Annotated in this window: 51 protein-coding genes, 2 tRNA genes and 1 pseudogene (2 of these 54 running past the window's edge); 27 read left to right on the forward strand and 27 right to left on the reverse strand. The window is 68.7% G+C overall.

Annotated elements, in window-relative coordinates:
- Positions 1-3,190: the 5' portion of an ATP-binding protein gene (locus tag QTH87_RS08430; RefSeq protein WP_286608473.1), read on the reverse strand. 38 nt of this gene lie to the left of the window's left edge; 3,190 of the gene's 3,228 nt are visible here — the first part of the coding sequence; its start codon is at positions 3,188-3,190; its stop codon lies beyond the left edge, outside the window.
- Between the two features lie 211 nt (positions 3,191-3,401).
- Here QTH87_RS08430 and QTH87_RS08435 point away from each other — a divergent pair.
- Both QTH87_RS08435 and QTH87_RS08440 read left to right on the forward strand, forming a co-directional pair.
- A tRNA-Arg gene (locus tag QTH87_RS08435) sits at positions 3,402-3,478 on the forward strand.
- Between the two features lie 198 nt (positions 3,479-3,676).
- Positions 3,677-4,132 carry a GNAT family acetyltransferase gene (locus QTH87_RS08440; RefSeq protein WP_286608474.1) on the forward strand — a complete coding sequence of 152 codons (456 nt, stop codon included), beginning with the start codon at positions 3,677-3,679 and terminating at the stop codon, positions 4,130-4,132.
- A gap of 27 nt (positions 4,133-4,159) precedes the next feature.
- On the opposite strand, the gene QTH87_RS08445 is transcribed toward QTH87_RS08440, so the two are convergent.
- Entirely contained in the window at positions 4,160-4,624 is a 465-nt protein-coding gene (locus QTH87_RS08445; RefSeq protein WP_286608475.1) for a DUF6790 family protein, read from the reverse strand.
- 203 nt (positions 4,625-4,827) lie between these two features.
- On the opposite strand from QTH87_RS08445, the gene QTH87_RS08450 reads away from it, so the two are divergent.
- Both QTH87_RS08450 and greB read left to right on the forward strand, forming a co-directional pair.
- The gene (locus QTH87_RS08450; protein ID WP_286608476.1) at positions 4,828-5,052 is read left to right on the forward strand and encodes a hypothetical protein; all 225 of its coding nucleotides are present in this window, start codon (positions 4,828-4,830) and stop codon (positions 5,050-5,052) included.
- A gap of 103 nt (positions 5,053-5,155) precedes the next feature.
- Complete coding sequence (greB, locus tag QTH87_RS08455; protein ID WP_286608477.1) at positions 5,156-5,719, forward strand: transcription elongation factor GreB; 564 nt, start codon at positions 5,156-5,158, stop codon at positions 5,717-5,719.
- Between the two features lie 18 nt (positions 5,720-5,737).
- Here greB and QTH87_RS08460 read toward each other — a convergent pair whose 3' ends face one another.
- The 4 genes from QTH87_RS08460 to QTH87_RS08475 all read right to left on the reverse strand — a co-directional run bounded on the left by QTH87_RS08460 (position 5,738) and on the right by QTH87_RS08475 (position 9,948).
- Positions 5,738-7,990, reverse strand: a complete 2,253-nt coding sequence (locus tag QTH87_RS08460) for a RelA/SpoT family protein (protein ID WP_286608478.1) — start codon at positions 7,988-7,990, stop codon at positions 5,738-5,740.
- Positions 7,991-8,082: 92 nt separating this feature from the next.
- Positions 8,083-8,286 (reverse strand): DNA-directed RNA polymerase subunit omega, encoded by a 204-nt coding sequence (gene rpoZ, locus QTH87_RS08465; protein WP_019656435.1) that lies wholly within the window; start codon positions 8,284-8,286, stop codon positions 8,083-8,085.
- Between the two features lie 34 nt (positions 8,287-8,320).
- The gene (gmk, locus tag QTH87_RS08470) at positions 8,321-8,941 is read right to left on the reverse strand and encodes a guanylate kinase (RefSeq protein ID WP_286608479.1); all 621 of its coding nucleotides are present in this window, start codon (positions 8,939-8,941) and stop codon (positions 8,321-8,323) included.
- 44 nt (positions 8,942-8,985) lie between these two features.
- Positions 8,986-9,948, reverse strand: a complete 963-nt coding sequence (locus QTH87_RS08475) for a WYL domain-containing protein (RefSeq protein ID WP_286608480.1) — start codon at positions 9,946-9,948, stop codon at positions 8,986-8,988.
- Between the two features lie 108 nt (positions 9,949-10,056).
- Here QTH87_RS08475 and QTH87_RS08480 point away from each other — a divergent pair, with 108 nt between their 5' ends.
- From QTH87_RS08480 to recD, 5 genes are read left to right on the forward strand one after another with little or no spacing between them, the layout of a single operon-like run.
- Entirely contained in the window at positions 10,057-11,214 is a 1,158-nt protein-coding gene (locus QTH87_RS08480; RefSeq protein WP_286608481.1) for a metallophosphoesterase family protein, read from the forward strand.
- Complete coding sequence (locus QTH87_RS08485) at positions 11,211-13,880, forward strand: AAA family ATPase (protein ID WP_286608482.1); 2,670 nt, start codon at positions 11,211-11,213, stop codon at positions 13,878-13,880. The genes QTH87_RS08480 and QTH87_RS08485 overlap by 4 nt, the downstream gene beginning before the upstream one ends.
- Before the next feature lie 19 nt (positions 13,881-13,899).
- On the forward strand, positions 13,900-17,421 hold the full coding sequence (gene recC, locus QTH87_RS08490; RefSeq protein WP_286608483.1) for an exodeoxyribonuclease V subunit gamma: 3,522 nt from the start codon (positions 13,900-13,902) through the stop codon (positions 17,419-17,421).
- A complete protein-coding gene (gene recB / locus QTH87_RS08495) occupies positions 17,418-21,188 on the forward strand; it encodes an exodeoxyribonuclease V subunit beta (protein ID WP_286608484.1) in 3,771 nt (1,256 codons plus the stop codon). Before recC ends, recB begins: the two co-directional genes overlap by 4 nt.
- Positions 21,185-23,311 carry an exodeoxyribonuclease V subunit alpha gene (gene recD, locus QTH87_RS08500; protein WP_286608485.1) on the forward strand — a complete coding sequence of 709 codons (2,127 nt, stop codon included), beginning with the start codon at positions 21,185-21,187 and terminating at the stop codon, positions 23,309-23,311. The genes recB and recD overlap by 4 nt, the downstream gene beginning before the upstream one ends.
- 27 nt (positions 23,312-23,338) lie before the next feature.
- On the opposite strand, the gene QTH87_RS08505 is transcribed toward recD, so the two are convergent.
- The 4 genes from QTH87_RS08505 to QTH87_RS08520 all read right to left on the reverse strand — a co-directional run bounded on the left by QTH87_RS08505 (position 23,339) and on the right by QTH87_RS08520 (position 26,553).
- Positions 23,339-24,100, reverse strand: coding sequence for an SDR family oxidoreductase (locus QTH87_RS08505; protein ID WP_286608486.1), 762 nt, complete (start codon positions 24,098-24,100; stop codon positions 23,339-23,341).
- 5 nt (positions 24,101-24,105) lie between these two features.
- Positions 24,106-24,585, reverse strand: a complete 480-nt coding sequence (locus QTH87_RS08510; protein ID WP_286608487.1) for a carboxymuconolactone decarboxylase family protein — start codon at positions 24,583-24,585, stop codon at positions 24,106-24,108.
- 110 nt (positions 24,586-24,695) lie between these two features.
- The gene (locus tag QTH87_RS08515; RefSeq protein WP_286608488.1) at positions 24,696-25,577 is read right to left on the reverse strand and encodes an RNA polymerase sigma-70 factor; all 882 of its coding nucleotides are present in this window, start codon (positions 25,575-25,577) and stop codon (positions 24,696-24,698) included.
- A 58-nt stretch (positions 25,578-25,635) separates the two neighbouring features.
- Complete coding sequence (locus QTH87_RS08520) at positions 25,636-26,553, reverse strand: YicC/YloC family endoribonuclease (protein WP_286608489.1); 918 nt, start codon at positions 26,551-26,553, stop codon at positions 25,636-25,638.
- 90 nt (positions 26,554-26,643) lie between these two features.
- Here QTH87_RS08520 and QTH87_RS08525 point away from each other — a divergent pair, with 90 nt between their 5' ends.
- From QTH87_RS08525 to QTH87_RS08565, 9 genes are all read left to right on the forward strand, one after another.
- Complete coding sequence (locus QTH87_RS08525; protein ID WP_286608490.1) at positions 26,644-27,651, forward strand: serine/threonine protein kinase; 1,008 nt, start codon at positions 26,644-26,646, stop codon at positions 27,649-27,651.
- Positions 27,648-28,553 carry a PP2C family protein-serine/threonine phosphatase gene (locus QTH87_RS08530; protein WP_286608491.1) on the forward strand — a complete coding sequence of 302 codons (906 nt, stop codon included), beginning with the start codon at positions 27,648-27,650 and terminating at the stop codon, positions 28,551-28,553. The genes QTH87_RS08525 and QTH87_RS08530 overlap by 4 nt, the downstream gene beginning before the upstream one ends.
- Before the next feature lie 34 nt (positions 28,554-28,587).
- Positions 28,588-29,316, forward strand: a complete 729-nt coding sequence (gene rph / locus QTH87_RS08535) for a ribonuclease PH (RefSeq protein ID WP_286608492.1) — start codon at positions 28,588-28,590, stop codon at positions 29,314-29,316.
- A gap of 39 nt (positions 29,317-29,355) precedes the next feature.
- On the forward strand, positions 29,356-29,964 hold the full coding sequence (gene rdgB / locus QTH87_RS08540; protein WP_286608493.1) for an RdgB/HAM1 family non-canonical purine NTP pyrophosphatase: 609 nt from the start codon (positions 29,356-29,358) through the stop codon (positions 29,962-29,964).
- Between the two features lie 5 nt (positions 29,965-29,969).
- On the forward strand, positions 29,970-31,220 hold the full coding sequence (hemW, locus tag QTH87_RS08545) for a radical SAM family heme chaperone HemW (RefSeq protein ID WP_286609051.1): 1,251 nt from the start codon (positions 29,970-29,972) through the stop codon (positions 31,218-31,220).
- A gap of 13 nt (positions 31,221-31,233) precedes the next feature.
- The gene (locus QTH87_RS08550) at positions 31,234-31,929 is read left to right on the forward strand and encodes a TetR/AcrR family transcriptional regulator (protein ID WP_286608494.1); all 696 of its coding nucleotides are present in this window, start codon (positions 31,234-31,236) and stop codon (positions 31,927-31,929) included.
- A 71-nt stretch (positions 31,930-32,000) separates the two neighbouring features.
- Positions 32,001-32,088: transfer RNA gene (locus QTH87_RS08555), tRNA-Ser, on the forward strand.
- 1 nt (position 32,089) lies between these two features.
- Complete coding sequence (locus QTH87_RS08560) at positions 32,090-32,269, forward strand: hypothetical protein (protein ID WP_286608495.1); 180 nt, start codon at positions 32,090-32,092, stop codon at positions 32,267-32,269.
- A 236-nt stretch (positions 32,270-32,505) separates the two neighbouring features.
- A complete protein-coding gene (locus tag QTH87_RS08565) occupies positions 32,506-33,216 on the forward strand; it encodes an autoinducer binding domain-containing protein (protein ID WP_286608496.1) in 711 nt (236 codons plus the stop codon).
- On the opposite strand, the gene QTH87_RS08570 is transcribed toward QTH87_RS08565, so the two are convergent.
- A complete protein-coding gene (locus tag QTH87_RS08570; protein WP_286608497.1) occupies positions 33,134-33,826 on the reverse strand; it encodes an acyl-homoserine-lactone synthase in 693 nt (230 codons plus the stop codon). The two genes, QTH87_RS08565 and QTH87_RS08570, sit on opposite strands and share 83 nt — an antisense overlap.
- Before the next feature lie 494 nt (positions 33,827-34,320).
- Here QTH87_RS08570 and QTH87_RS08575 point away from each other — a divergent pair, with 494 nt between their 5' ends.
- Positions 34,321-35,655, forward strand: a complete 1,335-nt coding sequence (locus tag QTH87_RS08575) for a porin (protein WP_286608498.1) — start codon at positions 34,321-34,323, stop codon at positions 35,653-35,655.
- Positions 35,656-35,768: 113 nt separating this feature from the next.
- A pseudogene (locus QTH87_RS26190) lies at positions 35,769-35,996 on the forward strand (helix-turn-helix domain-containing protein); the annotation flags it as partial.
- 90 nt (positions 35,997-36,086) lie between these two features.
- Here the strand turns inward: QTH87_RS26190 and QTH87_RS08580 are convergent.
- Complete coding sequence (locus QTH87_RS08580; RefSeq protein ID WP_286608499.1) at positions 36,087-37,115, reverse strand: AraC family transcriptional regulator; 1,029 nt, start codon at positions 37,113-37,115, stop codon at positions 36,087-36,089.
- Between the two features lie 199 nt (positions 37,116-37,314).
- Positions 37,315-39,552, reverse strand: a complete 2,238-nt coding sequence (locus QTH87_RS08585; protein ID WP_286608500.1) for an NADP-dependent isocitrate dehydrogenase — start codon at positions 39,550-39,552, stop codon at positions 37,315-37,317.
- Positions 39,553-39,907: 355 nt separating this feature from the next.
- Here QTH87_RS08585 and QTH87_RS08590 point away from each other — a divergent pair, with 355 nt between their 5' ends.
- The 3 genes from QTH87_RS08590 (at position 39,908) to QTH87_RS08600 (ending at position 40,922) form a co-directional block, all read left to right on the forward strand.
- Positions 39,908-40,120, forward strand: coding sequence for a hypothetical protein (locus QTH87_RS08590; RefSeq protein WP_286608501.1), 213 nt, complete (start codon positions 39,908-39,910; stop codon positions 40,118-40,120).
- An 86-nt stretch (positions 40,121-40,206) separates the two neighbouring features.
- Entirely contained in the window at positions 40,207-40,449 is a 243-nt protein-coding gene (locus tag QTH87_RS08595) for a hypothetical protein (protein ID WP_286608502.1), read from the forward strand.
- 155 nt (positions 40,450-40,604) lie between these two features.
- On the forward strand, positions 40,605-40,922 hold the full coding sequence (locus tag QTH87_RS08600) for a DUF4124 domain-containing protein (protein WP_286608503.1): 318 nt from the start codon (positions 40,605-40,607) through the stop codon (positions 40,920-40,922).
- Between the two features lie 5 nt (positions 40,923-40,927).
- On the opposite strand, the gene QTH87_RS08605 is transcribed toward QTH87_RS08600, so the two are convergent.
- The 9 genes from QTH87_RS08605 to QTH87_RS08645 all read right to left on the reverse strand — a co-directional run bounded on the left by QTH87_RS08605 (position 40,928) and on the right by QTH87_RS08645 (position 47,504).
- Positions 40,928-41,644, reverse strand: a complete 717-nt coding sequence (locus QTH87_RS08605) for a murein hydrolase activator EnvC family protein (protein ID WP_286608504.1) — start codon at positions 41,642-41,644, stop codon at positions 40,928-40,930.
- A 76-nt stretch (positions 41,645-41,720) separates the two neighbouring features.
- The gene (locus QTH87_RS08610; RefSeq protein WP_286608505.1) at positions 41,721-42,269 is read right to left on the reverse strand and encodes a hypothetical protein; all 549 of its coding nucleotides are present in this window, start codon (positions 42,267-42,269) and stop codon (positions 41,721-41,723) included.
- 94 nt (positions 42,270-42,363) lie between these two features.
- Entirely contained in the window at positions 42,364-42,555 is a 192-nt protein-coding gene (locus QTH87_RS08615) for a hypothetical protein (protein ID WP_286608506.1), read from the reverse strand.
- 195 nt (positions 42,556-42,750) lie between these two features.
- Complete coding sequence (locus QTH87_RS08620; RefSeq protein ID WP_286608507.1) at positions 42,751-43,740, reverse strand: NAD(P)H-dependent flavin oxidoreductase; 990 nt, start codon at positions 43,738-43,740, stop codon at positions 42,751-42,753.
- A gap of 52 nt (positions 43,741-43,792) precedes the next feature.
- A complete protein-coding gene (locus QTH87_RS08625) occupies positions 43,793-44,533 on the reverse strand; it encodes an SDR family oxidoreductase (RefSeq protein WP_286608508.1) in 741 nt (246 codons plus the stop codon).
- Between the two features lie 97 nt (positions 44,534-44,630).
- Positions 44,631-45,227 (reverse strand): TetR/AcrR family transcriptional regulator, encoded by a 597-nt coding sequence (locus tag QTH87_RS08630; protein WP_286608509.1) that lies wholly within the window; start codon positions 45,225-45,227, stop codon positions 44,631-44,633.
- 218 nt (positions 45,228-45,445) lie between these two features.
- Complete coding sequence (trhA, locus tag QTH87_RS08635; protein WP_286608510.1) at positions 45,446-46,114, reverse strand: PAQR family membrane homeostasis protein TrhA; 669 nt, start codon at positions 46,112-46,114, stop codon at positions 45,446-45,448.
- A 16-nt stretch (positions 46,115-46,130) separates the two neighbouring features.
- On the reverse strand, positions 46,131-47,042 hold the full coding sequence (locus QTH87_RS08640) for an SPFH domain-containing protein (protein WP_286608511.1): 912 nt from the start codon (positions 47,040-47,042) through the stop codon (positions 46,131-46,133).
- Positions 47,043-47,087: 45 nt separating this feature from the next.
- On the reverse strand, positions 47,088-47,504 hold the full coding sequence (locus tag QTH87_RS08645) for an NfeD family protein (RefSeq protein ID WP_286608512.1): 417 nt from the start codon (positions 47,502-47,504) through the stop codon (positions 47,088-47,090).
- Between the two features lie 104 nt (positions 47,505-47,608).
- On the opposite strand from QTH87_RS08645, the gene QTH87_RS08650 reads away from it, so the two are divergent.
- Positions 47,609-47,986: a nuclear transport factor 2 family protein gene (locus QTH87_RS08650; RefSeq protein WP_286608513.1), complete on the forward strand. Its 378-nt coding sequence runs from the start codon at positions 47,609-47,611 to the stop codon at positions 47,984-47,986.
- Positions 47,987-48,316: 330 nt separating this feature from the next.
- Positions 48,317-48,697: an HU family DNA-binding protein gene (locus tag QTH87_RS08655; protein WP_286608514.1), complete on the forward strand. Its 381-nt coding sequence runs from the start codon at positions 48,317-48,319 to the stop codon at positions 48,695-48,697.
- 69 nt (positions 48,698-48,766) lie between these two features.
- On the opposite strand, the gene QTH87_RS08660 is transcribed toward QTH87_RS08655, so the two are convergent.
- Positions 48,767-51,076 carry a heavy metal translocating P-type ATPase gene (locus QTH87_RS08660; RefSeq protein ID WP_444812758.1) on the reverse strand — a complete coding sequence of 770 codons (2,310 nt, stop codon included), beginning with the start codon at positions 51,074-51,076 and terminating at the stop codon, positions 48,767-48,769.
- A gap of 33 nt (positions 51,077-51,109) precedes the next feature.
- Complete coding sequence (locus tag QTH87_RS08665; RefSeq protein WP_286608515.1) at positions 51,110-51,412, reverse strand: hypothetical protein; 303 nt, start codon at positions 51,410-51,412, stop codon at positions 51,110-51,112.
- Positions 51,413-51,577: 165 nt separating this feature from the next.
- Between QTH87_RS08665 and QTH87_RS08670 the strand changes: the two genes are divergently transcribed.
- A complete protein-coding gene (locus QTH87_RS08670; protein WP_286608516.1) occupies positions 51,578-52,105 on the forward strand; it encodes a hypothetical protein in 528 nt (175 codons plus the stop codon).
- Between the two features lie 31 nt (positions 52,106-52,136).
- Here the strand turns inward: QTH87_RS08670 and ureG are convergent, their stop codons facing one another.
- Genes ureG through ureE form a run of 3 tightly spaced genes read right to left on the reverse strand, consistent with a single transcriptional unit; the run spans position 52,137 to position 54,104 of the window.
- Positions 52,137-52,787, reverse strand: coding sequence for an urease accessory protein UreG (ureG, locus tag QTH87_RS08675; protein ID WP_286608517.1), 651 nt, complete (start codon positions 52,785-52,787; stop codon positions 52,137-52,139).
- 13 nt (positions 52,788-52,800) lie between these two features.
- Positions 52,801-53,481 carry an urease accessory protein UreF gene (locus QTH87_RS08680; RefSeq protein WP_286608518.1) on the reverse strand — a complete coding sequence of 227 codons (681 nt, stop codon included), beginning with the start codon at positions 53,479-53,481 and terminating at the stop codon, positions 52,801-52,803.
- Positions 53,478-54,104: an urease accessory protein UreE gene (ureE, locus tag QTH87_RS08685; protein WP_286608519.1), complete on the reverse strand. Its 627-nt coding sequence runs from the start codon at positions 54,102-54,104 to the stop codon at positions 53,478-53,480. The genes QTH87_RS08680 and ureE overlap by 4 nt, the downstream gene beginning before the upstream one ends.
- A gap of 182 nt (positions 54,105-54,286) precedes the next feature.
- On the opposite strand from ureE, the gene QTH87_RS08690 reads away from it, so the two are divergent.
- Positions 54,287-56,058, forward strand: partial view of a hybrid sensor histidine kinase/response regulator gene (locus QTH87_RS08690; RefSeq protein ID WP_286608520.1) — the 5' end (the start) only. Its footprint extends 1,825 nt past the window's final position; 1,772 of the gene's 3,597 nt are visible here — the first part of the coding sequence; the start codon lies at positions 54,287-54,289; its stop codon lies beyond the right edge, outside the window.

The following is a 56,058-nucleotide window of genomic DNA, read 5'->3' on the forward strand; positions in this document are numbered from 1 at the left end:
TCAGTGCGAGCGCAGTCAGCGAGGCGATCGCGGCCTCGAAGTGAACCAGCGTGAGGCGCACGAAGTCCGGGTCGTCGGGCACGGGCAGCGTGCCGTCGAGAACCTCGAGCGCCATCTGCGCGGCATCGCGCAGGCCGTCGGCGTCGAGCAGGCACAGCAGCATCGCCGCGGCCCGCAGCGCCACCGTCAGCGCGCCGTGGCTGCGTGCATGCGCCATGGCCTGCAGCAGGTGCGCGCGCGCATCGGCCGGGTTGTCGGCCAGGCGGGCCATGAGGATGTGCAACTCGCCCGCCATGTAGACCTCTTCCCCGTCCGCGGCGCGCTGCAGCCCGCTCTGCACCATGGCGAGCGCGCCGGCGCGGTCTTCCGCCGCCAGCAGCGACATCGCGATGCCCCAGGTGTAGTAGGTGGCGCTGACCTCGGCGCCCGCATCGAGAAAGGCCTTGTGCACGAACTGCAGCGTCGCCACCGCCTCGGGCGCCGGCCCGAGCGCACCCTGCGCGATGCACAGCTGCATCATCCCGGCCGGAATCCAGGTGCTGTAGCCGCGTTCCTGTGCCACTGCGAGGCCGTTCGAGGCCAGTTCGGCCGCGTTCGCGAAGCGCCGCTGCAGCAGCCGCGACGCCGCCATCCACACTTTGCCGTAGCTGTGGTCGAAGGGGCTGTGCAGGGTCTCGAGGTGCGCATGCAGTGCGTCGGCCGCGTCCTCGGCCGCGCGCAGGTCGCCGCGCAGCCAGGCGATGGTGGTCACCATCGACCAGGCCGCGGTGCCCGGCTCCTGCACGTTGGGATAGGTGAAGCGGCTGCCCTTCTCGGCCTTGTAGAGCGACAGGCAGCGGTCCAGGTGCTGCTGGCCTTCGTCGAGGCGGCCGAGGTAGAGCAGCGGATAGGCGGCGAAGGCGAGCGCATCGATCAGCAGATCGAGCCGGCCCGACTGCTCGGCCATGCGGATGCAGGCCTGGGCGAGCTCGTACGAACGCACGATGCGTCCGCGCACGAGATAGTGCGAGCCGCTGCCGCGGTAGACGGGGTAGGCGTCCTCGGGCGGGGTCTCTTCGTCGCACAGCGACATCGCCTCGGTGAAGGCATGCTCCACCTCGGGCGCGACATAGCCGCGGGTGGCGGTGAACGAATGCCCGAGCTGCGACAGCAAGGCCCGCCGCAGCGATCGGCTGGCCGACGGTTCGGCGATCTGGGCCGTGAGCTTCAGGCCCGCCTGCGCGTGGCCGATCGATTCCTCGTAGGCGGCGCGGCCGGCGGTCAGGCGGCTCGCGTCGATCAGCGTGCGCACCGCGCGTTCGGTCTGTCCGGCCTGCGCGAAGTGATGCGCCAGCAGGTCCAGCGGCACTTCGCCGGGCGCTCTGCCTTCGTTCGTCTGCAGCAGCTCGGCCGCGCGCGCGTGGAGCCGCTGGCGGTCGCCGCGCAACAGGGTGTGGTAGACCGCGTCGTGGATAAGCGCATGGCGAAAGCGCAGGGCGCCGTAGGAAGCGGCGCTGGTCGCGATCAGGATGCCTTCCTCGATCAGCCGCCCGATCGGCGCCGCCATGTCGCGCGGCTCGCCGGTCAGGCGTTCGAGCAGCAGCGGCGAGAACTCGCGGCCCAGCACGGCGGCCGATTGCACCACGGCCCGCAGCGCCGGCAGGCGGTCGAGACGGGCCTGCACCAGGTGCTGCAGCGTGGCCGGAATCTCGTCGCCCGATCCGGTGCTCTTCTCGATCACGGCGCGCGTCAGTTCCTCGAGGAACAGGGGGTTGCCTTCGCCGCGCTCGACGATGCCGTCGACCGCGCTGTCGCTCAACGCATCGCCCGCGGCCAGGCTGCGCACCAGCTTCGCCGCCTCGTCGGCGTCGAGCGGTTCGAGGTTCTTGCGCACCACGCGCGGCAGGCCATCCAGGAAGGCGCCGGCGTCGCTGCGGCGCGCCACGAGGATCATGAGCCGCTGGCCGGCTGCATCTTCGATCACGCGCCGCAGCACCAGGCCGGTGGTCGCATCGGCCCAGTGCAGGTCTTCCACGATGAGCAGCACGGGGCTGCGCTGGGTCAGCGCGCGCATCAGCCAGACCAGCAGCTTGACCGTGTTCTCGCGTTCCAGCTCAGGGCTGTCGCCCTCGGATGGCACCGCGGCCTGCGGGCACATCACGGGGCGCAGGTAGCGCCAGGCGTTGTCGGGTGCCGGGCCGGCGATCGTCGCGGCGAGCAGCAGCAGGGTCTTGTCCCGGGTGCCGGCCTCGTCGTCGCCGGGTTGCACGTCGGCCAGCCGGCGCAGCAGCACGCCGAGCGGGTAGAGCGGTGCGTTCTGCATGCGCGGCGTGCAATGCAGGTCGAGGTGCATCGCCTGCTCCTCGGCCAGCGACTGCTGAAGGGCGCGCACCAGTCGCGACTTGCCGACGCCGGCTTCGCCCACCAGCTCGACCACCTCGCAGCTGCCCTGCGAGACCTGGCGCCACAGCGTGGCGAGCTCGGCCAGCAGCCCTTCGCGGCCCACCAGCTGGCTGGCGCCGCGACCGGTGCGAAGCGCCTCGAAGCGCGACAGCGACGGCAGCTCGGCGAAGGCCTGCCAGGCCGGCACCGGCTGCGGGAAGCCGTCGAGCCGCAGGGGGCCGAGCGCGCGCAGCTCGAAGCGCTGGCCGACCAGGCGGCGGGTCTGCTCGCACAGCACCACGCCACTCGGCGGCGCCGAAGCCACGAGCCGCGCCGCGAGATGCGCCACGGGCCCGGTGACGGATTGCTCGTCGATCGCCGCGCCGGCGATCATCTCGCCCATCACGACCGTGCCCGATGCGATGCCCACGCGCAGTTCGAGCGTGGCCGGCGGCGGCGCGCGCACGGCCTTGATCGAATGCACGAAGTCGATGCCTGCGCGCACGGCCGATTCGGCCGAGTCTTCCTGCACTGCCGGATAGCCGAAGACCACGAACGCGCCGTCGCCGACGAAGCGGATGATGTAGCCCGAGTGGCGCCGCGAGACTTCGCGCACCACCCGATGAATCGAGGAGAACACCAGTCGCAGGTCGTCCGGGTCGAGCGCATTGGCGAGCCGGGTCGATTGCACGAGGTCGCAGAACAGCATCGTGCCCTGCCGCAGTTCGGGCCGGTCGATGGTGGTCGACGGAAGCGCCGTGCCGCATTGGTCACAGAAGCGCGCACCCGCGCGGGACTCGGCAGCGCAACGCGGGCACAGAGCGAACATGGACGGCGTAGCCTTTCAGCTAGGAAGAAAAAGCGAACGATGCGTCGCTCGCGTATCGACAGCCGCCTCTTATAGAACTTACATACTATGAATGCAAGTTTATGAATGCAAGTTCGGGGACGCGTATGATTCGACTGCGACGGCGCCTTCGACACGTGAAGTGGAGGCCCCGGAAATGGGTCCCGAAATGGATGCTATAATCGCAAGCTGTGCGGCTGTAGCTCAGTTGGATAGAGTACTTGGCTACGAACCAAGGGGTCGTGGGTTCAATTCCTGCCAGCCGCACCACTCTCTGAATGGCCTGGAAGATTCATTTCTTCCAGGCCATTTTCTTTTTGCGCAACGCTTTTCCTGCGCTGCTCAATTCGAAGGCACCGTGTCGCAGCCCGCGCCAGTCAACGATTCCGCTCGAAGCGCACACGGTTTTCCCCAGGATTGTCCCCAGAATCGAGGGGCAACCTCGCACGAACCAAAGACCGGAACCCGATGATCCGCATCGCGCCCTACGAAGATGAACTGCATCGCGCCGATGTCGTCGCACTCTGGACTGCCGCCTTCGGCTACGCGACCGCGCACAACGCACCCGGCCTTTCCATCGACCGCAAGCTCGCCGTGGCCGACGGTCTCCTTTTCGTCGCACTCGACGAGCGCGAAGGCGCTGCGCGCGTGGCGGGGACCGTGATGGCGGGCTACGACGGCCATCGCGGGTGGCTGTATTCGGTCGCGGTCGATCCGGAGCGCCGTGGCGGCGGCATCGGCAGCGCGCTCGTGGCACATGCCGAGGCTGCCCTCGCGGCGCTGGGTTGCATGAAGATCAACCTGCAGATCGTCGGCGGCAACGAGGCGGTGACCGCCTTCTACGAAGCGCTGGGCTACGTGGTCGAGCCGCGCATCAGCATGGGCAAGCGCATCGCGGCCAACATTCCCGCGCCGCAGGCCTGAGGCCGGTCTTGAACGCCGTCGCGCAACCTAGCCGCGCCAGGCCGACCAGCCGCAGAACCCCAGCAGCAGCACGCCCGCGAACAGGTCGGTGAGCATCGCGACGTTCTCGAGCTTGTTGCGATGGCCTTGCAGCGCATGGTTGATGCCGGCGAGCAGGTAGAACACGCCGCCGACGAGCGCGGCGGGCAGCACCCAGCCCGGAAAGAAGAGGCTCAGGCTGCCGACGATGCCGATCGACAGGTTGCCGAAGCCCAGTTCGCGCACCAGCAGCAGCGCCTCGTCGCCCTTGATGCCGAGGATCTTCTCGGCCGTGTAGCGCGGCTGCAGGATCTGCTTCAGCCCGGCCAGCAGCAGCCGCAGCCCCACCGCCCAGAACACGTACCACTTGCCGATCAGCGCCATGCCGACCGGCACGGAATGCTGGATCGCATCGATCGCGATCGACAGCAGCGGGAAGACGAACATCAGGCCGGCGACCGAGATGAAATACATGGAATCCCCAGGTGGAGCGATGCGACGATTCTCTCCGCGGACGCCAGGTGCCGGGGTCGATTCCGCGCGCCTGTAACAGGCTCGGTCAGCAACACTACCGCCGGCGTGGGCGACGCGAGACGGGCGCGGCGGCCGCGCCCATAATCCGCCCTCGGTCGCGCCGGGGGCCGGTTCTTCTCCTGGCATTTCCTTGGGGCGTCACGATGAGTCCACTGCAAATGTTCCTGCCCGCCTCCGAGCCCGCGCGCAGCGAGGCCCTGGCCCATTTCCTCAAGACGCACCAGCTGCCGAGACATCTGGTCCGCGGCCTCGCGCGCGGCGGCATAGGCAAACGCGGCGGCGATGGCGTCGTGCAACAGATGCAGCAGCAGCAGGAGGTCCCCTCTCCGGGCCCGCTCGACGACGATTTCCGCTTCCAGGTCGGCTGACAAAGGCGGCCCGCTTGCGGCCGTCACCGGTATCTTCTGTATCCGTTCGCATCTGCCGCGCCTGCGGCGGGGGCCGGCTTGCGCGTGCCACGACAATCGCGCGATGAGCAAGGCATTCACGAAGGAAAGCGACGGCGGCGACGACGAAGGCGACGAGGGCCCGGCGCTGCCGCCGTTGCCCGCGGGCAGCAAGAACTACATGACGCCCGGCGGCTATGGCCGGCTGCGCGCCGAACTGCTCGACCTGATGGACAACGAGCGCCCCAAGGTGGTCGAGGCCGTGCACTGGGCCGCCAAGAACGGCGACCGCTCCGAGAACGGCGACTACCTCTACGGCAAGAAGCGCCTGCGCGAAATCGATCGCCGCATCCGCTTCCTGACCAAGAGGCTCGAGGTCGCCGAGGTCACCGATCCTTCGGTGCACGCCGGCAGCGACCAGGTGTTCTTCGGCGCCACGGTGCGCTATGCCGACGAGCAGGGCGAGGAGCGCGAAGTGACCATTCTCGGCATCGACGAGGCCAACAGCGCCGAGGCGCAGGTCAGCTGGATCTCGCCGATCGCGCGTGCGCTTCTGAAGGCGCGCGAAGGCGATGTGGTGAAGCTTGCGACGCCGCTCGGCGTGCGCGAGATCGAGGTGCTCGACGTGCGCTATCCGGCACCGGCCTGAGGGGGCGGCGCCCCGCGCTCAGGGCGCCGGCACGGTGCGCGAGGCCGCGATCACCGAGGAGGTGCGGCGCGCGGCGCGCAGCACGGCATCGAGGTGCGTGCGGTCGCGCACCGCGATCACGAAGCGCAGGTCGGTCGAATCCTGCGGCGTCTCGTCGGCCATCTCCACATGCGTGATGTCGGCCTCGGCATCGGCCAGCGTGGCTGCGACGCGGGCCAGCACGCCCTTGTCGTTGCGCACCGTGATGACGACGCCGGTCTCGAAGGTGCGCACCGGATCGTCGGCCCACTCGACCGCGAAGAAGCGCTCGCTGTCCTTGTAGCGCAGCCGCTGGCCGACGCCGCATTCGCCGGTGTGGACCACCAGGCCCTCGCCGTGCCCCAGGTAGCCCACGATCGGATCGCCGGGAATCGGCCGGCAGCAGAGCGCAAAGCGCACCGAGGAGTTCTCGCTGCCGTCGAGCGTGACCGCGCCCTGCGTCACCGCCTCGTGCGCAGTGAAGCGCTCGCGGCTCAGCATGAGGGCGTCGGGCTTCTCGCCGCGCTCGCCCATCAGCGCCACGAGCCGCTTGGCGACGATGGTGGCGATGCGCTTGCCGAGCCCGATGTCGGTCAGCAGTTCGGCGCGCGTGCGGTTGCCGGTAAAGCGCAGCAGCTTCTCCCACACCTGCTGGTGGTCGGCGTCGTCCTCGGGCAGGGTGCCCAGCCCTTCGGCGCGCAGCGCCTGCGCGAGCAGCTTCTCGCCCAGACCTTCGGATTCGGCATGGGCCAGGGTCTTGAGGTAGTGGCGGATCTTGGAACGGGCGCGGCCCGTGCGAACGAAGCCGAGCCAGGCCGGGTTGGGCGTCGACACCGGCGCCGTGACGATCTCGACCACGTCGCCGTTCTTGAGCTCGGTGCGCAGCGGCACCTGGTCGCCGTTGATGCGCGCGGCCGAGGTGTGATCGCCGATGTTGCTGTGGATGGCATAGGCGAAGTCCACCACCGTGGCGCCGCGCGGCAGCGCCATGATCTGGCTCTTGGGCGTGAAGACGTAGACCGCGTCGGGAAACAGGTCGACCTTGACGTGGTCCCAGAACTCGGCCGCGTCGCGGGTCTCGTCCTGGATGTCGAGCAGCGACTGCAGCCACTTGGCGCCCAGCCGTTCGCTGGTCGCGGCGGCCGGATCGGCAGCCTTGTAGAGCCAGTGCGCCGCCACGCCCGATTCGGCCACCACGTGCATCGCCTCGGTGCGCAGCTGGAACTCGACGTTGACGCCCGAAGGGCCCACCAGCGTGGTGTGCAGCGACTGATAGCCGTTGAGCTTGGCGATCGCGATGTGGTCCTTGAACTTGCCGGGCAGCGGCTTGTACATCTGGTGCAGGATGCCCAGGCCCGTGTAGCAGGCGATCACGGTCGGCACGATGAGGCGGAAGCCGTAGATGTCGGTGACCTGGGCGAAGCTCAGGTGCTTGTCCTCCATCTTGCGGTAGATGGAATAGAGCGTCTTCTCGCGGCCCGCGATGCGCACGTTCATGTTGGCGGCCGCGAAGCCTGCCTCGAGCTCGCCCTGCACCTTCTGGATCAGATCGCGGCGGCGCCCGCGCGCCTTGGACACGGCCTTGGACAGCACGGCGTAGCGCCAGGGCCGCATGTGGCGGAACGACAGGTCCTGCAGTTCGCGATAGGTCTGGTTGAGGCCCAGGCGGTGCGCGATCGGCGCGTAGATCTCGAGCGTCTCGCTCGAGATGCGGGTCCATTTCTCGCGCGGCGCATCGTCGAGCGTGCGCATGTTGTGGGTGCGGTCGGCCAGCTTGACCAGGATCACGCGCACGTCGCGCGCCATCGCGAGCAGCATCTTGCGGAAGGACTCGGCCTGGTTTTCCTCGCGCGTGTTGAAGCGCAGCTTGTCGAGCTTGGTGAGGCCGTCGACCAGTTCGGCCACCGGGGCGCCGAAGCGCTCGATCAGTTCGGACTTGGTGACGCCGCAGTCCTCGATGGCGTCGTGCAGCAGTGCCGCCATGAGCGCCTGGGCGTCGAGCTTCCATTCGGCGCACTGCGCCGCGACCGCGATCGGATGGGTGATGTAGGGCTCGCCGCTGTTGCGCAGCTGGCCCAGGTGGGCCTCGTCGGCGAAGCGGTAGGCCCGGCGGACCTGGTCGATGTCCTCGGGCGAAAGGTAGTCGAGCCGGTCGGTCAGGGCCGCGAAACTGGCGGCGGCCGCATTCAGCGCCGCGGGGCTCGGCCGCTGTGCTGAAGGGGGCCCCGACTGGGGCTTGACGACCGCGCTCATGCCTTGCACTTTAGCAAGGCAGCGCCTGAGACGCATTCAGGCGCAAAAAAAGCACCGCGAAGGGTGCTTTCTTGTTGCACGAGGGCGTCAACTCAGCCCGGTACCTTCTTGAGCATCTCGAGGCCGATCTTGCCTTCGGCGATTTCGCGCAGCGCGGTCACGGCCGGCTTGTTCTTGCTCTCGATCTTGGGCGCGTGGCCCTGGCTCAGCATGCGCGCGCGGTAGGTTGCGGCGAGCACAAGCTGGAAGCGGTTCGGGATGTGGACGAGACAATCTTCGACGGTGATGCGGGCCATGAGAGGATCTTTCGGTGTGCGGACGAGGGGCTAATCAGGGGATGTTCAGCGCCGCGAACGTGTCGGCGCGAGCGCGGCGCTGGGCGGAATACCGCAGCCGCTGAGCGTGGACGATCGCTTTCAGGTCGAAAAGTGCGCGCTCAAATACCTCGTTGATTATAACGAAGTCGAATTCCCCGGCGCGCGCCATCTCCTCGGCGGCGTTGGCGAGCCGCAATTCGATGATCGAGGCACTGTCCTCGCCGCGGCGCTCGAGCCGCGAGCGCAGTTCTTCCCAGCTCGGCGGCAGGATGAAGATCATCACGGCATTGGCGAAGGTCTTGCGGATCTGCAGCGCGCCCTGGAAGTCGATCTCGAGGATCACGTCGGCGCCCTGCGCGATGCGTTCCTCGATCGCCTTCTTCGAGGTGCCGTAGCGCTGGCCGTGCACGTGCGCCCATTCGACGAAGGCGTCGCCCTCGACCATGGCGTCGAACTCCGGGTGCGAGGCGAAGAAGTATTCGCGGCCGTGCTTCTCCTGGCCGCGCGGCGGGCGCGTGGTGTGCGAGACCGAGGGCTGGACGGCCGAGTCGAGCTCCATCAGCGCCTTGACCAGGCTCGATTTGCCGGCGCCGCTCGGTGCAGCGACCACGAAGATGTTGCCGGGATAGTCCATGGATGCTTTGTTCGATGCCCCGCAGCCCAGGCGCGAGGCGGGCCTCAGCGGCCGGATTCCGGGGTGGCGTCGCGTTGGCGGGAACCTGCGAGTTTATCAGCCGGGCTTGCAGGACCCGGGGGGCGGTAGCCGGGCGCCAGCAGCGCATTGGCGGCGCCGTAGAGCACCAGCGGGTCGGCCAGGGCCAGCGCATATTCGGGCCCGCGCAGGCGATGGCCCGGCGAGCAGTCGACGTTCCAGCGCCGGAGCATGTAGCCGGCATTGGCCGCGCGCACCCGGATGCGCAGCACGCCGTCGGCCATGTCGTAGTCGCGGCGGATCACTTCGGGGCGCGGGTGCGAGGGATGGGGCACCAGATCGAGTTCGACGATGCGGCTCCACTGCACGTCGTGCTCGGCGGTCTCGGTGGGCGCCACCTCGTCGTCCTCGAGCAGCCGCGGCGATTCGATCCGGGTCAGCACGAAGTCGCGGAATTCGGCCGACTTGCGGTCGAAGGCCCGGACATGCCAGCGCACGCCCGAATCGACCAGCGCGAAAGGCACCAGTTCGCGTTCGCCGGGCTCGCCCGACAGCGAGTGGTAGATCACGCGCAGCGCGCGGCCGCGGTGGATCGCGCGCGTGACGGGCGCCAGCACCTCCATGCGGGGCACGCTGAGCGCGCTCGGGATCTCGCAGCGCACCAGCGGCGAAAGCGCGTCGTCCGCGCCCTGGCCGAAGCCCTGCGACAAGGCGCTCAGCACGCGCTGGGGCGCATGGTCGAACAGCGGCGTGAACGAGGCGCTCGGCAGATAGAGCTTGCGCGTGCCGTCGAATTCGAGGTTGCCGGGCGCGGCTTCGCGATATTGGGCGATGTCGCGCGTGGCCCCGGCCGGGCCGGTGCCGAAGCGGCCCACGAGGTCGGACCGCCGCAGCTCGCCGAGGAAGTAGAGCCGGAAGTCGATGTACGACAGGCGCTCGACCAACGCGCGCGAAAGCGTCGGCAGGAGCGGCTGGAAGGTCTGCGGCATGGCTCGGATGGTAACCTGATCGCGATAAGAAAAGATCAAAAAGACAACTTAATCTAATCAAAATGATGATGTAATGGCGGCAAGGCACAACGAACCGGCACCCGCACCATGACCCGCTTCCTCCATACCGCCGACTGGCAGATCGGCCGCCAGTTCGCCACCTTCGACCCCGAGCACGCGCCGATCCTGGCCGAGGCGCGCATCGCGGCGGTCGAGCGGCTGGCCGCGCTGGCGACCGAGCAGGGGGTCGACGCCGTGCTGGTGGCGGGCGACGTCTTCGATGCCCAGACCGTGTCCGAGCGCACCGTGCGCCGGCTCTTCAATGCGCTCGCGGGCTTCGCGGGTCCGTGGATCCTGATTCCGGGCAACCACGACGCCGCGCTGGCCGAGAGCGTCTGGACGCGCGCGCAGCGGCTGGGCGCCGTGCCGCCGAACGCCCATCTGCTTCTGAAGCCCGAAGTGCGGCTGTTCGAGGCCCAGGGCTTTGCCGTGCTGCCGGCGCCGCTCACGCAGCGCCATACCTACAACGACCTCACGGCCTGGTTCGATGGCGCCGAGACGCCGCCAGGGCTGCTGCGCATCGGCCTCGGCCACGGCAGCGTGCAGGGCATCCTGGCCGAAGGCATCGACTCGACCAATCCGCTGGCGCCCGAGCGCGCCGCGAGCGCGCGGCTCGACTACCTCGCGCTCGGCGACTGGCACGGCTGCAAGCGCATCGATGCGCGCACCTGGTATGCCGGCACGCCCGAACCCGACCGCTTCAAGGCCAACGACGCCGGCCACGCACTGCTCGTGGAGATCGAGGCGCCGGGCGCCGAGCCGCGGGTCACGCCGCTGGCGGTCGGTCGTTTTCGCTGGCATCAGCTGGTCGCACAGCTGCATGTCGCGAGCGATGTCGAGCTGCTGCTCGAGCAACTGGCCCGCCTCGGCGCCGCGGACGTCGTGGACCTGCGCGTGCACGGGCGCATCGACCTCGCGGGCCGGCAACGGCTGCAGGCGGCCATCGGCAGCGCCGAGGCCCGGGCGCGGCACCTGCAGGCCGATCTCGCGGCGCTCCAGCTGGTGCCGACCGACGAGGACATCGCGAACCTGCAGGCCGACGGCTACCTCGGCGACGTGATCGCCGAACTGCGCGCGGCGCAAGGCGGTGCCGATGCGCATCAGGCGCAGGTCGCGCAGCAGGCGCTGGCGCTGCTGACCACCGCGCTGGTGCAGCGCGCGCCAGCCGTGCCCTTGCTGCAGACCACCGAGGCGACCGCGGCATGAGCCATCTTCAGATCACCCGCCTGCGCGTCGAGCAGCTGCGGCGCTTTCGCCAGCCGCTCGAACTGCGTGACTTCGAGCCCGGGCTCAACATCCTCACGGCGCCCAACGAGGCCGGCAAGAGCACGCTGGTGCGCGCGATCCGCGCCGCCTTCTTCGAGCGCCATCGCTCGACCGTGGTCGACGACCTGCGCCCCTGGGGCGAAGGCAGTGGCGCGGCGCCGCAGGTCGAGCTCGACTTCCTGCTCGACGGCCAGCCGCACGAGCTGGTCAAGAGCTTCCTGGGAAAGAAGCGCTGCACGCTGCGCATCGGCGTGCGCACGCTCGACGGCGTCGATGCCGAGGACCACTTGGCGCAGCGCTTCGGCTTCGCGTTCGCGACCAAGGGCGCCAGCAAGCCCGAGCACTGGGGCATTCCCGGCCTGCTGTGGATCGAGCAGGGCAGCGGCCAGGTGCTCGATGTCGATCCCGCGCGCGACCACCTTCACGACGCGCTGCAGGGGCAGGTAGGGGCGGTCGCGGGTTCGCTGGCGGCCACCGGCGGCGACGAACTGCTCGAGCAGTTTCGTGCGCAGCGCAACGAACTGCTGACGCAGGCGACGGGCAAGCCCAGGGGCGCGTACGAGGAAGCGGTGAAGCTCTCGGCCGCGCTCGAAGCCGAGGTCGCGGCGCTCGACATCCAGATCGCCGGCTACCGTGAGCAGGTCGACCAGCTGGCCGCGCTGCGCCAGCAGCATCTTGCCGACGAGGCGGCGCAGCCCTGGGAGGCGCTGCGCGAGGCGCTGGCCGACGCACGCCGTCGCCAGCAGGCGCTCGAGGCCAGCCAGGCACAGCTGGAGGCCGATCGCGTCCGCCTGCTGCAGATCGACGGCACGCGTGGGCTGCTCGCAAAGGAGCTCGAGGGCTTCGCGCGCCAGCAGTCCGATGCGGCAGCACGCGAACTTGCGCTGGCACAGGCTGCAGAGCAGTTGCGGCTCGCCGATGCCGCGCTGGCCACGGCACGCGGGCATGCGCAGGCGGCCCGGGTGCGCGCCGACGCCGCGCGCGTGGCAGCGCGCCTGGCCCGGCAGCAGGGGCAGCACGCCAGCCTCTTGCAGCAGCTCCGGCAGGCACAGGCCGAAGCGAGCCGCAGCGGCGAGGCGCTGCAGCGAGCCGACGCGGCGCAGCAGCGCATGGTGGCGGTGCGCGCAGGCGCGGCCGCCATGCCCGCGATCGGCCGCGCCCAGGTGCAGCGACTGCTGGATCTCGAACGCACCGCACGCGATGCCGCACTGCGGCGCGAGGCCGTGGCGACAAGGCTGCAGTACGAACTGCCGGAGGGTCAGGCGCTGGCCCTCCAGATCGGCGGCCAGGAGCTCGCGTTGCGCGCGCGCGGCGAGCGGCTGCTCGACGCGCCGACCACGCTCGCGCTGCCCGGCGGCGGTACGCTGGTCATCACGCCGGGCGGCGAAGACCTGGCGCAACTGGCCCGCAGCCACGACGAGGCGCGCCACGACCTGCAGGCGGCGCTGGCCGCGCTCGGCGTGGCCGATCCGGCCGAGGCCCAGGCGCGGCTGGCGGCTGCGGCCGACCGGGCCGCGCAGGTCAAACTCGCCGAGCAGGCTTTCGCGATCGTGGCGCCGAAGGGCCTGGAGCCATTGCGCATGGCGCAGGCCGAAGCCCAGGCGCGCATCGATGCAGCACAGCAGGCGCTGGCAGGCCTGCCGGCCGCCGCGCCTGCCGATGCCGTGCTGGCGCCCGAGCAGGCCGAGGCCGAGCAGGACACGGCCGCCGCCGGCGAAGCCACGAGCACGGCCGCGCTGGCCGAGGCGCAGCGTCGCCAGGCTGCGGCGCAAAGCCTGCGCGACACCGCGCAGCGGGAGCATCTCGCGGCCCAGGCCGCGCTGTCCGATCCGGCACGCGCGCAGCGACAGGCCGAGGTCCGGCAGCAGCTGCTGGCCGGCACCGCCGAGCACGATGCGCTGGCCGCGCGCGTCGCGGCGGCCGGCGACGCGGTGCGCGCGGCCCGGCCCGACATCGTGGCCCAGGACATCGATCGGCTGCAGCGCAGCATCGAGCAGCTGACGCGCAACCACCAGCAGCGCCGCGAGCACCTCCTGCTGCTCGAGAACACCCTTCAGCAGGCCGGCGCCCAGGGGCTCGAGGAGCAGCGCGATGCGCTGGCAGGCCGGCTCGGCCAGGCGCAGCGCCGCCATGCCGAGCTGCAGCGCCGCGCCGAGGCGCTCGACCTGCTGTGCCGCATGCTCGACGCCCGCCGCCAGGCCACGCTCGCGCGCCTGCAGGCGCCGCTGCAGGCGCGCCTTGCGCACTACCTGCCGCTGCTGCTTCCGGGCGCCAGCCTGCAGATGGACGAGGGCTTGGCACCCGGCACGCTGAGCCGGCCGCAGGCCGGCGGCGCCACCGAATCGGGCCCGACGCGGGAGCTGAGCTTCGGCGCCCGCGAGCAGCTCGGCCTGATCACCCGCTTCGCCTACGCCGACCTGCTGCAGCAGGCCGGCCGGCCGACGCTGCTGATCCTCGACGACGCGCTGGTCCACAGCGACGCGCCGCGGCTCGCGCAGATGAAGCGCGTTCTCTTCGACGCCGCGCAGCGCCACCAGGTGCTGCTGTTCACCTGCCACCCGCAGAATTGGCAGGACATGGGCGTGGCCCTGCGCACGCTCAATTGAATTGCCTGCAATCCCCTCGATGACCGACCCAGCGATCGCCCCCGGCTTCATGGCCGTGCATGGCAACCATCCGGAAGCCATGCGCGACCTGATGCTCGCCTGGATGGCGCGCCATCCGCTGGCGCCGCTCGAGGACGAATGGGTGCTGGTGCAGAGCAACGGCGTCGCGCAGTGGCTCAGGCTCTCGCTCGCGCGCGACGCGGACGAGGGCGGGATCGGCATCGCCGCGGCACTGCAGACCGAACTGCCGGCCACCTTCATCTGGCAGGCCTACCGCGCGGTGCTGGGCGCACAGGCCGTGCCGCAGGCTTCGCCCTTCGACAAGTCGTTGCTGGTGTGGCGGCTCATGCGTCTCTTGCCCGCGCTGCTGGAGGAAGAGGTGTTCGCGCCGCTGCGCCGCTTCCTGGCCGAGGATGGCGACCTGCGAAAGCGCCACCAGCTGGCCGAGCGCCTGGCCGACCTCTTCGACCAGTACCAGGTCTATCGCGCCGACTGGCTCGCGGGCTGGGCCGCGGGGCACGATTCGATCGTCGCGAGCCGTGCCGGAGAGCAGCCGCTCCCCGAGGCGCTGCGCTGGCAGCCGCGGCTGTGGCGCGCGCTGCAGGACGACGTCGGCGCGGCCGGTGCCGCCCATGGACGGGCCGCGGTGCATCGGCGCTTCATGGAGGCTGCCGCGGCCTGGCAGGGCGAGCGGCCGGCCGGCCTGCCGCGGCGGCTGGTGGTGTTCGGCATCTCGTCGCTGCCGCAGCAGTCGCTCGAGGTGCTGGCCGCGCTGGCGCGCTGGACGCAGGTGCTCATGTGCGTGCACAACCCCTGCGCGCACGACTGGTCGCACATCGTGGCCGACAAGGACCTGCTGCGTGCCGAGCGCTGGCGCCAGCAGCGGCGGCCCGGCAGCGAGGGCGCGATCGCCGACGAGGCCCTGCACCTGCATGCCCAGCCCTTGCTCGCCGCCTGGGGCAAGCAGGGCCGCGACTTCATCCGCCTGCTCGATGCCCACGACGAGCGCGAAGGCTATGCGCAACGCTTCGAGGCCATCGGCCAGCGCATCGACGTCTTCGATGCCAACCCCGGCGATTCGCTGCTGCGCCAGCTGCAGGACGACATCCGCGACCTGCGCCCGCTGGCCGAGAGCCGCGCCCTGTGGCCCGCGCTCGACGCTGAGGCGGATCGATCGATCCGCTTCCATGTCACCCACGGTCCGCAGCGCGAGGTCGAGGTGCTGCACGACCACCTGCTCTCGGCCTTCGCGGCCGACCCCACGCTCCGGCCGCGCGACGTCATCGTGATGGTGCCCGACGTCGCGGCCTACGCGCCGCACATCCAGGCCGTCTTCGGCCTGCTCGCCGCCGACGACCCGCGCCATGTGCCCTACACCCTGGCCGACCAGGGGCAGCGCCACCACGACCCGCTGCTCGGCGCGCTCGAGAAACTGCTGGCGCTGCCGCAGTCGCGCATCGCGGTCAGCGACCTGCTCGACCTGCTCGAGGTGCCGGCGCTGCGCACGCGCTTCGGCATCGACGAGAGCCGGCTGCCGCTGCTGCATCGCTGGATCTCGGCCGCCAACATCCGCTGGGGCCTGCACGCCGAGCAGCGCCGCACGCTCGACCTGCCGCTGGCGTCGGGGCAGAACAGCTGGGACTTCGGCCTGCAGCGCATGCTGCTGGGCTATGCGGTCGGCAGCGGCGAGAGCTGGGCAGACGTCGAGCCGCTCGACGAGATCGGCGGCCTCGACGCCACGCTGCTGGGCGCGCTCGCGCAGCTGCTTGCCACGCTCGAATTGCACTGGCGGTCGCTGTCGGCGCCGGCTGCGCCCGCGCTCTGGGGCGAACGGCTGCGTGCGCTGCTGGCCGACTTCTTCGCCGCCGACGAGGACAGCGACGGCTTCACCCTGCAGCGGCTCGAGCTGTCGTTGCAGCAGTGGCTCGACGCTTGCGCCAGCGCGGGCCTGGCCGAGGCCCTGCCGCTGTCGGTGGTGCGAGAGCACTGGCTCGCGCAGCTCGACCGGCCGACGCTCAACCAGCCCTTCTTCGCCGGTGCCGTCACCTTCGCCACGCTGATGCCGATGCGCGCCATCCCGTTCCGCGTGGTGGCGCTGCTCGGCATGAACGACGGCGACTATCCGCGCAGCCGCGTGCCGATGGACTTCGACCTCATGGGCCACGACTGGCGGCCCGGCGACCGCTCGCGGCGCGAGGACGACCGCTACCTGTTCCTCGAGGCGCTGCTTTCGGCGCGCGAACGGCTGCACCTCAGCTGGGTCGGCCGCAGCATCCACGACGACTCGGAGCGCGCCCCCTCGGTGCTCGTCGCGCAGTTGCGCGACCACCTCGCCGCCGGCTGGTGCCTTGCGGGCGACGAGGCCCTGTCGCCGCGCGAAGCAGGTGCACGCCTGCTCGATGCGCTCACGGTGCATCACCGCCTGCAGCCCTTCCATCCCGACTACTTCACGCAAGGCAGCGACCCGCGCCTCTTCAGCCACGCGCGCGAATGGCGTGCCGGCCTGCGGCCTCGGGCAGAGCAGGGGGCGGCCGGCGTGTCCGAACTGGCGCCCTGGGATTTCGAGGGCCCGCTCACGCTGCGGCTACTGTCCGACTTCGCGAAGGACCCGGTCAAGAGCTTCTTCAGGCAGCGCCTGGGCATCCACTTCGAGGCCGACGATCCGGTCGGCGAGGACGAGGAGCCCTTCGCCATCGACGCGCTCGAGAACTGGCAGCTGCAGGACGAGCTGATCCAGGCGCAGCGGGCCGCGATCGAGGCTGGCGACTCGCGCGAAGCGGCAATGCAGCATCGACTCGAGCGCATGGCGCGCCGCGGCGAGCTGCCGGCCGGGCAGTTCGGCGTGCTCACGCAGCAGCAGCTCGCCCAGCCGATGGACAAGATGTTCGCGGACTACGCACAGGCGCTCGAGGCCTGGCCCGAGGTGCTGCCCGATGCCGCGCTCGACGACATCGACGAGGGCCTGCCCGAATCGTTGCGCCTCTCGGACTGGCTCGGCGACCTGCGAGCCAATGCGCAGGGCGAGCGCTGCCGGCTGCTGCTCGACAGCGGCAGCTTCCTGAAAGACAAGCGCTACCGGCTCGACAAGCTCGTGCGGTTCTGGGTCGCGCACGTCGCCGCGCATCTGGACGGCGAGCCGATCACCACGGTGGTCATCGGCAAGAACGGCGCGGTTCGCCTGAAGGCGTTGTCCGCCGAAGCCGCGCGGCTGCAGTGGGCGCGGCTGCTCGATGCCTGGCAACAAGGCCTCGCGCGGCCCCTGCCGCTGGCCTTGAAGAGCGGATTTGCGTGGCTCGACAAGGGCGGCAATGTGGACGACCCCGATTCGCCTGCGGCGCGCGAAGCCGCGCGCGCGAGCTACGAGGACAGCGACCGCGACCGCGGGTTCGTCGGCGAACGGGATCGCAACCCCTATCTCGCGCGAGCCTTTCCCGACTTCGATGCGTTGTGGGCCGGCGGTGAGTTTGCGCAGTGGTGCATGGCCTTGCTCCAGCCGATCGACGACGCGGTGGTGCGTGCGCCCGCGAAGGAAAGATCATGAACAGCGCTGACCCCGTGCTGCTCGATCCGCTGCGCTTCCCCTTGCGCGGCAGCCGGCTCATCGAGGCCAGCGCCGGCACCGGCAAGACCTTCACGATCGCGGCGCTCTACCTGCGGCTGGTGCTGGGCCACGGCGGCGATGCCGCGTTCGCGCGGCCGCTCGTGCCGCCCGAGATTCTGGTCGTGACCTTCACCGAGGCCGCCACGCAGGAACTGCGCGATCGCATCCGCGCGCGCCTGGCCGAGGCGGCCGAGGCCTTTCTCGCCGACCCCGTCACGATCGCGCCGCAGCCCGCGGGCCGCGACCTGCTGCATGACCTGCGCGCCGAATACCCGTCTTCGCAATGGCTGCAGTGCGCACGCACGCTGCGCCTCGCGGCCGAGTGGATGGACGAGGCCGCCGTGTCGACCATCCACGGCTGGTGCAACCGCATGCTGCGCGAGCACGCCTTCGACAGCGGCAGCCTGTTCACGCAGACGCTCGAGACCGACCAGCGCGAGCTGCAGTCCGAGGTCGTGCGCGACTACTGGCGCAGCTTTCTCGCGCCGCTCGATGCGCGCGATGCCGAGCTGGTGCGCGGATGGTGGGAAACGCCCGAGGCACTGCAGAAGGCGCTCGAGAAGCTGGTCGGCCTCGGCGATGCGCTCGGCGAGGGGCTGCCGCCGGTCGCGGCGCTGCAAGCCCATCGCGAGCAGCGGGCAGCTTCACTGACCGCGATGAAGCGGCCGTGGCGGCAATGGGTCGACGAGCTTCAACTGCTGCTCGACGATGCAGTGGCGGGAAAGAAGGTCGAGGGCCGCAAGCTGCAGGCGCGCTTCTACCAGCCCTGGCTCGAGGGCTTGCGCACCTGGGCCGGCAACGACGAAGTGCAACCGCTCGACGACAAGAGCACCGGGTGGAGCCGCCTCACGCCGCAAGGCCTCGCCGAGGTGTTCAAGGACGGCCATCGCGCGCCCGTGCATCCCGCGCTCGACGACATGCTCACCCTCAAGGCGCGCCTGCAGGCGCTCCCCGACGGCCGCCACGACCTGCTGCGGCACGCCGCGCGCTGGACCGCCGCGCGGCTGGACCGGGAGCAGGCGCGGCGTGCGCAGATGGGCTTCGACGAATTGCTGAGCCGCCTCGACGCCGCCTTGCACGGCCCGAATGGCGAGCGCCTGCGCGCCCTGATCCGGCGCCAGTTCCCGGTGGCGCTGATCGACGAGTTCCAGGACACGGATCCGCTGCAGTACCGCATCTTCGATGCCGTCTACGACATCGCGGCCGATGCGCAGGATGCCGCCGTGGTGCTGATCGGCGATCCCAAGCAGGCGATCTACGCCTTCCGTGGTGCCGACATCCACACCTATCTCTCCGCGCGCCGCGACACGGCGGGCCGCCATGCCACGCTCGGCACCAACTTCCGCTCGACCGGCGCGATGGTCGACGCCGTCAATCGCGTGTTCATGCAGGCCGAGCAACGCGCCGAAGGGCAGGGGGCCTTCCTGTTCCGCACCGGCGGCGACAACCCGCTGCCCTTCCTCCCCGTGGCTGCGCGCGGCCGCGATGCAGGCTGGTGCATCGACGGCGCCCCGGCGCCCGCGCTCACCTGCTGGACGCTCGAAGCCGGCGCCGCGCCATCCAAGGACAAGGCGCAGACCGCGCTGGCCGAAGCCTGCGCGAGCGAGATCGTGCGCCTGCTCGACGGCGGCAGCGCGGGCCGCAGCGGCTTCACGCGGCTGTCGGACGGCGCGCTGAGGCCCGTGAAGCCCGGCGACGTCGCGGTGCTCGTCAACAGCGGCCGCGAGGCCGCTTCGGTGCGGCGCTCGCTGGCCGTGCGCGGCGTGCGCAGCGTCTATCTCTCGGACAAGGATTCGGTGTTCCAGGCCGCGGTGGCGGCCGACCTGCAGCGCTGGCTGCAGGCCTGCGCCGAGCCCGACGACGACCGTCCGCTGCGCGCTGCGTTGGGCAGCGCCACGCTGGCGCTCGACTGGGTCGAGCTCGATCGCCTGAACCACGACGAGCTGCAGTGGGAGTCGCGCGTGCTGCAGTTTCGCCGCTACCAGCAGACCTGGCGCCGCCAGGGCGTGCTGCCGATGGTGCGGCACCTGCTCAACGACTTTGGCGTGCCGCAGCGCCTGCTGGCCGCCGGCGACGAACGCGCGCTGACCGACCTCCTGCACCTGGCTGAACTGCTGCAGCAGGCCAGCGCCCAGCTCGACGGCGAGCACGCGCTCATCCGCTGGCTGGCCGAACAGCGCCAGGACGAGGGCAGCGACAACGAGGTGCGCAAGCTGCGTCTCGAGAGCGATGCCGATCTCGTCAAGGTGGTCACGGTCCACAAGTCGAAGGGCCTCGAGTACCCGCTGGTGTTCCTGCCCTTCGCCACCTTCTTCCGCGCTGCCAGGGCCGACGACCTGCCGTTCAAGTGGCACGACGATGCCGGTCGGCTGGTGGTCGCGCTGCAGGCCGATGCCCGGGCGCTGGCCCGCGTCGATCACGAGCGCCTCGGCGAGGACCTGCGCAAGCTCTACGTCGCGCTCACGCGCGCGCGCTTCGCGACCTGGGTCGGCGTGGCGCCCCTGGAGGGTGTCGAGCGCAGCGCGCTGGGCTACCTGCTGGGCGGCGGCGAGGCGCTGTCGCCGATCGCGCTGCAGCAGGCGCTCGAGTCCCTGGCGGCCTTGTCGGGAGGCGATGGCGCGATCGCGGTCCGCGCTGCACCGCCAGCCTCCGAGGCGCGCTTCGATCCGGTTGCGGCAGAGGCGCCGCTGGCGCCCGAGCCGGCGCTGTCCACCGCAGCGCGCGAGCGCTGGTGGGTGGCGAGCTACTCGGCATTGAGCCGCGCGGGCGAGCATCTCGACGACGAGGCAGCGCTCGCGATCGACGAACCCGAGACCCGGCTCGCGCTGCCGCCCACGCCGTCGAGCGCGGCCGAGGACATCTACGCCGACAGCCGCTCCGATCCGCCGCCCATGGACGACGTACCGGCCCGTGCCACGCTCGGCGCCGATGCCGGCGGCTTGCACGGCTTTCCGCGCGGCGCCAATCCCGGCAGCTTCCTGCATGGCCTGCTGGAGTGGGTGGGCCGGCAGGGCTTCGCACGCGTGCGCAGCGATCCCGCCATGCAGGCCGACCTGGCCGACCTGATCGCGCGCCGCTGCAACCTCGGCGGCTGGAGCGCCTGGACCGGGCCGCTGCGCGACTGGCTGCTGGCCTGGCTCGCGACGCCGCTCGAACTCGGCGCGCTCGGTGCCGGCGCCGTGGCACCGGCCGACCTGGGCCGCGTGCAGATCGAGATGGAGTTCTGGTTCGCCGTGCACCGGGTCGACCTGCGCGCGCTGGATGCGCTGGTGTGCCGCCACACGCTCGGCGGCGCGCCGCGGCCGCCGCTGCAGCCGCAGCAGCTCAACGGCATGCTCAAGGGCTATGTCGACCTGGTGTTCGCGCATGAGGGGCGCTACTACGTGGCCGACTACAAGTCCAACTGGCTCGGTGCGCACGATGCCGACTACACGCCCGCCGCGCTGCGCGCGCAGGTGCTCGCGCATCGCTACGAGCTCCAGTACGTGCTCTACGTGTTCGCGCTGCATCGGCTGCTGCGCAGCCGGCTGCCCGACTACGACTACGAGCGCCACGTCGGCGGCGCGGTCTACCTGTTCCTGCGCGGCCATGCGGCACCCACGCAGGGCCTGCATGCCGAGCGGCCGCCCAAGGCGCTGATCGATGCACTCGACCGCCTGTTCGCGAGCGACGCGCAGGCTGCGGAACCGATGGAGCCTGCGGCATGACCGATCGAAGCGCGCCCGCCGGGTCGGAGGTCTTTCTCGGCGCCGTGCCTGCGCGCCATGCGCCGTTGCTGGCCGATCTCGCGCGCTGGGTCGACGAAGGCTGGCTGCGCGCGCTCGACCGCAGCTTCGCGGTCTTCCTCGCGCAACGTGCCCCCGATGCCGATCCGCTGCTGATCCTCGGCGCCGCGCTGGCCAGTCACCAGTTGGGACGCGGCCATGCCTGCCTGGACCTGCAGGCGGCGCTGGCCGATGCCGGCCAGGCGCTGTCGATGCCGCCCGAAGGCGCCGCCGCCGCCGCTGCCGCCGCGGATGCGGCGCCGATCACCGCGCCCGCGGCCCTTCTTGCGGGCGTCACGCTGGCGCGCTGGACCCGCGCACTCGGCCATCCGGGCCTGGTTGCTTCCGGCGCCGGCAGCACGCCGCTGGTGTGCGTCGGCCATCGCCTCTACCTGCGTCGCTACTGGCAGTACGAGCAGTCGGTGCGCGCCGCGATCGCGGGCCGGGTGGCACTGCCGACCGCGGCAGCGGCGCCCGGCATGCAGGCCATGCTGGCCGCGGCCCTCGATGTGCTGTTCCCGCATCGCGACGGGGCCGCGGTCGACTGGCAGAAGATCGCCTGCGCGCTCGCGGCGCGGCAGCATTTCGGCATCGTCACGGGCGGACCCGGGACCGGCAAGACCACCACCGTGGTGCGGCTGCTGGCGGTGCTGCAGCACCTGGCACTTGCGGGCGGCGAAGGCCGGCGCCTGCGAATCCGACTGGCCGCGCCGACCGGCAAGGCCGCGGCGCGGCTGAACGAATCGATCGCGGGAGCGGTCGCAAGGCTGCCGCTCGCAGGCCTTTCGGACCCGGACGCCGTGCGCGCCGCCATCCCGACCGAGGTCACGACGGTGCACCGTCTGCTCGGCAGCCGTCCCGATACGCGCCATTTCCGCCACGACGCGCGCAACCCGCTGGCGCTCGACCTGCTGGTCATCGACGAAGCCTCGATGCTCGACCTCGAGATGATGGCCGCCGTGTTCGCCGCGCTGCCGCCGCATGCGCCCTTGATCCTGCTCGGCGACAAGGACCAGCTGGCCTCGGTCGAGGCCGGGGCGGTGCTCGGCGACCTGTGCCAGCGCGCCGATGCAGGTCACTACGACGTCGATACCGCCCAGTGGCTCGAGGCGGTCACCGGCGAACTGCTCGCGCCCGAGCTCTGCGACGCTGCCGGTCGCGCGCTCGACCAGGCGGTGGTCAAGCTGCGTGTCAGCCATCGCTTCAGCCAATCGAGCGGCATCGGCCGGCTGGCCGAGGCCGTGAACGCGGGCGACGCCGGCGCGGTGCGGCGCGTGTTCGAGCACGGCTATCCCGATCTCGCCCGGCAGACGCGCCTGGACGATGCCGCGCTGCGACGCCTGGTGGTCGAGGGCGCGCCCGAGGGTTTCGCGGGCCGGCATCGCAGCGAAGGCGTGCAGGCGGTGCCGCCGCCGGCGGGCTACCGTCACTACCTGGCGTTGATGCGCGAGGGCAAGCCGGACATCGACGCGCCCACGGCCGAGTTCGATGCCTGGGCGCGCGCGGTGCTGGCCGGCTATGGCCGCTTCCAGCTGCTGTGCGCCCTGCGCAGCGGCCCGCAGGGCGTGGCCGGCCTCAACCACCGAATCGCCGGCCTGCTGCGCGCCGAGGGCCTGCTGGAGCCCGATCACGCGGGCTGGTATGCGGGTCGCCCGGTGCTGGTCACGCGCAACGACTACGGCCTCGGCCTCATGAACGGCGACGTCGGCGTCACGCTCGCAACGCCGAGCGTGGTGGCCGGCGAGCAGCGCCCGCGCTGGACGCTGCGCGTCGCCTTCCCGTCCGGCGACGGCGAGGGAGGCATCCGCTGGGTGCTGCCGAGCCGGCTGCGCGAGGTCGAGACCGTGTTCGCGATGACGGTCCACAAGTCGCAGGGCTCGGAGTTCGCGCACGCGGCGCTGCTGCTGCCCGAGCGCGCGAGCCCGGTGCTCACGCGCGAGCTGGTCTACACGGGCATCACGCGCGCCCGCCAGTGGTTCACGCTGGTGGCCGCGCCCGAGGCGATGCAGGGCGCGGTCGGCAGGCGGGTCGAGCGGGTCGGCGGGCTGGGGCTGCGCGGCGCTTGAAGGCCGCGGCCCGCCATCGCGCCTGCGCTACTTCCTGCCCGCCCCGGATTTCTCGAACCAGGCCTCGAAGCCGGTGGCGCCGAGCCACGGGCTCTTGCCGCTCGGCACCAGCGTGTCGTCCTGCAGCCGGGCGCCGAAGTAGCGTGCCTCGGGATCGGCCACCACGCTGCGCGAGTCCATCATCGCATCGAGATAGCGCTGCACCAGGTCCGACAGCCGCACGCGCTCGGGCCCGGCGATCTCGACCACGCCGTTGACCGGCGCGCCCAGCGTGCGGTCGGCCATGGCCGCCGCCACGTCGTCCGAAGTGATCGGCTGCACGAAGGCCGGCGACAGGTGCACGGTCTGGCCATCGGTGCCCGATTGCGCGATGCCGCCGAGGAACTCGAAGAACTGGGTCGAGTGCACGATGGTGTAGGGAATGGCGCTCGCGCGGATCAGCCTTTCCTGCGCGATCTTGCCGCGGAAATAGCCGCTCTCGGCGAGGCGATCGGTGCCCACCACCGACAGCGCCACGTGGTGCTTCACGCCCGCCGCGGCCTCGGCGGCCAGCAGGTTGCGGCCCGCGGTCTCGAAGAATTCGAGCACGGCGCGGTCCTCGAAGGAGGGCGAGTTCGCGACGTCGACCACCACCTGCGCGCCCCCCAGCGCCTCGGCCAGGCCCTTGCCCGTGAGGGTGTCGACGCCCGAGGCCGGCGAGGCCGCGAGCACCTCGTGGCCACGCTCGCGCAGGATGGCGACGAGCTTGCTTCCGATCAGGCCGGAGCCGCCGATGACGACGATCTTCATGGCGTTCATTCCAGTCCTGCCTTGTCCAGGCCATAGGCCTTGTCGGCCGAGCCCGGCACCGTCCGGAAGCCGACATTGAGGCGGTTCCAGGCGTTGATCGCCATCACGGCAAAGCTCAGGTCGGAGAGCTCCTTTTCCGACAGCTGCGTGCGCACCCGGTCGTAGACCTCGTCGGGGACGCCCTGCTCGGGCAGCCTCGTGAGGATCTCGGTCCAGGCCAGTGCCGCGCGTTCGCGGGCGCTGAAGAGTTGCGATTCGCGCCAAATCGCGAGGTGATGGAGGCGCAGCTCACGTTCGCCGTGCAGCTTGGCTTCCTTCACGTGCATGTCGAGGCAGAAGCCGCAGCCGTTGATCTGCGAGGCGCGGATGTGCACGAGGTCGAGCGTCTTCTGCTCGATCGCGCTGTCCTTGTTCAGCATGCTGAACTCGACGAACTTCTTGAACAGCGCGGGCGATTGCTGCATCGCGTTGATGCGTTGGGTCATGGTCATTTTCCTGAAGGAGAGTGCCCCGGAACGGCCGAGGCGTCCGCTTGCGAAATTCACTCGCATGCCCACAAGACGCGCCAGCCGGGCGACTTGTGACAGCCCTCGCCTCAGGGCCTCTGGAATGCGGCGGCCAGCCGTGCCAGCTTCTCGGGATTGCGCTGCACGTGGATGCGCGTGATGCGCTCGCCGTCGGTCTCGTAGGCCTGCGCGGACTCGAGCACGCCGTCGATGAAGCGCAGCAGCGACCAGTCGCCATTGACCCGTGCGAGTTCGATGTGCACGCCTGCGCCGAAGCGCCGGTGCGTGGCATAGAACAGCTGCGCGATGCGCCGGCCACCCAGCAGGGGTACGCCGAAGCTCGGCACGATGCCGCCGCCGTCGCCGATCAGCTCGGCGTTCTCGGCCAGCATGCCGTTCATGGCCGCGAAGTCGCCGCGCGAGAGCGCCTCGGCAAAGCCGCGCATGAGCTGGTGATGGGTGTCGCGCGGCACCGCGAAGCGCGGGCGCTCCTCGCGCAGCTGGGCCTTGGCGCGGTGCACGATCTGGCGGCAGGCGGCCTCGCTCTTGCCGAGCGCCAGCGCCACCTCGCCGTAGTCGGCGTCGAACACCTCGCGCAGCAGGAAGGCGGCGCGCGCCTCCGGCGCCAGCCGCTCGAGCATGAACAGGAAGGCCACCGAGACGTCCTCCGACAGCTCGCGGGTCTGCTCGGGCGTCGTGGGCGCATCGGTCAGCATCGGCTCGGGCAGCCAGTAGCCGACGTAGTGCTCGCGCTGCACCTTGGCGGCGCGCAGCCGGTCGATGGCGATCCGGGTCGTGATCGTCACCAGCCAGGCCTCGGCGTTGTCGATGGCATCGCGCGCCGCCTCGTGCCAGCGCAGCCAGGCGTCCTGCACCACGTCCTCGGCCTCGGCCACCGAGCCGAGCATGCGGTAGGCGATGCCCTGCAGGCGTGGCCGCAGGCGATGGAAGATGAGGGTGGGGTCGGTCATGCGTGCAAGACGTTCGACGGGGCCATTCTGTGACAGCGACCGCCGCGACCCCGAAGGCTCACTCGATGTTCTGCACCTGCTCGCGCATCTGCTCGACCAGCACCTTCATGTCGACCCCGATGCGGGTCATCTCGAGCGTGGCCGACTTGGATCCCAGGGTGTTGGCCTCCCGGTGCAGCTCCTGGATCAGGAAATCCAGCCGCTTGCCGATCTCGCCGCCCTTCTTCACCAGCCGTTCGATCTCGTCCAGGTGGGAGTCGAGGCGGGTCAGCTCCTCGGCGACGTCGATGCGGATCGCGAAGGCGGTGGCTTCCGAGAGCGCCCGATCCTGCGCCGCCTCGGGCGGCGTGGCGCCGGCGCCCAGGCCCATGGCCTCCTGCCAGCGTTCGAGGAAGCGGGCGCGCTGCTGCTCGACCAGCTTGGGCACCAGCGGCAGCGCCTGGGCGGCCAGCTTGCGCAACTGGCCCAGGTGGTCCAGCAGCATCTTTGCCAGGCGCGCGCCTTCGCGTTCGCGTGCGGCCATCAGCGCCTCGACGGTCTTTTCGGTCAGCTCGGCCAGCTCGGCGCCCCAGTCGCCGCGCGGGGTCGAATCGCCGGCCGCCAGGCGCAGCACGTCGGCGACGCTGAGCTCCCGAGCGGTCGGCAGCCAGCTCCTGATGCTGTCCTGGACGCCGTTCAGGCGCTGCAGCAGCCGGCTCGACGGATCGGCGATGCCGGCCGTGCCGGCGCTTTCGATCGAGGCCCGGAGCTCGACCTTGCCGCGCTTGAGGCGGCCGGTGATCAGCTCGCGCAGCGCCGGCTCGTGCTGGCGCAATTCCTCGGGGAGCTTGAAGGTGAGGTCGAGGAATCGGCTGTTGACCGAGCGGATCTCGACCCCCAGGCGACCTGCCTGGGCAGGGCGCGGCTCGGCGTCGGAGTGGCTGCCCGTGGGGCCGTTCTGGCCGCTGGCATAGCCGGTCATGCTGTAAACTGGCATCGCGCCTCGCTGTGGTTTGTTTGCGTTTCGCCGGGGCCCGGCACGGCGTTCGCTTGCCGCACCCCCGCCTTCGGGCGAAACTCCCGGATTATGTCAAAGGTCAAACCTTCGCCCCTGCTGCCTGACACGGTCATCGGCGGCTATCGCGTCGTCCGGCGGCTGTCCGCGGGCGGCTTCGGAGTCGTGTACCTGGCGGTCGACCACAGCGGGCAACAGGTGGCCATCAAGGAATACCTGCCCTCGTCGCTGGCCACCCGCGGCACCGGCGAGCTCGCGCCCCAGGTTTCGCCCGAGAAACTCTCGCTTTACCGGCTCGGCCTCAAGAGCTTCTTCGAGGAAGGGCGCTCGCTGGCCCAGATTTCGCATGCGTCGGTGGTCAGCGTGCTCAATTTCTTCCGCGAGAACGAAACCGTCTACATGGTCATGAACTACCTGGAGGGCGCGACCCTGCAGGACTTCATCGTCACGGCCCGCGACCTGAAAAAGCAGAAGGTGTTCAGGGAGTCGACGATCCGCTCGCTGTTCGACGAGATCCTGCGCGGCCTGCGCATCGTCCACCAGCACAAGATGCTGCACCTGGACATCAAGCCCGCCAACATCTTCGTTACCGACGACGACCGCGCCGTGATGATCGATTTCGGTGCCGCGCGCGAGGTGCTGTCCAAGGAAGGCAACTTCATCCGGCCGATGTACACGCCGGGCTTCGCGGCCCCCGAGATGTACCGGCGCGATTCGTCGATGGGCCCCTGGACCGACATCTACGCCATCGGCGCCTGCATCTACGCCTGCATGCAGGGCTACCCGCCCAACGATGCCCCGCAGCGCATCGAGAAGGACCGCCTCGGCCTGTCGCTGTCGCGCCTGCGCGGCGTGTATTCCGACAACCTGATCGAGGTGGTCGAGTGGTGCATGTCGCTCGATCCGCTGTCGCGGCCGCAATCGGTGTTCGCGCTGCAGAAGGAGCTCAGCCGCGAAGGCGAGCGCCGCTACACCAAGCTCACGGTCGGCGAGAAGGTCCGGCTGTCCATCGACAACATGCGTTCATTCGAAAAGAAGGGCCTGCCCAAAGCCGCAGCGCCCACCACCCGCCCCGCATGAAATTCTCCGTATTCCAAGTCAGCCGCAAGGGCGGCCGCCTCAAGAACGAAGACCGCATGGGCTACTGCTACACCCGCGAATCGGGCCTGTTCGTGCTGGCCGACGGCATGGGCGGTCATCCCGAGGGCGAAGTGGCGGCCCAGCTGGCCCTGCAGACGATCGCGGCGCTCTACCAGCGCGAGGCGCGGCCCATCGTCAAGGACGTGAAGGCCTTCCTCACCGCATCGGTGATGGCGGCGCACCAGCAGATCATGCGGTACGCAGGCAACAAGGCGATGCTCGACACGCCGCGCACCACGGTGGTCGCGGCGGTCATCCAGGGCAACACCGCCACCTGGATCCACTGCGGCGACTCGCGCCTCTACGTGATCCGCGACGGCGAGCTGCTCACGCGCACGCGCGACCATTCGCATGCCGAGCGGCCACGCGCGAACGCCGGTTCGGAGCCCGTCAACCGCAACCTGCTCCTGACCTGCCTCGGATCGCCCACCACGCCGCTGTTCGACGTCTCGGCGCCGCTGCTGCTGCAGCGCGGCGACCGCGTCATGCTGTGCTCCGATGGCGTCTGGGGCGTGCTCGACGACAGCGTCATCGTGCACATCCTGTCGTCGGGCAAGCCGGTCTCGGACTCGGCACCCGACCTGGCCGAGATGGCGCTGCGCAACGGCGGCACCCACAGCGACAACGTCACCCTGATCGCACTCGAATGGGAAACCCCCGACGAGCCCGGCCAGCAGCGCGGCGTGTCCACCGACAGCATCAGCGACGGCGTCTTCGCCTCGACCATCCAGGCCGGCATGCCTTCCGACAGCGAGCTCGACGATCTCGACGACGACGCCATCGAGCGCTCCATCGCCGAGATCAACGAAGCCATCAAGCGCTCGGCCGCCCGCAAGGCCTGAGCCTTCCAACTGCAGAATTCCCGATTTCCAAGCCATGACAGATTTCGTTCGAAGCGGCGGCCGTGCAGCCGACCAGCTGCGCCCGGTGCGCATCACCCGCGGTTTCACCATCCATGCCGAAGGCTCGGTGCTGATCGAGTTCGGCCAGACCCGCGTGCTGTGCACCGCCTCGGTCGAAGAGAAGGTGCCTCCGCACAAGCGCGGCAGCGGCGAAGGCTGGGTCACGGCCGAGTACGGCATGCTGCCGCGCGCCACCCACACGCGCAGCGACCGTGAAGCGGCCCGCGGCAAGCAGAGCGGCCGCACGCAGGAGATCCAGCGCCTGATCGGCCGCTCGATGCGCGCGGTCTTCAATCTCGCGGCGCTCGGCGAACGCACCATCCACCTCGACTGCGACGTGCTGCAGGCCGACGGCGGCACGCGCACTGCGGCGATCACGGGCGCCTTCGTGGCGGCTCAGGACGCGGTCAACAAGCTGCTCGCGGCCGGCAAGATCCAGGCGACGCCGATCCTCGGCCACGTGGCCGCCATCTCGGTCGGCATCGTGCAGCGCACGCCGCTGCTCGACCTCGAGTACGTCGAGGATTCCGCCTGCGATACCGACATGAACGTCGTCATGACCGGCGCCGGCCACTTCGTGGAAGTGCAGGGCACGGCCGAAGGGGCCGCCTTCTCGCGCGACGAGATGAACCAGCTGCTGGCCCTGGCCGAGAAGGGCATCGTTGAGCTGACCGCGCTGCAGACCCGGGCACTGGCCAGTTGAAGAGGTCGGCCCCGCGTCATTGCGCCCCCTGGCGATGAGATGAAACTGGTCCTCGCATCCAACAATGCCGGCAAGCTGGCCGAGCTGCAGGCGTTGTTCGCGCCGCTTGGCGTTGCGCTCGTGCGGCAGTCCGAACTCGGCGTCGGCGAGGCCGACGAGCCCTTCCGCACCTTCGTCGAGAACGCCCTCGCCAAGGCCCGTCATGCGGCCGCTGCCACCGGCCTGCCGGCGATCGCGGACGATGCGGGCTTGTGCGTCGAGGCCTTCGGCGGCCTGCCCGGCGTCGACACCGCCTACTACGCGACCCGGTTCGGCTATCCCAAGGGCGACGCGCACAACGTGCGCGCGCTGCTCGAGCAGATGCAGGGCCTGACCGACCGCCGCGCCGCGCTGGTCAGCACCCTGGTTGCGCTGCGCAGCGCCGACGACCCCGAGCCGCTGATCGCGGTCGGCCGCGCTCCCGGCGAGATCACGCGCGAGCCGATCGGCGACAACGGCTTCGGCTTCGACCCCGTCATGTTCCTGCCGCAGTTCGGCAAGACCTTCGCCCAGTTGCCCACCGACGTGAAGAACGCCAACAGCCACCGCGGCCAGGCCGCGCGCACGATGCTGGCGCTGATGCGCGAACGCTGGCCCTTGTTGTCGTGAGCATCGTGATTCCGATCGCCAGTGGCGCCCCGCAAGAGGCGGCCGCTGGCGCGGCCGACGCCAACGACGTGCTGCGGATGATGCGTCCGGGCCCGCTGCAGCTCAGCGCGCTGCCGCCGCTGTCGCTGTATGTGCACCTGCCGTGGTGCCTGCGCAAGTGCCCGTACTGCGACTTCAACTCGCATGAATGGCGCGCCGGCAGCACCGAAGACCTGCCCGAAGGCCGCTACATCGATGCGCTGGTGGCGGACCTCGACGCCGCACTGCCGCTGGTGTGGGGGCGCACGGTGCACACCATCTTCATCGGCGGCGGCACGCCGAGCCTGTTCTCGCCGCAAGCCATCGATCGCCTGATCGGCGACCTGCGCGCCCGCCTCCGGCTGGCGCCAGACTGCGAGATCAGCATGGAGGCCAATCCGGGCACCTTCGAGCGCGACCGCTTCCGCGCCTATCGCGCGGCGGGCGTCACGCGCCTGTCGGTGGGCGTGCAGAGCTTCGACGACGAACACCTGAAGGCCTTGGGCCGCGTGCACGATCGCGCCCAGGCCATCGCCGCGGTCGAAGAGGCCGCGGCCGCCTTCGATACCTTCAACATCGACCTGATGTATGCGCTGCCCGGCCAGACGCTGGCGGGGCTGGACGCCGACCTCGACCAGGCGCTGGCGTTGGCGCCGCCGCACCTGTCGGTCTACCACCTGACCATCGAGCCCAACACCTATTTCGCCAAGTTCCCGCCGCAGATTCCCGAGGACGATGCGGCATACGACATGCTCGACCGCATCACGGAACGCACTGCCGCGAGCGGCCTCCAGCGATACGAGATTTCGGCCTACGCCCGGCCAGGCCATGCCTGTGCACACAATCTCAACTATTGGCAGTTCGGCGATTACCTCGGGATCGGCGCCGGTGCCCACAGCAAATTGAGCTTTGCGCACCGCGTGGTGCGACAGGTGCGGTTCAGGGAGCCGCGGCGGTACATGGACAACGCGATCGCCGGCGTTGCCGTCGCCCAGAGCGACGAAGTCGGCATTGCGGCCTTGCCTTTCGAATACATGCTCAATGCCCTGCGACTCAAGGACGGTTTCCTGCTTGCCGACTTCGGCGAGCGTACCGGGCTGTCCATCACCTCGATCCAGCGCGGCCTGGAAGAGGCCGAGCGCAAGGGGTTGATTTCCAGAGACCTCGCCCGCGTCTGGCCGACGACGCGGGGCTTCGATTTTTTGAGCGACCTCCAGTCCATCTTCCTGCCGGACTGACGAGGACACTGCCATGGACCACAACGATTTCCATCCTCGCCCTGCGGAGACCGCCGACAACGACGGCTCCGGCACCAACCACATCAAGCGCCGCGCGCGCGGCCGTCCCAGTCCCGAACAGGCCGCAGCGCTGCGCGAATCCTTTCTCACCGCGGCGCTCGACTCCTTCCTCGAGAAGGGCTACTCGGCCACCAGCATCGAGGCCATCGCCCGCGAGGCCGGTGTCGCCAAGATCACGATCTATCGCCAGTTCGACAACAAGGAGGCGCTGTTTCGCGAGGTCGCCCACCGGGCCGTCAGTGCTGCCCGCGAGACCATGCAGAACGCGCTGGTGCATCCCGGCCCGGACGACCGGCAGGTGCTGATCGACCTGGTCGAGCGCCTCTATCTGAGCGCCAGCGAGCCCAAGACCCTTGCGCTGATGCGCCTGGTGATCGCCGAGGCGGTCCGCTTCCCGGAACTCGCCAAGGCGCTCTATACCGAGAACAGCTACGTGCTGGCGCCCGTGGTCGACTATCTCGCCGAGGCCAGCCGCGCCGGCCGCCTCCGAGTGGCCGACCCGCAAATGGCGGCAATCCAGCTGTCGACACTGGCCTTCGGCGGTGTGCGCTTCTTCATCTCGCGGCCGCTCGGTGGCGCCGAAGAGCGCCGTGTCTGGTCGGCAAGCATCGTCGATCTGGTGCTGCGCGGCTGGGCCCCCGAGTCGTAGCCAGCCGACCCGCGGTGCTCCGACTAAAATCGTCGGCCTGCCTCGCGACGTTGAAGCGAAGGCAGATCCCAGGAGAGTTGGGTGAGTGGTTTAAACCAGCAGTCTTGAAAACTGCCGACGTGAAAGCGTCCGTGAGTTCGAATCTCACACTCTCCGCCATGTGTCGATGTTCTCATCGGCGATCGGCCAGTTCGATATCCTCACCCGTCCCTGGACAAGGCCGCAGGCACCAAAGGCCGCGTGGCAAGATAGTTCCGTGTTCTTCAAATTCCTCCTGGCGCTGGTCGCCCTTTCGATCGTCGGCTACCTCGTCCTGTCCTGGTACCTGCTGGTCCGCTGAGGGCATCCGGCCGATGGCGCTGTGGTGTTCTCTCCGCTCGTCGGCGCCGATCTCATTGCAATGAGGCTGCGTGCGCTGTCTTTGCCTGCCCCGCCTTGGACGGCCGGCCGCAGGACCGGAAGCCTTCCGGGCGCAAGTCCGACCTTTCCGCAGTTCTGCCGGACGCAATTCGCTATCGGCGACGCTTGAGCGTACCCACACTCGGTCACTCGTCCACCGCTCACGAGGTCACCGAAATGAATGCCTGGGCCGCCGATCTCCTAGACGATCTCCGACACGTTAAAGGCGCCGAAGCAGTCTTCTCACGCATCGCCCGGTGCGCGCGACAGCTTGGCTTCGAGCGCTGCGCCTACGGCCTGCGCAGGCCGTTGCCCTTCAGCAATCCGCATCTTGAATGGGTCAGCGACTACGATCCGCGCTGGCAGGTGCGCTACGCCGAGGCAGGCTACCTGCGCGTGGACCCGACGGTCCGCCATGCCCTGCGATCGCATCGGCCTGTGGTCTGGAGCGATGCGCTGTTACCTGCGGCGCGGGCCTTGTGGGACGAGGCATGCGGCTTCGGTCTGCGCATTGGCTGGTCGCAGTCGCGCTTCGATGCCGACGGTTCGGTCGCGATGCTTTCCCTTGCGCGTGCGCACGAGTCTCTAGCGCATGCTGAACTTGCCGCCGGACAGCCTCAATGGCGCCTGCTCGTCGACATCGCACACGAGGCGCTGTCTGATGCGCTGACTGCCGGCGCCTGCCACGCCATCCCACCGCTGACGCGGCGCGAAATCGAGGTCCTCCGATGGACCGCCGATGGCAAGACCTCATGCGAGACCGGCGACATCCTGGGCGTCTCGGAAGACACCGCAGACTTTCACGTCAGGAACGCTGTTCGAAAGCTCGGTGTGAGCACGCGGGCATCGGCGGCCGCCCGTGCAGCGGTGCTGGGGCTGCTGCGCTGAGGCTTGCGCAACCCTCGCAAGCTACGCAACCCTGGCAACCCACACCAGCAGCGTTGGCGGGCACTTCGATCCAGCACGCGACCAGCATGCGACCGTCGACCCACACGGGCTCTGCCGCGCGGCAGGCCGTGAACCCGAGGTGCGCAAGGATCCGTTCCACGCCGATCGGCGACACGCTGATCAGGCGCTTCACGCCGTGCGCGGCCGCGCAGCGAAGCGCATTGCTCAACAGCGCAGGCGCCACCGCGGAGCCGAATGGCCGTACCGCCTGCCCGTCGACGAGGTCGAGATCGACCGTCGCGAAGCGCGACAACTCCCACACCTCGGGCGACCGCGGCATCGCCGCGTGTGCATGCAATTGCGGAAAGACTTCAGCCATCAGATAGGGCCGCTCGGTCGGCAGCAACCGGGCGATGCCGATCAACTCGCCGTCGTCACGCAGCGCGATGAGGTGCAGGGTGTCGTCGCGGTCGAACTGGTCGAACTCCAGGCCACTGCGTGCTTCGAGTGCCCAACCGAGGCGATCGACAAACACGCGGTGCCGGTAGCGGCCCACCCGCCGCAGCATTTCGGCAGGCAAGTCCCTGGTGGTTGCTGCAATGAATTGCATTTCGACATCTCCATTCCTTGAGAAACCGTGAATTGCAGCGCAATGAAGTGAATCTCATAACTACCCGAACGGCTAGGCGAAGGTAGATATCGCGCGATCTCGAGAATGAATATTGAGATGAGAAGACTGGTTCGTCGACTCATTGAGATTGAACGCATAAACGTTCGGAATTTTCCAATCTCATATACAGATAGTTCGTCAAAGTCACTCATTGCATGGCGCCTCGATCGCATGCCGATCTCTATCAGTGGGAGATCTTCATCCAGGATGCTTACCGGATGAATCAGCCAGTGACGCGCTCTCTGTCGCAATTCGCCAACGCAACTTCAGGTCTGAGTGGTTGACATTGCATAGTCATGGATTGAAGTTGCATGAATGACTCCAACTCGAATGAATCGCTCTGATGCAATAGCGACAACTTCCCAAAAGGAGGTTGGCCCGGGGCCCGAGCTAATCGCACCTGAGCCCTCTGTTTAACCTTGGAGAAACTTGCAATGAAAAAATCTCTAGTCGCCCTGGCCGCTCTGGCTGTCGTCGGCGTCGCCTCCGCCCAATCGTCGGTCACCCTCTTCGGTGTGGTCGATGCGGCCGTCAGCGGCTTCTCGAACAAGTCGAAAGACGCAAACCGTCCCACCCTGGAAAACCTGGGCTACCTTCAGGCACCGAGCGCGAAGGTCAAGCAGACCGTGCTGCGCAATTCGGGCTACAACTCGAGCCGTCTCGGCTTCCGTGGCGTCGAAGACCTCGGCGGCGGCCTCGCAGCCAGCTTCTGGCTCGAAGCTGCTTTGGGCAATGATGATGGCACCGCGGGTGGCAATGTCTCCAACTCGGGCTCGCTGAACGGCCTGTTCAATCGCCGATCGACCGTCAGCCTGTCCGGTGCATTCGGTGAGGTCCGCCTTGGTCGCGACTACACCCCCACCTTCTGGAACGACACCGTGTTCGATCCGTTCGGCACCAACGGCGTGGGTACCAACCTGATCTCGACCGCCAATGGCTACAACACCCCCGGCAGCGCCGCCAGCGGCTTCACGGCGAACAACAACTACGTTCGCGCCAGCAACTCGATCGGCTACTTCCTGCCTCCGAACCTCGGCGGGGTGTACGGCCAGTTCATGTATGCGTTCAACGAAAAGACGAGCTACGACCCGGGCGGCCTGACGCCTCCGGGCATCGGCGCCGTCGTCGCGAATCCGACCCTTGCCGACGTGGGCAGGAACGAGCGTGCTGGCCGCTACATCGGTGGCCGCGTCGGCTATGCCAGCGGTCCGCTGGACGTGGCGCTGGCCTACAGCCAGAGCACGATCTCCTCGAACTACTTCGGCGGTACCACCGACAACCTCAACACCTGGAACCTTGGGGCTTCGTATGACTTCGGCATGGTCAAGCTGTTCGGCGAATACTCGAAAGCAAAGCTGAAGCAAGACTCGTCGCTGGTCTTCATCCCGACGGACATCGATCCCTATGGTTTCCGTCAGCCCGGCGCCGCGGGATGGTTGCTCGGCGCCACGATGCCGGTCGGCCCTGGTCTGATCCGCGTGTCGTACTCCGCAGTCGACTACAAGAGGACGAGCGTCTGGAACGATCTGACCGGTTTCGCGCCGGAGCCGAAGGCCAACAAGTTTGCGCTTGGCTACGTGCACAACCTTTCGAAGCGTACGGCGCTGTACACCACGGTGGCCTACCTGAAGAACAAGAACGGCGCCGATCTCTCGGTGGGCGGCCCGGCGTTCTACACGAAGAACTCTGTGAACGGTCGCGGCGACGTCAGCGACATGCGCGCCAAGACCTCGACCGGCTACGACATCGGCATTCGCCATTCGTTCTGATCTGAGCCCTGACTCGAAATCGACCTAGTCGATCCTGAAGGCTGCCCGGCAATCGTCGGGCGGCCTTTTTCGTTTCATCGAGAAGGGGCTCGGCTGCCCGGCAAGAGACTTCCATGAGGGACCGCGAGATCCTTTTGATCCACGCGGCAGTTGCAACAGGGGCGTTGGTCGACCTCAACGGCCTGCGCATCTTCGCGTATGTCGCATCGCTCACGAGCTTCTCTTCGGCGGCCGATGCGCTTCGCATCCACAGGTCGAGCGCGAGCCGCAGCATCCAGCGGCTCGAAGCAGCGCTCGAGACGCCCTTGCTCGAACGCACGACGCGCAAGGTGCTCCTGACCGATCGCGGGCGCACGCTCAAGGAGGGTTGTGTCGACCTGCTGTCGCGGGTCAACGAGACGATGGGCTGGGCGACGCGCTGCCGCGTCCGATCAGTGCAGGCCGTTGCGCAGCGCCTGGCGCATCCTGGTCGGTGCGACCTGGTACCAGCACTTGAACTTGCGGCTGAAGTTCGTCGGATCGTTGTAGCCGAGCTGGCTTGCGATGGCCTCCATCGACAGTTCGGTGTGCTGCAGGTACCAGGCGGCGTGGGTCTTGCGCAGGTCGTCCTTGATGTCCGAATAGGTAGCGCCCGCGTCGGCGAGCCTGCGCACGAGGGTGCGTGGCGATACGCCGAGTTCGGGTGCGACGTCGCCGATCTCGGGGTTGGCCGTGAGCCGATCCAGCACGACCCTGCGGACGCGCTGCACGAAGTCGCCGTGGACACGCTCCGATTCCAGGCGCTGGCAGGCCTGTGCAGCGTCGATGCACGCCCGAGCATCTGCGGAGCCTGAGGCGGCACGAAGCAGCCCGGCCGGCAGACGGAAGCTCAGGCAGTCGCGATCGAATTCGACCCGCCTCACGTAGCGCAGGCACGGCACGTCGTTGCCGGCCGGGCGAGCGTAGGGAAGACCGACTTCGAGCTCGTCCACGGGTCGACCGAGGATCGCCTCGAGCAGACGGCAATGCGCGCCGAGGATCGACTGCATGACGAACACCTGCGTCTCGCACAGCGGCAGCGCCGGCCTGACATTGAGCGTGCTCCAGCGCGGACCGTTGTCGAGTTCGAAGTCGATGCCGCCGAAGATCAGGCGGGCGTGGCGGCTCAGCACCTGCAAGGCCTGGCCCAGGCTGTCGCTGGTGACGGCCGCGATGCCGACAGGGCTGTGGTACGGCTGCAGCATCGAGCCAGCCACGAGGCCCAGTGCGGGTTCGCCGCTGGACTGGATGGCATGGGCGACGAAGCGGCGGAATACCGCGAAATCGACCAGTTGCTGGTCGTCGTTGAGCGCCTGCCAGCTGAGGCCCGCGCTCTCGAGCACGCCGGCCGGGCGCACGCCGCGACTGTTCAGGCAGTCGAGCACGCTGCGAACGTAGACGGGGTGGGCAAAGGGAAGGGCGATATCGCCCGGGGAGCTCATGGCGCTGAAGAAACCGGTCGGAAAGACTGCGAGCAATCTACCGTCCGGCTCGGCCATGCCGGTCCTCAATGCGCGTGGGAAGCTTCTGCAATGAACGCGGGCCGGACGGGGCCCGCGTGTCCCGGGATCATGTCGGGCGGTTGCTGTCGACCGCCGGCGAACCGCTCTCGGACGAGGGCGGTCCGACTCGATCAGCAGCTCAGGCGGCTACCGAGGCCAGCGCGGCGTTGAATGTCGCGCTGGGCCGCATCACCGCAGCGGTCTTTGCCACGTCGGGCTTGAAGTAGCCGCCGATGTCGGCCGGCTGGCCCTGCACGTCCTTGAGCTCGCCGACGATCTTGTGCTCGTTCTCGGTCAGCGACTTGGCCAGCGGCGCGAAATGCGCCTGCAGTTCCTTGTCCTCGGTCTGTGCTGCAAGGGCCTGGGCCCAGTAGAGCGCGAGGTAGAAGTGGCTGCCGCGGTTGTCGAGCTCGCCGGTCTTGGTCGAAGGTCCCTTGTTGTTGTCGAGCAGCATGCCGGTGGCGGCGTCGAGCGTCTCGGCCAGCACCTTGGCCTTCTTGTTGCCGGTCTTCTGTCCGAGGTCCTCGAGCGAAACGGCCAGCGCCAGGAATTCGCCGAGCGAATCCCAGCGCAGGTGGTTCTCCTCGACCAGTTGCTTGACGTGCTTGGGTGCCGAGCCGCCCGCGCCGGTCTCGAACATCGCGCCGCCGGCCATCAGCGGCACGATCGACAGCATCTTGGCGCTGGTGCCGAGTTCCATGATCGGGAACAGGTCGGTCAGGTAGTCGCGCAGGATGTTGCCGGTGACCGAGATGGTGTCCTTGCCGCGGATCACGCGCTCGAGCGTGTAGCGCATGGCGCGCACCTGCGACATGATCTGGATGTCGAGGCCCTTGGTGTCGTGGTCCTTCAGGTAGGCATTGACCTTCTTGATGAGCTCGGCCTCGTGCGGACGGTATTCGTCGAGCCAGAACACGGCAGGCATGCCCGACAGGCGCGCGCGGTTCACGGCCAGCTTGACCCAGTCGCGGATCGCCGCGTCCTTGACCTGGCACATGCGCCAGATGTCGCCGGTCTCGACGTTCTGCTCGAGCAGCACTTCGCCGGTGGCGATGTCGACGATGCGGGCCACGCCGTCTTCGGGGATCTCGAAGGTCTTGTCGTGCGAGCCGTACTCCTCGGCCTTCTGCGCCATCAGGCCGACGTTCGGCACGGTGCCCATCGTGACCGGATTGAAGGCGCCGTTGGTCTTGCAGAAGTTGATCATCTCCTGGTAGATGCGGGCGAAGGTGCTCTCGGGCATCACGGCCTTGGTGTCCTTCGGACGGCCGTCCGGACCCCACATCTTGCCGCCCAGGCGGATCATCGCCGGCATCGAGGCGTCGACGATCACGTCGTTGGGCGCATGCAGATTGGTGATGCCCTTGGCCGAGTCGACCATGGCTAGTTCGGGGCGGTGCTCGTGGCAGGCGTGCAGGTCCTTGACGATCTGGTCGCGCTGCGAGGTCGGCAGGTCGGCGATCTTGTCGTAGACGCTCGACAGGCCGTTGTTGACATTGACGCCGAGTTCCTCGAAGAGCTTGCCGTGCTTGGCGAAGGCATCCTTGTAGAAGACCTTGACCGCGTGGCCGAAGACGATCGGATGCGAGACCTTCATCATGGTCGCCTTGACGTGCAGCGAGAACATGACGCCGGTTTCGCGCGCGTCTTCCATCTCGTCTTCGTAGAACTTGAGCAAGGCCTTCTTGCTCATGAACATGCTGTCGATGATCTCTGCCTCGAGCAGCGCCACCTTCTTCTTCAGCACGATCGTCTTGCCGCTCTTGGTGACCAGGTCCATCTGGACGTCGCGTGCCTTGGTCAGCGTCATGCTCTTCTCGCCGGCGTAGAAGTCGCCGCCGTGCATGTGCGAGACGTGCGTCCGCGAAGCCGGGCTCCACTTGCTCATCGAGTGAGGATTCTTGCGCGCGCTGCGCTTGACGGCCGCCGGCGCACGACGGTCGGAATTGCCTTCGCGCAGCACCGGGTTGACCGCGCTGCCGAGCGCCTTCGAATAGCGCGCGAGCACGGCCTTGTCCTCGTCCGTCTTCGGGTTCTCGGGAAAGTCGGGCAGCTTGTAGCCGCGGCTCTGCAGTTCACGGATCGCGGCCTGCAACTGGGGCACCGAGGCACTGATGTTCGGCAGCTTGATGATGTTGGTGTCGGGCGACTGCGTCAGGCGGCCGAGTTCGCCGAGGTTGTCCGGCACCTGCTGCTCGGGCGTCAGCACATCGGGGAATTCCGCCAGGATGCGGGCTGCCACGGAGATGTCGCTGGTCGCCACCTCGATGCCGGCGGGCGCGGCGAAGGTCTGAATGACGGGCAGCAGTGAGGCGGTCGCCAGCAAGGGGGCCTCGTCCGTGAGGGTGTAGATGATCTTCGATTTTCCGGATGCCATTGGTTTTCTCCAGTGCGCTAAAAAGGTGCATGTGCTGCCCGCAACGGGCAAGCGGGTCCGCTGGTGCGAAGCCCGACCCGTCGAGTCTACGTTCACTCGCGATAGGCGGCGGCCGGGCGGGGTCGCGCACGGCATGTCGGGGCGGGATTCGGTGATGACAAAGGCTACCGGCGCACTGCCTGTGAAGCCGCTGCCGTGCCTGATCGCCTGCGATGGGATGGTTACAACAAGTAACGATAAATCGATTAGCGAATAACGTTCTGGTGCCGGGAGCGCATTTTCCCTGTGTACTTAAGTACCGATTTCGTCCATTATTGCGGTCCATTAGGCAATTGCCGCAACCGGGCCGACCTCAATGGACGCACCAATCCCTGCAGACAATCCCGCATTCCGTCGCTGGACCGAAGTCACGGACGCTTTCGCGCGTGAATTCCAGAGCCTGCAATCCGGAAACAAGGCGGCATTGGCGGAGGTGCGAAGGCTCTCGGGCGAGTTGCAGCGCATCGGCAAGGAAATGGGACAGGACGTGCGGCACATCCCCACGGCGGGGGTCGACGCCGCGAAGTGACAGCGCTTTATTCAGAGTTTTCTCACTGACGCGCGAGACGCGCGTTCCTAGACTTGTGCGCTTCCTGTCCTCCTGATTCCGAATCCATGACTGCAGCCACGCTCGGCAACGAGCCGCCCTTCGAATCGACGCTGACCACACCATCGCCCGCACGTGATCTCGCGTGTACCGGCGCGGTCCATCGCATCATGGGTCGCATCGACCATTACCTTCGGTGTGAAACACGCGAAGACGCGCACGACGGCGTACGGCTTATTGCGCGCCGGCAACTCGAAGCCGTGCTGGTTCAGGAACTCGTGAGCGCGCGATTGATGGGCGTCCGAATTTAGAACTCGGCGTTTACGCGCTAAGAGATAAGTTTTCAATTCGGTGCCGCTCGGCACGCCGCTCAGGACCTTTGTCACAAAGCGGCCGACTTCGTGTTCCAAAGCCTTTCGGTCGTGCCGCGGCGCCCCTAGCATCGCGCCAACACTGAAAGCAAACCATGCCGGATTCCATTTCCCGATCGATGCGCGTGCTGGTCCTGTTGTCGCTCGGCGTGACCAGCCTGATGGCAAACGCCGAGATCCGCCGCTGCAAGGACGAGAACGGTCAGACCGTGATTTCGGATCGCCCCTGCGGTGCGGCCTTCCAGGGTCAGGGACCGCAACGCGATGCCTCTGGCGTTGCGGCGGTGGACCGCATGGCGGTGCCCGACATGCGCGTCGGCAGCGCGCGCCAGGGCAGCGGCCAGTACGACTTCATTCCGGGCCGCGACAGCCGCTCGGTGCAGCGCATCTCGGACAACAGCGCGACCCGCTGAGTGCGTCAGGGTGCCGGCGCGGCGCCCTGCGACCCGAGGTAGGGCATCGGATCGACCGCCTGCCCGGCGCGCCGCACCTCGAAGTGCAGCTTTGTGGCGTTGCTGTCGCTGTTGCCCATCTCGGCGATCTTCTGGCCGGCCTTGACGTTCTCGTTTTCCTTCACGAGCAGCTTGCGGTTGTGCGCGTAGGCGGTGAGCAGGTTGTCGCCGTGCCTGAGCATCACGAGGTTGCCGTAGCCGCGCATGGTCGAGCCCGCGAAGACGACCCGTCCGGCGCTTGCCGCCAGCACCGGATCGCCGGGCCGGCCCGCGATGTCGATGCCCTTGTTGCTGGCGCCGTCGAAGCGTGCCGTGACCGTACCGCTCGCAGGCCACACGAAGGTGCCGGCCAGTGCGCCGGCAGCGGGTGCCGGCTTGCCGGGCGATGCGCGCGGGGCCTTCGAAGCCGACTTGGGCGCCTTGTCCTTGCCGGCCTTGGCGCCATCGGCCTTGGTGCCCGGCGTCGTCGACGGCGGGCGCGACGATGGCGAGCCCGAAGCGCTGCCCTGGCTGGGTACGGACCGCGATCCGGTGCCGGCCTTGGAAGTGGATTGCGAACCCGGCGCGGGCTTGGTGGCAGTGCCGCAGGCGATCAGCGCGGCACTCAGGAGGCTCGCGGCAGCGAAGCGCGTGGCCGTGAGGAGGAGGGTGGAAGGATGGAAGGATGTCTTGACTTGATCCATGGGCGTTCGGGGACTGCAGTGCCGATGATGCCTGTCATCGGCATCGCTATCGGCGCAGGGTCCGACATTTCCGAGGTCAGCCGGCCGCGGCCTTCGCACGCGAGGGATACCAGTTCGTGAACTTGAATGCAGCGACCAGCGCGGCGACGGTGATCAGGATGCCGAAGGACATCGGCACCGCGGGCAGATAGAGCATGAGCAGGTCGGCCAGCACCAGCACCGCGAAAGCGAGCGCCCAGGCCGCCGTGATGACATAGTTGGTGCGCAGGAAGCGCGGGCTCTGCCAGACCTCGGGCGCGACCCGCTCGCGGGCGTACTGGAGCGTGAAGGGCATGCGCAGCGCCATCGACGCCAGCACGATCGCCAGCAGGCCGGCATCGACACGCAGCCGCACGCCGAGCACCGACCATGCCGGATCGGCCAGGTAGGCATAGAGCGCCATGCCCGCGAACAGGATCAAGGTGCCGATCTCGAGGATCTTGGGCGAGCGGTCCGGGCTCAGCCAGTCGCGCAGCAGCAGTCCGGCCGAAACGATGGCGCCGGCAACGAGCCCGGCGCCCGAACCGGCAAGACGGTCGACGAGCGCGAAGACGATGAACGGCGCGAAGGCCAGCAGCATTCCCATGACTTGTCCTCCGAGGTCGCAACAACGGCATGGTACGAAGCCTGGGCCTTTGCGTCAGCCCCGCGATCGAACACCGCGGCGCGTTGCGGCCGGACTACCACTCGCCGATTTCGCGCAGGCGCTGGTCGGGGTCGAGCCGCTCGAGGCGTTCTTGCACCCGGCGCTCCTGGCGCCTGTCGGCACCGACAAGGCGGCCCAGATTGCGGCGCAGGGCCTCGGCAATGGCATGGCGTGCCGTGGGCTTCGGCGTGCGACCGGCGCGGATCGAGCGGATGCGGCTGTTCATGGTCATTTCCTCGGGCTGTGCACGCATCATGCGCAGCGAATGCGTCGCCGGGATGACCGTTCGTGCCCGACGCGCGAAGTTGGCGGCCGTATCGTGCAATCCGCACGCATGTCGCAGCTTGGCGTTGCGCGTCGGCGACAGCGGGCAGCTCTTGCGAAATCGGGGCGCCCTGGGATCCGGGGTGGCCTGACAGGCTCAGGCGCGGACCGGCTGTCCCAGCATGCCGGCCAGCCGCGCCGTGATCAGGTCGTGGGCCTGGCCCATGATGCGGTCGATCAGCTCCTGCACGCTCGGCACGTCGTGGATCAGCCCGGCCACCATGCCGCAGCTCCAGGCGCCGGCGTCCATGTCGCCTTCGATCATCACGCGGGGATAGACGCCCGCCACCTGGTCGTAGACATCGCTGATCTGCAGCGCCGCGCCCTTCTCGCGCTCGATCTCGAGGATGCGCTCGACGCCCGCGTTGTTGAGCACGCGCTCGGTGTTTCTCAGCGGCCGCATCACGAGGCGGGTGTCGAGCTCGCTGGCCTTCACGATCGCCTGCTTGACGTTGTCGTGCACCGGCGCTTCCTTGGTGGCGATGAAGCGGGTGCCCATGTTCATGCCGTCGGCGCCCAGCGCCAGCGCCGCCACCAGGCTGCGACCGTCGGCCATGCCGCCCGAGGCCACGAAGGGGATGCGCAGCTCTTCGGCCGCGCGCGGCAGCAGGATCATGTTGGGCAGGTCGTCTTCGCCGGGATGGCCGCCGCATTCGAAGCCGTCGACGCTGACCGCGTCGCAGCCGATCGCCTCGGCCTTGAGCGCATGGCGCACCGAGGTGCACTTGTGGATCACCTTCATGCCCGCGGCCTTGAGCGCAGGCATGTAGGCCTCGGGGCTGCGCCCGGCGGTCTCCACCACGCGGACGCCGCCTTCGGCGATGGCCGCGATGTATTCGGGATAGGGCGGCGCAGAGAAGGTCGGGAGAAAGGTGAGGTTGACGCCGAAGGGCTTGTCGGTCATCTCGCGGCAGCGCGCGATCTCCTTGGCGAGCAGCGCCGGCGTCTTCTGGGTGAGGCCGGTGATCAGCCCGAGTCCGCCGGCGTTCGACACCGCGGCCGCCAGCTCGGCAAAGCCGACGTAGTGCATGCCGCCCTGGATGATCGGGTGCTCGATGCCGAAGAGTTCCGTGATGCGTGTCTTCATCTGATGTCTCGTTCTTGTCTCGTTGTGGAAGATGCGAATGGCGCGCAGGAGCCTACCAGCGTTCCATGTAAGGCCGCAGGTCGAGCTCGAAAGTCCAGGCGTCGCGCGGCTGCGTGTGCAGGTGCCAGTAGTTGTCGGCGATGTGCTCGGGCTTCAGGATGCCGTCCTGCTCCTTGAGCGCATAGCGTTCGGGGAAGCTGGTGCGGATGAACTCGGTGTCGATCGCGCCGTCGACCACCACATGCGCCACGTGGATGTTGCGCGGGCCCAGCTCGCGCGCCATGCTCTGCGCCAGTGCGCGCAGCGCATGCTTGGCGCCCGCGAAGGCGGCGAAGTTGGCCGAGCCGCGCAGGCCCGCGGTGGCGCCGGTGAACAGGATGCTGCCGCGTCCGCGCGTCACCATGCGCTTGGCGACCTCGCGGCCGTTGAGAAAGGCGCTGAAGCAGGCCATCTCCCAGATCTTGAAATACTTGCGCGCGGTTTCCTCGAGGATGCTGCACGGCACGTTGGCGCCGATGTTGAACACCATCACCTCGATCGGGCCGTGCTCGCGCTCGACCTGCTCGATCAGTGCGATCACGTCGTCTTCCTTCCGGGCGTCGCTGCTGTAGCCGAAGGCCTGGCCGCCGGCCGCTCGGATCGCGTCCACCGTGGGCTGCAGCTTGTCGGCCGAACGCCGCGTGAGGCAGGCGATGTAGCCTTCCCTTGCGAAACGCGCCGCGATGGCACCGCCGGTTGCGTCGCCGGCGCCGATCACGAGCGCGACCCTTGCCTGTTCCTTCGTCTGCGCCATGGTGTCTCCTTTGATTGATGAGTGTTCGTCCGGCCAAACGGACGTTGGCCAATGAGGTGTGCGGTGTCAAGCACCGCGGCGTTGCGCGCCCGTGGCTTCAGGCCTTCCTTCGGCTCGGCGAGGTCGAGCAGGGATGCTCGAGCGCGTGAGCCCGGTCGATGAAGCGGCGGCTGGCGGCCAGCAGTTCCTTGCGCGTCTTGTCGCTCTCGACCGAGCGCGCGAGCACGACCGCGCCCACGCATTGCGCGATCAGTGCCCAGGCAGCGTCGGAGTCGCCGATGCGATCGCTCCAGTTCTTCTGCGTGCGCTTGAGGCTGGCTTCGACCGCGCGGCGGACCTCGGGGCCGGCGCGCGCGATCTCGGGGCCGAGCGCCGTGAGCGCGCAGCCCTTGTCGGGGTTCTCGACGTGGAAGCTGCTGAGGTAGCCGCGCAGGCAGCGCGCCACGTGATCGGCCGGGGAGTCCTCGTTGCCGGCCAGCATGTCGGCGCTGTTGTCGACCTCTTCGCTGATCAGCGCCTCGAACAGCGCCTGCTTCGAAGGGAAGTGGCTGTAGAACGCGCCGCCCGTCATGCCGATGGCGCCCATCAGCGCATCGACGCCGGTGGCCTCGAAGCCGCCGCTCTTGGCGATCGCACGGCTGCTGGCCAGTAGCTTTTCTCGGACTTCCTGCTTGTGGGTACTGGCGTAGCGCATTGGGTGTCGGGTAGAGCTTGCTGTCAGGCGAAAACGATAGCATGACTTTCGTTAACTTAACGATCGTTCGTCAAATAGTCGAAGATTCGCGAGGAGTTTGGCGCACCAGGCGCCTCGCGAGAAACGATCGGGGGGGAGATTGGATGGCGGGGCGTCGGGCTCGCCGCCATCCTGCAGGCCGCCATCCTGCAGACACAGGGCCGGGCGGCTTGCCGCGCTCAGCCGTGCGAGTGCCAGAGCGCCGCGAAGAAGTGGCAGGCGCTGCCCGCCAGCACGAACAGGTGCCAGACGAAGTGGCCGAAGCGCAGGCGGGAGTCGAAGAGGAACACCACCGCGCCGGCCGTGTAGGCCAGCCCGCCCGCGATCAGCCACGCGAGGCCAGCCGACGACATGCGCTCGTAGAGCGGCACCGCGGCCGCCACGGCCATCCAGCCCATCGCCACGTAGAGGCCGGTCGACCACAGCGGATGGCGCAGCCGGTTGAAAAGCTTGGCGCCGACGCCGATGGCCGCCACGCACCAGATCGCGCCGAACAGCGTCCAGCCCCACGGGCCCTGCAACACGCCGAACAGGAAGGGCATGTAGCTGCCCGCGATGAACAGGAAGATCGCGGCATGGTCGATGCGGTTGAACCAGGCCTTGGCGCGGCCAAGCGGCAGCGCGTGGTAGAGCGTCGAGACCGCGTACAGCAGGATCATCGTGCCCGCGAAGAGGCTGGCCGCCACCACCGCCGAGGCGCCCGCGTCCTTCTGGGTTGCGCTGTAGACCAGGATCGGCAGGGATGCGATCGCGAGCAGCAGGCCGAGGCCGTGGCTCAGCGAATTGAGCAGTTCCTCGACGGGGGTCTGGTCGCGCTCCGCGACGCGTGCGGCGGTCTTCGGCTTCATGGCGGTCTCCCTGGGTTCAGCTGGCGGGTCCCTTGACCATCGTCATCGCCGAGGTGATCAGCGTCGACACTTCGGTCATGTTGCTGGGCACGATCAAGGTGGTCTTGGCCTTGTCTGCCACCTTGCCGTAGGCCTGCAATGCTTCTTCGGCGACCTTGAGCTGCACGGCCGAGTGGCCGCCGGGCTCCTGGATCGCCTGGGCAATGCGCGAGATCGCTCCGGCCGTGGCCTCGGCCACCGCGCCGATCGCGGCAGCCTCGCCCTGCGCCTTGTTGACCACGGCCTGCTTCTCGCCCTCGGAACGCGCGATCGCGGCCTCGCGCTCGCCGGTCGCGATGTTGATCTGCTCCTGGCGCCGGCCTTCCGAGGCTGCGATCAGCGCCCGCTTCTCGCGCTCGGCCGTGATCTGCGACTGCATCGCATGCAGGATTTCCTTCGGCGGCGTGAGGTCCTTGATCTCGTAGCGCAGCACCTTGACGCCCCAGTTGAGCGCGGCCTCGTCGATCGCGGACACCACCTGGGCGTTGATGATGTCGCGCTCCTCGAAGGTCTTGTCGAGCTCGAGCTTGCCGATCACGCTGCGCAGCGAGGTCTGGGCCAGCTGCGTGACGGCCGTGATGTAGTTGGACGAGCCGTAGCTCGCGCGCATCGGGTCGGTGACCTGGAAGTACAGGATGCCGTCGACCGTGAGCTGGGTGTTGTCGCGCGTGATGCAGACCTGGCTCGGCACGTCCAGGGGCACTTCCTTCAGGCTATGCCGGTAGGCCACGCGATCGATGAAGGGCACCAGGAAGTTGGCACCGGGCAGCAGCGTCGCATGGTACTTGCCCATGCGCTCGACCACCCACGCGTGCTGCTGGGGAACGAACTTGACCGCGCGGGCGACGAACAGGATCGCGACGACGAGGATGACCAACGAGATTTCCATGAGCGCTTTCAGAGGAAGGAAAAGAGGCTCGTGTGCTTCATCGCTTCAACGGATGAATTCGACCACGAGGAAGTTGCCTTGAACATCGACGATGCGATGTATGCCGGGATGGAGGGGGCCGTCGCCCGCGGGCTTCACCTGCCAGGTGGCACCGCGGTAGCGGACCTCGGCGCTGCGCGCCTCGGACCAGGCCGCCACCGTGACCTGTTCCCCGACGTCGATCTGCATGTCGGCCAGGCTGGCCTTCGGCCGTCCGCGCCGGCGCAGGTACCAGCCGCCGACGAAGGCCACGCAGGCCACCGCGGCGCAGACGATCTGCGTCGGCATCGCGGCGCCCAGGTGGGCCGCGATGGCGCCGACCGCGAAGCCGATCGCGATCAGCAGCGCGTAGATGGTGCCCGTGACCAGTTCGAGCGCCACCAGCGCGAAGGTCATCAACCACCAGACTGCAGGGGCTGTCATGTGCGTCCTTTCAAAGCCGGGCCGTGAATGCCGCGGTGCGTCGAGGATAGCCGGCCGTCGCTGCGGGCAGAATCGAAACCCTTGAACAATCGGCCAGGCCCGCCATGAACCGTTCGCTCCTGAAGGAGATGTTCAGCGAGATGGTCCTGAAGAAGGACATCTCGCTGGCCTCGCGCTACTACCATCCGGACTTCGTGCTCGAGACCAACGGCCAGCAGCAGGGCTACGCCGATTTCGTGGCCGGCCACGAGCGCGTCTATCCGACCTCGATCGGCTACGACGTGCGCTACGACGAGGCGTCGTGGGTCGAGAGCGCGGACAAGGTCGCCGCGCGGCTGTGGATCACGACCCGCCGCCCCGGTGAGGCCGCGGTCGAGATGCAGGTGGTGCTGATTGCCACCTACCGCGACGGCCGCATCCTGCACCTGCTCGAGCTGACCTGGCCCGACTGGACGCAGGTCAAGGCGCTCGAGAGCTACTAGGGCCTGTTCACACGGCTTCCACCTGTTGCCGAGCGCGATCGTCGGCGTCGTGCGCGGGCGCTGCACGCGGCTCTGGATCGAGCCCGACGGTCGCATGTACCGGCAAGGCACGGCGCTCACGATCGCGCTTCGTGCTGCTGGTCGGCTGCGAGTTCGCGCTCGGCGCATGGCAGTACATGAAGCACGCGCCTGCGGAGCAGCGCGAGCGGCGTCGGACACGGCCCGAAGGCCGTCCAGGGCGGCTGAGATACACTCCGCGCCGCTTGCAGCCCGCTTCGTAGGCTGCGCCGCCATAGGCAACATGGCGAAACCACAGATAGGAAAATTGAAGTGAACCGTATCGAACTGGTCGAGAAGATCGCCACCACGCACAACCTCAGCAAGGCCGAAGCGGCCCGCATCCTCGAGACCGTCACCGGCTCCATCGTCGCCGCCGTCAAGAAGGGCGACCCCGTTCAGCTGATCGGCTTCGGCACCTTCAAGCAGGTGGCACGCGCAGCGCGCACCGGCTTCAACCCGCAAGCCGGCGCAGCGATCAAGATCGCCGCCCAGAAGGTGCCCAAGTTCGTGCCGGGCGCTGCCTTCAAGGCCGCCGTCGACCCCAAGGCGGCCAAGCGCAAGGCCGACAAGGCCGCTGCCAAGCCGGTCGCTAAGAAGGCTGCCGCACCCGCCAAGAAGGCTGCCGCACCGGCCAAGAAGGCACGCAAGTAAGCTGCGTCCCGCTCATGAAGAACGGCCCCTCGGGGCCGTTTTTTCGTTTCTGCAGCGGCCTTGCGTTGCCTACGCCGCGCGCCGCAACAGGCGCAGCCCGTTCGCCACCACCAGCAGGCTGGCCCCCATGTCGGCGAACACCGCCATCCACATGGTGGCGGTGCCGAACACCGCGAGCACGAAGAAGACGCTCTTGATCGCGAGCGCGAGCCCGATGTTCTGCCACAGCACGCGATGCGTGCGGCGCGACAGCCGGATGGTCTCGGCGATGCGGCCGAGATCGTCGTTCATGATCACGACGTCGGCTGCTTCCATCGCCGTGTCGGTGCCGGCCGCGCCCATCGCGAAGCCGATGTCGGCCTGCGCGAGCGCCGGCGCATCGTTGATGCCGTCGCCTGCCATCGCGGTCGGGCCGTAGCGTTGCCGCAGGTCCCGGATCGCGACCAGCTTTTCCTCGGGCAGCAGGCCGCCGCGGGCATCGGCGATGCCGGCCTCGCGCGCCACCGCCTGCGCGGTGGCCTGGTTGTCTCCGCTCAGCATCACGGGCGTGACGCCGAGCTGGTGCAGCTTGGCGATGGCCTCGACCGAACTCGGCTTGAGGGTGTCGGCCACTGCGAAGAGCGCCAGCACTCGCGCGTCGTCGGCCAGCAGCGTCACGGTACGGCCCTGCGCCTCATGGTTCGCGAGCGCGGCCTCGAGCGCGGCGTCGGCCAGGCCGCGCTCCCTGATCAGGCGGTGATTTCCCAGCACCAGACCGCGGCCGTGGACACGGCCTTCGACGCCGCGCCCGAGCAGCGCCCGGAAGTCGTCGGCCTCGCTCGCCGCTTCGTCGATGGCCGCCGCGATCGCCTGCGACACCGGGTGGTCCGAACGCGCCGCGAGGCTCTTCGCGAGGCCGCGCACGCGGGCCTCTTCGGCACCGCCCCAGGCCTCGAAGGCCACCAGCCGCGGCTTGCCCTCGGTCAGGGTGCCGGTCTTGTCGAGCGCCACGGCCTTGATCAGCCGCGCGTCCTCGAGGTAGGTGCCGCCCTTGATCAGGATGCCGCGCCGCGCCGCCGCCGCCAGGCCGCTCACCACCGTCACCGGCGTCGAGATCACGAGCGCACACGGGCAGGCGATCACCAGCAGCACCAGCGCCTTGTAGAGCGCCGCGAGCCACGGCCAGCCCAGCAGCAGCGGCGGCAGCACGGCCACCGCGACCGCCAGCGCGAACACGGCCGGCGTGTAGATGGCGGCGAAGCGGTCGACGAAGCGCTGGGTCGGTGCGCGCGTGCCTTGCGCCTCCTCGACCGCGTGGATGATGCGCGCGAGCGTGGTGTCGCTGGCCGCGGCCGTGACGCGGAAGTCGATCTCGCCGGCCTGATTGATGGTGCCTGCGAACACCGGGTCGCCGGGCCCCTTGTCGACCGGAATGCTCTCGCCCGTGACCGGCGACTGGTCGATCGTGCTGCTGCCGCGCGTGACCACGCCGTCGAGTGCCACGCGTTCGCCGGGCTTGACGCGCGCGATGGCGCCGAGCGCGATGCTGCCGGCCGCCACGCGCAGCCATCGGCCGTCGGCCTGCTGCACCTCGGCTTCGGCCGGCGCCAGCGCCACCAGGCCCTTGATGGCGTTGCGCGCGCGGTCGACCGCGCGCGCCTCGATCAGCTCGGCGATGGCATAGAGCGCCATCACCATCGCGGCTTCGGGCCACTGGCCGATCAGGAAGGCACCCGTGACGGCCACCGACATCAGGGCGTTGATGTTGAGCCGGCCGTGGCGCAGCGCGGCCAGGCCCTTGGCATAGGTCTCGAGGCCGGCCAGCCCGATCGCGAGCGCCGCGATCGCCATGCCGGCGACCTTCCAGGCCATGGTGTCGGGCGCGAAATAGGAGGCGGCCTCGGCAACGATCGCGAAGCCCAGCGCGGCTGCCAGGCGCAGGTAGCCGCCAGCGGCGCCTTCGTGCGCATGGTCGTGCGGCGCGCCCGCTTCGTCGCCGGCGTCGGTGCCCGCGACGAGCGGCTCGGGCGCGAACCCTGCCTTGCGGATGGCCTCGAGCGCGAGCGGCAGCGCGATGTCGCTGGCGTCGATGCGGAGCGTGCGCTGGCCGAGCTGGAAATGCAGGCCGCGCACGCCTTCGATCGGCTCGACCGCGCGCCGGATCTCGGACTCCTCGGCGCTGCAGTCCATGGTGGCGATGCGGAAGGTCCCGGGCGCGATCGGGCCACGGGTGGATCGCGTCGACGGCAGCGGGGGTTCGGCCGCGCAGCAGGCGCCGCAGCCCGCGTCGGTCACGGGCAGGGCGTGCGAACGCGACTCGGCGTGGGCTTCGTGCGGATGGTGGAACGCGACGGCGGGGCCGTCGAGGGTCGAGGTGTCGTCAGGGATTCGGGATGCCATGCAGGCATTGGAAACCCTGAAGCGGCTCGAAGGTCAAGCCTTGCCCGGGCGGCGTTCGGCCTCGTTGCCGCTGCGCTGGAAGTCGTCGCTGTGCAGGCAGATCGCGACGCCCGGATTGGCCCTGAAGCGCGCGGTGGCCAGCGCATCGATCGAATCGGCGTTGCGCTCGTAGGCCTGGACCAGGTCGACGTCGACGCATTCCTCCGAGGCATGGAACCGTGCCTGGAGGGCCTCTTCGTCGATGCGGGCGATGATGCGGGCGCCGTCGAGCCCGTCGGGATAGATCGCGAACTGGACGCTGCCCGCGGACGGAAGAAAGATCGCTTCTGATGCCATGATCGGCGCCGTTTGTAACTGGTTGTGGCAGTATCCCGCTTTGTGTGACAGAGAGATACAAGCCCTTTGGCATAGGCTCGCAGCAAGTTGCGGACCATTTCACGGCTGGCGGCCGAACTTGCGGCTCCGGCCGTACTCCGAAACCGGGCTCTATCCTTCATCCCGATGACACTGCCTGACTCGATGCACGCTCGCACGCTGTGCACGCTGTTCCTTCTGCTCGGTTCCTTTTTCGCCTCCGCGGCGTCGGCGCAGGAGCTGCCGGCCGGCGTGCGGCTCGGGATGTCGGCCGGTGAACTGCAGTCGGCGCTGCCGGGCCTGGAGCGGGTGGCGCGCCCGCAGCGGCTGGCGGGCGGCCTGGCAGGCAGCTGGCGCGCGGCGCCGACACGGATGGCGGGGCTGTCCTTCGAACCTGTCTTCTTCTTCGCGGGCGGCCAGTTGCGGCGCGTGGAGTGGTCGGCCTCTGCCGCCGCCGAGCCCGACCAGGGCGCAGCGGCGTTCGACAGCCTGGTGGCCTGGGGACGCGCCAGCTTCGGGCCCGAGCTGGGCTCCAACGATCCGGGCAGTGCCTATGCAGCCTGGGTCCAGGGCGACTGGGACGTCTATGTTCAGCGCAGCAGCGGCGATGGCCGCCATGCGGGCCTGCGCCTGGTCTACAAGGCGCGCCAGCTCAAGGACGCGAGCCAGCTTTAGCTGCCGGTCATCAGGCCTGCGCCGTCCCTCATCAGCCTTCGGCGAGCATGCCGCGCTGTTCGATGAACGCCACCACCTCGGCCAGGCCGGTACGGGTCTTGAGGTTGGTCATCACGAACGGACGCTGCTTGCGCATGCGCAGCGTGTCGGCCTCCATCACGCCGAGATCGGCGCCGACGTAGGGCGCGAGATCGGTCTTGTTGATCACGAACAGGTCGCTCTTGGTGATGCCGGGGCCACCCTTGCGCGGAATCTTCTCGCCGCCCGCGACGTCGATCACGTAGATCGTGAGGTCCGAGAGTTCGGGGCTGAAGGTGGCGGCCAGGTTGTCGCCGCCCGACTCCACGAACACCACGTCGGCATCGGGGAACTGGGCCAGCATGCGGTCGATGGCCTCGAGGTTGATCGAGGCGTCCTCGCGGATCGCGGTGTGCGGGCAGCCGCCGGTCTCCACGCCCATGATGCGTTCGCCCGGCAATGCACCGGCGACCGTGAGCAGGCGCTGGTCTTCCTTGGTGTAGATGTCGTTGGTGATCGCGATCAGGTCGTACTTGTCGCGCATCGCCTTGCACAGCATCTCGAGCAGCGTGGTCTTGCCGGAGCCGACCGGTCCGCCGATGCCCACGCGCAGCGGCGGCAGCTTCTTGGTGCGGTTGGGAATGTGGTGGAGCGCGTTGGACATGATGCGATGGGCCTTAGCTTCTGAAGAGGCGTGAGTACTGGTTTTCGTGGCGGGCGGAGAGTACCGCGAGCATCGGTGCGAAGGACTGGCGCTCATCATCCGCCAGCGCGATCGCCCGTTCGACTGCCATGGGAATCTCGGCCGCGAGACGGCCCAGGATGCGCTGGCCTGCGCTCTGCCCCAGTGGCACGGCCTTGATCGCGGCACTGGCCATGTTCTCGGCCCAGCCGAAGGCGAAGGCCAGGCAGATGTCGACCACTGCCGCTTCCGTGCGCGCGGCGGCGAACGCGAAGGCGATCGGGTAGCTTGCGGGCAGCCCCTCGAAGACGCGCGCGATGTCGTCATGGTGCAGCTTGAGCCATTCGACGAAGGAGCGGCCCATCTGCTCGGTCTGCAGCAGGAATTCGGCGGTTTCGCGGGTCTGGAAGACCCAGTCGTTCAGTGCCTGGATGCGCGCGGTGTCATTGGCACGCCAGGCCGGCACGGCCTGCGCCACCACCGCGAGGTCTGCACGCGCGAGCCCCAGGTGCAGCTGGTCCGACAACCAGTCGGCCGCGGCCTGCTCGTTGGCGACGCCGGCCCATTCGATGCCGGCTTCCAGGCCCTCGGAATACGAGAAGCCGCCCACGGGCAGCGCGGGCGAGGCCAGCCAGATCAGCTGCAGCAGGCTGGCGGCGGGCAGTGGCGAGGTCATCCGTGGGAGTGACCGTGGGAATCGCCGTGATCGTGACCATGGTCGTGGTCGTGGTCGTGCGAATGGCTTGCGCCGCCCGCGTAGGCATCGGGATGCAGCACCGGCCCGACCGGCGCCGCGCCGCCCCCCGCCTGCGCATGGCCGTGGCCGTGGCCGTGGCCGCCCTGGTGCGCGCCATAGGCGCCGCCCTCGGGTTCGAAGGCCTCGTCGGCCTCGCGCACGATCAGGTGCATCGAACGCAGCATCGCGGCCAGCACGTGGTCGGGTTCGATCTTGAGGTGCTCGGGCGTGAGCTCGATGGGGACGTGGCGATTGCCCAGGTGGTAGGCCGCGCGCATGAGGTCGAAGGGGGTGCCGTGCGCGCTGCAGTGGGTGACGACCAGCACCGGCTGCGGCGCGGCCACGACCTTGACCAGCGAGCCGTCCTCGGCGACCAGCACGTCGCCGCCGCGCACCGAGGTGCCGCGCGGCAGGAAGACGCCGATCTGGCGGCCCAGTGAATCGGTGGCGTCGAAGCGGCTCTTCTGGCGCACGTCCCAATCGAGTTCGACGGTGGCAGCTCGCTTGAGTAGGACGGCTGCGAGGCCGCCTCCCTGGGGCATGAGTTTGTTGGCGGTGAGCATCGGGTAGGGCGGTGCGTAGGCAGCGAGCGCGAAATGCGAACGAAATGAACGACGCCCGTTATAACTGGAGGCGGACGGGGGATACGGCCTCCGCGCTCCGATTGACAAATCGAGCGAGCGCTTTCGCGGCGAAGTCGGCTTCATCGGCTGTGCATTGAAGCAGACGTGCCGTGGCACGAAAAATGCACCGATATGGTGTGAACCTCCCCGCCGTTCCCTCCGCGCCGAGCGACGAAGCGCCGCAGCGCATCGTCAAGGTCCGGCGCGACTACAACAGCTGGGTCGCGAGCGAAACCCTCGAGGACTACGCGCTGCGCTACACGCCGCAGCGCTTTCGCCGCATGCCGGGCTGGCGCGTTGCCAGCACCGCGTTCGGCGGCGCGGCCTCGTTCCTGATCCTCGAGGCGGTCGGCGCCACGCTGCTGGTGCAGTACGGCTTCGTCAACGCCTTCTGGGCCATCCTCTGCACCGGCCTGATCATCTTCCTCGCAGGCCTGCCGATCAGCGTCTATGCAGCGCGCTACGGCGTCGACATGGATCTGCTCACGCGCGGTGCCGGCTTCGGCTACATCGGCTCCACGCTGACCTCGCTGATCTACGCGAGCTTCACCTTCATCTTCTTTGCGCTCGAGGCTGCGGTGATGGCCTATGCACTCGAGCTCGCGCTCGGCATTCCGCCGGTGTGGGGCTACCTGGTCTGCGCGCTGGTGGTGATCCCGCTGGTGACCCACGGCGTCTCGGCCATCAGCCGGCTGCAGATCTGGACCCAGCCGATCTGGCTCCTGATGATGGTGGTGCCCTTCGGCTACGTACTGGCGCGCGATCCTGGTGCGTTCTCGGGCGTCTCGCACTACATCGGTGTCAAATCCGCATCCGAAGGCTTCGATCTGCACCTGTTCGGTGCCGCCCTGACGGTCGGCATCGCACTCATTACGCAGATGGGCGAGCAGGCCGACTACCTGCGCTTCATGCCCGCCCGAAGCGAGGCCAATCGCCGCGGCTGGTGGGCCGCCGTCCTCGTGGGCGGGCCGGGCTGGGTCGTGATGGGCGTGCTCAAGATGCTGGGCGGCGCCCTGCTGGCATACCTCGCGATCAGCCACATGGTGCCGCCGGAGCGTGCGGTCGATCCGAACCAGATGTATCTCGCGGCCTACGAGTACGTGTTCCCGAACTTCGGCTGGGCGGTGGCGGCGACCGCGATCTTCGTCGTCATCTCGCAGATCAAGATCAACGTCACCAACGCCTACGCGGGATCGCTGGCCTGGAGCAACTTCTTTTCGCGTGTCACGCACAGCCATCCGGGACGCGTGGTGTGGGTGGTGTTCAACGCGCTGATCGCCTTCATGCTGATGGAGATGAACGTGTTCGAGGCGCTCGGCGACGTGCTGGGCCTGTACGCCAACATCGCGATCGCCTGGATGATGGCGGTGGTGGCGGATCTGGTCGTCAACAAGCCGCTGGGCCTGTCGCCGCCGGGCATCGAGTTCAAGCGGGCCCATCTCTGGGACATCAATCCGGTCGGCGTCGGCGCCATGGCGCTGGCCTCGGTGCTGTCGATCACGGCGCACCTGGGCGTCTTCGGTCCGCTGGCCCAGGCCTTCTCGGCGCTGATCGCGCTCGGGACCGCCTTCGTCACGGCGCCGCTGATCGCCTGGGCCACCCGGGGCCGCTACTACATCGCGCGGGTCTCGAACGAGGACAGTGCCGCCCCCTTCGAGCCCGCGCCCCGGCGATCCGTCGTGCGCTGGGCCAGGGTCGAATCGGGCGCCGGCAGCTACCAGCGCCTTTCGACCCAGCGCTGCGTGATCTGCGAGCGCGAATACGAAGGCCCGGACATGGCCCACTGCCCGGCCTACCAGGGCGCGATCTGCTCGCTGTGCTGCACGCTCGATGCGCGCTGCGGCGACCTCTGCAAGCCGCAGGCGAGCCTGTCGGCGCAATGGTCGGGCACATT

Source organism: Variovorax jilinensis (assembly GCF_030316885.1).
GTDB lineage: Bacteria > Pseudomonadota > Gammaproteobacteria > Burkholderiales > Burkholderiaceae_C > Variovorax > Variovorax jilinensis.

Bases quoted from the DNA above. Each gene is read 5' to 3' on its own strand.
- rph (WP_286608492.1), top strand. From the start codon at position 28,588: ATGACAGATTTCGTTCGAAGCGGCGGCCGTGCAGCCGACCAGCTGCGC.
- QTH87_RS08570 (WP_286608497.1), bottom strand. From the start codon at position 33,826: ATGCAATTCATTGCAGCAACCACCAGGGACTTGCCTGCCGAAATGCTG.
- recD (WP_286608485.1), top strand. From the start codon at position 21,185: ATGACCGATCGAAGCGCGCCCGCCGGGTCGGAGGTCTTTCTCGGCGCC.
- QTH87_RS08445 (WP_286608475.1), bottom strand. From the start codon at position 4,624: ATGTATTTCATCTCGGTCGCCGGCCTGATGTTCGTCTTCCCGCTGCTG.
- QTH87_RS08440 (WP_286608474.1), top strand. From the start codon at position 3,677: ATGATCCGCATCGCGCCCTACGAAGATGAACTGCATCGCGCCGATGTC.
- recB (WP_286608484.1), top strand. From the start codon at position 17,418: ATGAACAGCGCTGACCCCGTGCTGCTCGATCCGCTGCGCTTCCCCTTG.
- QTH87_RS08575 (WP_286608498.1), top strand. From the start codon at position 34,321: ATGAAAAAATCTCTAGTCGCCCTGGCCGCTCTGGCTGTCGTCGGCGTC.
- QTH87_RS08530 (WP_286608491.1), top strand. From the start codon at position 27,648: ATGAAATTCTCCGTATTCCAAGTCAGCCGCAAGGGCGGCCGCCTCAAG.
- QTH87_RS08590 (WP_286608501.1), top strand. From the start codon at position 39,908: ATGGACGCACCAATCCCTGCAGACAATCCCGCATTCCGTCGCTGGACC.
- gmk (WP_286608479.1), bottom strand. From the start codon at position 8,941: ATGGACTATCCCGGCAACATCTTCGTGGTCGCTGCACCGAGCGGCGCC.
- QTH87_RS08485 (WP_286608482.1), top strand. From the start codon at position 11,211: ATGAGCCATCTTCAGATCACCCGCCTGCGCGTCGAGCAGCTGCGGCGC.
- QTH87_RS08645 (WP_286608512.1), bottom strand. From the start codon at position 47,504: ATGACAGCCCCTGCAGTCTGGTGGTTGATGACCTTCGCGCTGGTGGCG.
- QTH87_RS08525 (WP_286608490.1), top strand. From the start codon at position 26,644: ATGTCAAAGGTCAAACCTTCGCCCCTGCTGCCTGACACGGTCATCGGC.
- QTH87_RS08640 (WP_286608511.1), bottom strand. From the start codon at position 47,042: ATGGAAATCTCGTTGGTCATCCTCGTCGTCGCGATCCTGTTCGTCGCC.
- QTH87_RS08550 (WP_286608494.1), top strand. From the start codon at position 31,234: ATGGACCACAACGATTTCCATCCTCGCCCTGCGGAGACCGCCGACAAC.
- trhA (WP_286608510.1), bottom strand. From the start codon at position 46,114: ATGAAGCCGAAGACCGCCGCACGCGTCGCGGAGCGCGACCAGACCCCC.
- QTH87_RS08450 (WP_286608476.1), top strand. From the start codon at position 4,828: ATGAGTCCACTGCAAATGTTCCTGCCCGCCTCCGAGCCCGCGCGCAGC.
- QTH87_RS08505 (WP_286608486.1), bottom strand. From the start codon at position 24,100: ATGAAGATCGTCGTCATCGGCGGCTCCGGCCTGATCGGAAGCAAGCTC.
- recC (WP_286608483.1), top strand. From the start codon at position 13,900: ATGACCGACCCAGCGATCGCCCCCGGCTTCATGGCCGTGCATGGCAAC.
- QTH87_RS08515 (WP_286608488.1), bottom strand. From the start codon at position 25,577: ATGACCGACCCCACCCTCATCTTCCATCGCCTGCGGCCACGCCTGCAG.
- QTH87_RS08585 (WP_286608500.1), bottom strand. From the start codon at position 39,552: ATGGCATCCGGAAAATCGAAGATCATCTACACCCTCACGGACGAGGCC.
- QTH87_RS08600 (WP_286608503.1), top strand. From the start codon at position 40,605: ATGCCGGATTCCATTTCCCGATCGATGCGCGTGCTGGTCCTGTTGTCG.
- QTH87_RS08605 (WP_286608504.1), bottom strand. From the start codon at position 41,644: ATGGATCAAGTCAAGACATCCTTCCATCCTTCCACCCTCCTCCTCACG.
- rpoZ (WP_019656435.1), bottom strand. From the start codon at position 8,286: ATGGCCCGCATCACCGTCGAAGATTGTCTCGTCCACATCCCGAACCGC.
- QTH87_RS08460 (WP_286608478.1), bottom strand. From the start codon at position 7,990: ATGAGCGCGGTCGTCAAGCCCCAGTCGGGGCCCCCTTCAGCACAGCGG.
- QTH87_RS08475 (WP_286608480.1), bottom strand. From the start codon at position 9,948: ATGCCGCAGACCTTCCAGCCGCTCCTGCCGACGCTTTCGCGCGCGTTG.
- QTH87_RS08630 (WP_286608509.1), bottom strand. From the start codon at position 45,227: ATGCGCTACGCCAGTACCCACAAGCAGGAAGTCCGAGAAAAGCTACTG.
- QTH87_RS08620 (WP_286608507.1), bottom strand. From the start codon at position 43,740: ATGAAGACACGCATCACGGAACTCTTCGGCATCGAGCACCCGATCATC.
- ureE (WP_286608519.1), bottom strand. From the start codon at position 54,104: ATGCTCACCGCCAACAAACTCATGCCCCAGGGAGGCGGCCTCGCAGCC.
- QTH87_RS08580 (WP_286608499.1), bottom strand. From the start codon at position 37,115: ATGAGCTCCCCGGGCGATATCGCCCTTCCCTTTGCCCACCCCGTCTAC.
- QTH87_RS08520 (WP_286608489.1), bottom strand. From the start codon at position 26,553: ATGCCAGTTTACAGCATGACCGGCTATGCCAGCGGCCAGAACGGCCCC.
- ureG (WP_286608517.1), bottom strand. From the start codon at position 52,787: ATGTCCAACGCGCTCCACCACATTCCCAACCGCACCAAGAAGCTGCCG.
- QTH87_RS08625 (WP_286608508.1), bottom strand. From the start codon at position 44,533: ATGGCGCAGACGAAGGAACAGGCAAGGGTCGCGCTCGTGATCGGCGCC.
- QTH87_RS08615 (WP_286608506.1), bottom strand. From the start codon at position 42,555: ATGAACAGCCGCATCCGCTCGATCCGCGCCGGTCGCACGCCGAAGCCC.
- QTH87_RS08480 (WP_286608481.1), top strand. From the start codon at position 10,057: ATGACCCGCTTCCTCCATACCGCCGACTGGCAGATCGGCCGCCAGTTC.
- QTH87_RS08595 (WP_286608502.1), top strand. From the start codon at position 40,207: ATGACTGCAGCCACGCTCGGCAACGAGCCGCCCTTCGAATCGACGCTG.
- rdgB (WP_286608493.1), top strand. From the start codon at position 29,356: ATGAAACTGGTCCTCGCATCCAACAATGCCGGCAAGCTGGCCGAGCTG.
- QTH87_RS08610 (WP_286608505.1), bottom strand. From the start codon at position 42,269: ATGGGAATGCTGCTGGCCTTCGCGCCGTTCATCGTCTTCGCGCTCGTC.
- QTH87_RS08510 (WP_286608487.1), bottom strand. From the start codon at position 24,585: ATGACCCAACGCATCAACGCGATGCAGCAATCGCCCGCGCTGTTCAAG.
- QTH87_RS08565 (WP_286608496.1), top strand. From the start codon at position 32,506: ATGAATGCCTGGGCCGCCGATCTCCTAGACGATCTCCGACACGTTAAA.
- QTH87_RS08665 (WP_286608515.1), bottom strand. From the start codon at position 51,412: ATGGCATCAGAAGCGATCTTTCTTCCGTCCGCGGGCAGCGTCCAGTTC.
- QTH87_RS08680 (WP_286608518.1), bottom strand. From the start codon at position 53,481: ATGACCTCGCCACTGCCCGCCGCCAGCCTGCTGCAGCTGATCTGGCTG.
- QTH87_RS08660 (WP_444812758.1), bottom strand. From the start codon at position 51,076: ATGGCATCCCGAATCCCTGACGACACCTCGACCCTCGACGGCCCCGCC.
- greB (WP_286608477.1), top strand. From the start codon at position 5,156: ATGAGCAAGGCATTCACGAAGGAAAGCGACGGCGGCGACGACGAAGGC.
- QTH87_RS08670 (WP_286608516.1), top strand. From the start codon at position 51,578: ATGACACTGCCTGACTCGATGCACGCTCGCACGCTGTGCACGCTGTTC.
- QTH87_RS08650 (WP_286608513.1), top strand. From the start codon at position 47,609: ATGAACCGTTCGCTCCTGAAGGAGATGTTCAGCGAGATGGTCCTGAAG.